The organism is Microbacterium sp. B19(2022), assembly GCF_012030385.1.
In the GTDB taxonomy this organism is placed as follows: domain Bacteria; phylum Actinomycetota; class Actinomycetes; order Actinomycetales; family Microbacteriaceae; genus Microbacterium; species Microbacterium oxydans_B.
Window position 1 is genome coordinate 57,672 of record NZ_JAAUVO010000015.1, and the last position, 47,427, is coordinate 105,098.

At 70.1% G+C, this 47,427-nt stretch carries 53 protein-coding genes (1 of these 53 cut by a window edge); 30 read left to right on the forward strand and 23 right to left on the reverse strand.

The window, feature by feature from the left end:
• The 10 genes in view from HCX50_RS14130 to flgN are tightly spaced (at most 60 nt apart) and all read right to left on the reverse strand, a layout consistent with a single transcriptional unit that may run on beyond the window.
• Window positions 1-966: the 5' portion of a hypothetical protein gene (locus tag HCX50_RS14130; protein WP_167634803.1), read on the reverse strand. The gene continues 231 nt to the left of window position 1, outside the view; only the first 966 of its 1,197 coding nucleotides appear in the window; it begins with the start codon at window positions 964-966; the stop codon falls past the left edge of the window.
• The gene (locus tag HCX50_RS14135; RefSeq protein WP_167634804.1) at window positions 950-2,059 is read right to left on the reverse strand and encodes a hypothetical protein; all 1,110 of its coding nucleotides are present in this window, start codon (window positions 2,057-2,059) and stop codon (window positions 950-952) included. The genes HCX50_RS14130 and HCX50_RS14135 overlap by 17 nt, the downstream gene beginning before the upstream one ends.
• A 4-nt stretch (window positions 2,060-2,063) precedes the next feature.
• Window positions 2,064-2,552 (reverse strand): hypothetical protein, encoded by a 489-nt coding sequence (locus tag HCX50_RS14140; RefSeq protein WP_167634805.1) that lies wholly within the window; start codon window positions 2,550-2,552, stop codon window positions 2,064-2,066.
• Window positions 2,549-3,616 (reverse strand): tRNA (adenosine(37)-N6)-threonylcarbamoyltransferase complex transferase subunit TsaD, encoded by a 1,068-nt coding sequence (tsaD, locus tag HCX50_RS14145; RefSeq protein ID WP_167634806.1) that lies wholly within the window; start codon window positions 3,614-3,616, stop codon window positions 2,549-2,551. The genes HCX50_RS14140 and tsaD overlap by 4 nt, the downstream gene beginning before the upstream one ends.
• Window positions 3,613-4,101, reverse strand: coding sequence for a ribosomal protein S18-alanine N-acetyltransferase (gene rimI, locus HCX50_RS14150; RefSeq protein ID WP_091034994.1), 489 nt, complete (start codon window positions 4,099-4,101; stop codon window positions 3,613-3,615). Before rimI ends, tsaD begins: the two co-directional genes overlap by 4 nt.
• Complete coding sequence (gene tsaB, locus HCX50_RS14155) at window positions 4,098-4,715, reverse strand: tRNA (adenosine(37)-N6)-threonylcarbamoyltransferase complex dimerization subunit type 1 TsaB (protein ID WP_167634807.1); 618 nt, start codon at window positions 4,713-4,715, stop codon at window positions 4,098-4,100. The genes rimI and tsaB overlap by 4 nt, the downstream gene beginning before the upstream one ends.
• A 60-nt stretch (window positions 4,716-4,775) precedes the next feature.
• Window positions 4,776-5,147, reverse strand: coding sequence for a flagellar assembly protein FliW (locus HCX50_RS14160; RefSeq protein WP_167634808.1), 372 nt, complete (start codon window positions 5,145-5,147; stop codon window positions 4,776-4,778).
• Entirely contained in the window at window positions 5,144-6,025 is an 882-nt protein-coding gene (gene flgL, locus HCX50_RS14165; RefSeq protein ID WP_029262232.1) for a flagellar hook-associated protein FlgL, read from the reverse strand. Before flgL ends, HCX50_RS14160 begins: the two co-directional genes overlap by 4 nt.
• A 12-nt stretch (window positions 6,026-6,037) precedes the next feature.
• Window positions 6,038-7,447 carry a flagellar hook-associated protein FlgK gene (gene flgK / locus HCX50_RS14170; protein WP_167634809.1) on the reverse strand — a complete coding sequence of 470 codons (1,410 nt, stop codon included), beginning with the start codon at window positions 7,445-7,447 and terminating at the stop codon, window positions 6,038-6,040.
• 13 nt (window positions 7,448-7,460) lie between these two features.
• The gene (gene flgN / locus HCX50_RS14175) at window positions 7,461-7,943 is read right to left on the reverse strand and encodes a flagellar export chaperone FlgN (RefSeq protein WP_029262230.1); all 483 of its coding nucleotides are present in this window, start codon (window positions 7,941-7,943) and stop codon (window positions 7,461-7,463) included.
• Between the two features lie 196 nt (window positions 7,944-8,139).
• On the opposite strand from flgN, the gene HCX50_RS14180 reads away from it, so the two are divergent.
• The 16 genes from HCX50_RS14180 (at window position 8,140) to HCX50_RS14255 (ending at window position 21,225) form a co-directional block, all read left to right on the forward strand.
• Window positions 8,140-8,940: a sigma-70 family RNA polymerase sigma factor gene (locus tag HCX50_RS14180; protein ID WP_167634810.1), complete on the forward strand. Its 801-nt coding sequence runs from the start codon at window positions 8,140-8,142 to the stop codon at window positions 8,938-8,940.
• Between the two features lie 111 nt (window positions 8,941-9,051).
• Entirely contained in the window at window positions 9,052-9,882 is an 831-nt protein-coding gene (locus tag HCX50_RS14185; RefSeq protein ID WP_091035013.1) for a flagellin N-terminal helical domain-containing protein, read from the forward strand.
• A gap of 75 nt (window positions 9,883-9,957) precedes the next feature.
• Window positions 9,958-11,340 carry a flagellar filament capping protein FliD gene (gene fliD, locus HCX50_RS14190; RefSeq protein WP_167634811.1) on the forward strand — a complete coding sequence of 461 codons (1,383 nt, stop codon included), beginning with the start codon at window positions 9,958-9,960 and terminating at the stop codon, window positions 11,338-11,340.
• Between the two features lie 2 nt (window positions 11,341-11,342).
• Entirely contained in the window at window positions 11,343-11,729 is a 387-nt protein-coding gene (fliS, locus tag HCX50_RS14195; protein WP_029262226.1) for a flagellar export chaperone FliS, read from the forward strand.
• Window positions 11,726-12,049, forward strand: a complete 324-nt coding sequence (locus tag HCX50_RS14200) for a hypothetical protein (RefSeq protein ID WP_167634812.1) — start codon at window positions 11,726-11,728, stop codon at window positions 12,047-12,049. The genes fliS and HCX50_RS14200 overlap by 4 nt, the downstream gene beginning before the upstream one ends.
• 109 nt (window positions 12,050-12,158) lie before the next feature.
• Window positions 12,159-12,500, forward strand: coding sequence for a flagellar basal body rod protein FlgB (locus HCX50_RS14205; RefSeq protein WP_029262224.1), 342 nt, complete (start codon window positions 12,159-12,161; stop codon window positions 12,498-12,500).
• Window positions 12,497-12,889 carry a flagellar basal body rod protein FlgC gene (locus HCX50_RS14210; protein ID WP_029262223.1) on the forward strand — a complete coding sequence of 131 codons (393 nt, stop codon included), beginning with the start codon at window positions 12,497-12,499 and terminating at the stop codon, window positions 12,887-12,889. Before HCX50_RS14205 ends, HCX50_RS14210 begins: the two co-directional genes overlap by 4 nt.
• On the forward strand, window positions 12,889-13,191 hold the full coding sequence (gene fliE, locus HCX50_RS14215) for a flagellar hook-basal body complex protein FliE (RefSeq protein ID WP_029262222.1): 303 nt from the start codon (window positions 12,889-12,891) through the stop codon (window positions 13,189-13,191). The genes HCX50_RS14210 and fliE overlap by 1 nt, the downstream gene beginning before the upstream one ends.
• Entirely contained in the window at window positions 13,191-14,819 is a 1,629-nt protein-coding gene (fliF, locus tag HCX50_RS14220) for a flagellar basal-body MS-ring/collar protein FliF (protein ID WP_167634813.1), read from the forward strand. The genes fliE and fliF overlap by 1 nt, the downstream gene beginning before the upstream one ends.
• The gene (gene fliG / locus HCX50_RS14225) at window positions 14,816-15,820 is read left to right on the forward strand and encodes a flagellar motor switch protein FliG (RefSeq protein WP_091035019.1); all 1,005 of its coding nucleotides are present in this window, start codon (window positions 14,816-14,818) and stop codon (window positions 15,818-15,820) included. Before fliF ends, fliG begins: the two co-directional genes overlap by 4 nt.
• Window positions 15,810-16,415 carry a FliH/SctL family protein gene (locus tag HCX50_RS14230; protein ID WP_167634814.1) on the forward strand — a complete coding sequence of 202 codons (606 nt, stop codon included), beginning with the start codon at window positions 15,810-15,812 and terminating at the stop codon, window positions 16,413-16,415. The genes fliG and HCX50_RS14230 overlap by 11 nt, the downstream gene beginning before the upstream one ends.
• Window positions 16,415-17,707 (forward strand): FliI/YscN family ATPase, encoded by a 1,293-nt coding sequence (locus tag HCX50_RS14235; RefSeq protein ID WP_205829197.1) that lies wholly within the window; start codon window positions 16,415-16,417, stop codon window positions 17,705-17,707. Before HCX50_RS14230 ends, HCX50_RS14235 begins: the two co-directional genes overlap by 1 nt.
• A complete protein-coding gene (locus HCX50_RS14240) occupies window positions 17,704-18,126 on the forward strand; it encodes a hypothetical protein (RefSeq protein ID WP_029261087.1) in 423 nt (140 codons plus the stop codon). Before HCX50_RS14235 ends, HCX50_RS14240 begins: the two co-directional genes overlap by 4 nt.
• Window positions 18,123-19,583: a flagellar hook-length control protein FliK gene (locus HCX50_RS14245; protein ID WP_167634816.1), complete on the forward strand. Its 1,461-nt coding sequence runs from the start codon at window positions 18,123-18,125 to the stop codon at window positions 19,581-19,583. The genes HCX50_RS14240 and HCX50_RS14245 overlap by 4 nt, the downstream gene beginning before the upstream one ends.
• A gap of 15 nt (window positions 19,584-19,598) precedes the next feature.
• Window positions 19,599-20,036, forward strand: coding sequence for a flagellar hook assembly protein FlgD (locus HCX50_RS14250; protein ID WP_167634817.1), 438 nt, complete (start codon window positions 19,599-19,601; stop codon window positions 20,034-20,036).
• Window positions 20,037-20,064: 28 nt separating this feature from the next.
• Entirely contained in the window at window positions 20,065-21,225 is a 1,161-nt protein-coding gene (locus HCX50_RS14255; protein ID WP_029261090.1) for a flagellar hook protein FlgE, read from the forward strand.
• A gap of 76 nt (window positions 21,226-21,301) precedes the next feature.
• On the opposite strand, the gene HCX50_RS14260 is transcribed toward HCX50_RS14255, so the two are convergent.
• Complete coding sequence (locus HCX50_RS14260; protein ID WP_205829199.1) at window positions 21,302-22,738, reverse strand: type II toxin-antitoxin system HipA family toxin; 1,437 nt, start codon at window positions 22,736-22,738, stop codon at window positions 21,302-21,304.
• Window positions 22,738-22,986: a helix-turn-helix transcriptional regulator gene (locus HCX50_RS14265; protein ID WP_091035036.1), complete on the reverse strand. Its 249-nt coding sequence runs from the start codon at window positions 22,984-22,986 to the stop codon at window positions 22,738-22,740. Before HCX50_RS14265 ends, HCX50_RS14260 begins: the two co-directional genes overlap by 1 nt.
• Before the next feature lie 206 nt (window positions 22,987-23,192).
• Between HCX50_RS14265 and HCX50_RS14270 the strand changes: the two genes are divergently transcribed.
• The 12 genes from HCX50_RS14270 to csrA are packed head-to-tail and all read left to right on the forward strand — an operon-like array spanning window position 23,193 to window position 32,445.
• Window positions 23,193-23,444: a flagellar FlbD family protein gene (locus HCX50_RS14270; RefSeq protein WP_105711637.1), complete on the forward strand. Its 252-nt coding sequence runs from the start codon at window positions 23,193-23,195 to the stop codon at window positions 23,442-23,444.
• Window positions 23,444-24,259: a motility protein A gene (locus tag HCX50_RS14275; RefSeq protein WP_029261095.1), complete on the forward strand. Its 816-nt coding sequence runs from the start codon at window positions 23,444-23,446 to the stop codon at window positions 24,257-24,259. Before HCX50_RS14270 ends, HCX50_RS14275 begins: the two co-directional genes overlap by 1 nt.
• A complete protein-coding gene (locus tag HCX50_RS14280) occupies window positions 24,256-25,065 on the forward strand; it encodes an OmpA/MotB family protein (protein WP_029261096.1) in 810 nt (269 codons plus the stop codon). The genes HCX50_RS14275 and HCX50_RS14280 overlap by 4 nt, the downstream gene beginning before the upstream one ends.
• A gap of 46 nt (window positions 25,066-25,111) precedes the next feature.
• Window positions 25,112-26,044 carry a FliM/FliN family flagellar motor switch protein gene (locus HCX50_RS14285; RefSeq protein ID WP_167634818.1) on the forward strand — a complete coding sequence of 311 codons (933 nt, stop codon included), beginning with the start codon at window positions 25,112-25,114 and terminating at the stop codon, window positions 26,042-26,044.
• Complete coding sequence (fliN, locus tag HCX50_RS14290) at window positions 26,041-26,700, forward strand: flagellar motor switch protein FliN (RefSeq protein ID WP_167634819.1); 660 nt, start codon at window positions 26,041-26,043, stop codon at window positions 26,698-26,700. The genes HCX50_RS14285 and fliN overlap by 4 nt, the downstream gene beginning before the upstream one ends.
• A 32-nt stretch (window positions 26,701-26,732) precedes the next feature.
• Window positions 26,733-27,197: a FliO/MopB family protein gene (locus HCX50_RS14295; protein WP_244176016.1), complete on the forward strand. Its 465-nt coding sequence runs from the start codon at window positions 26,733-26,735 to the stop codon at window positions 27,195-27,197.
• Entirely contained in the window at window positions 27,194-28,009 is an 816-nt protein-coding gene (gene fliP, locus HCX50_RS14300; RefSeq protein WP_091035046.1) for a flagellar type III secretion system pore protein FliP, read from the forward strand. The genes HCX50_RS14295 and fliP overlap by 4 nt, the downstream gene beginning before the upstream one ends.
• A complete protein-coding gene (gene fliQ, locus HCX50_RS14305) occupies window positions 28,006-28,278 on the forward strand; it encodes a flagellar biosynthesis protein FliQ (RefSeq protein WP_091035049.1) in 273 nt (90 codons plus the stop codon). The genes fliP and fliQ overlap by 4 nt, the downstream gene beginning before the upstream one ends.
• A 4-nt stretch (window positions 28,279-28,282) precedes the next feature.
• The gene (locus HCX50_RS14310; RefSeq protein WP_167634820.1) at window positions 28,283-29,044 is read left to right on the forward strand and encodes a flagellar biosynthetic protein FliR; all 762 of its coding nucleotides are present in this window, start codon (window positions 28,283-28,285) and stop codon (window positions 29,042-29,044) included.
• On the forward strand, window positions 29,041-30,132 hold the full coding sequence (locus tag HCX50_RS14315) for an EscU/YscU/HrcU family type III secretion system export apparatus switch protein (protein ID WP_091035056.1): 1,092 nt from the start codon (window positions 29,041-29,043) through the stop codon (window positions 30,130-30,132). Before HCX50_RS14310 ends, HCX50_RS14315 begins: the two co-directional genes overlap by 4 nt.
• Window positions 30,129-32,189: a flagellar biosynthesis protein FlhA gene (locus tag HCX50_RS14320; protein ID WP_167634821.1), complete on the forward strand. Its 2,061-nt coding sequence runs from the start codon at window positions 30,129-30,131 to the stop codon at window positions 32,187-32,189. Before HCX50_RS14315 ends, HCX50_RS14320 begins: the two co-directional genes overlap by 4 nt.
• A gap of 4 nt (window positions 32,190-32,193) precedes the next feature.
• Window positions 32,194-32,445 carry a carbon storage regulator CsrA gene (csrA, locus tag HCX50_RS14325; RefSeq protein ID WP_167634822.1) on the forward strand — a complete coding sequence of 84 codons (252 nt, stop codon included), beginning with the start codon at window positions 32,194-32,196 and terminating at the stop codon, window positions 32,443-32,445.
• A gap of 49 nt (window positions 32,446-32,494) precedes the next feature.
• Here csrA and HCX50_RS14330 read toward each other — a convergent pair whose 3' ends face one another.
• The 11 genes from HCX50_RS14330 to HCX50_RS14380 all read right to left on the reverse strand — a co-directional run bounded on the left by HCX50_RS14330 (window position 32,495) and on the right by HCX50_RS14380 (window position 45,729).
• Window positions 32,495-33,634: a hypothetical protein gene (locus HCX50_RS14330; RefSeq protein WP_167634823.1), complete on the reverse strand. Its 1,140-nt coding sequence runs from the start codon at window positions 33,632-33,634 to the stop codon at window positions 32,495-32,497.
• The gene (locus HCX50_RS14335) at window positions 33,631-35,226 is read right to left on the reverse strand and encodes a sensor histidine kinase (RefSeq protein ID WP_167634824.1); all 1,596 of its coding nucleotides are present in this window, start codon (window positions 35,224-35,226) and stop codon (window positions 33,631-33,633) included. Before HCX50_RS14335 ends, HCX50_RS14330 begins: the two co-directional genes overlap by 4 nt.
• Before the next feature lie 206 nt (window positions 35,227-35,432).
• On the reverse strand, window positions 35,433-36,236 hold the full coding sequence (locus HCX50_RS14340) for a response regulator (protein ID WP_167634825.1): 804 nt from the start codon (window positions 36,234-36,236) through the stop codon (window positions 35,433-35,435).
• The gene (gene tsaE / locus HCX50_RS14345; RefSeq protein WP_337749779.1) at window positions 36,233-36,730 is read right to left on the reverse strand and encodes a tRNA (adenosine(37)-N6)-threonylcarbamoyltransferase complex ATPase subunit type 1 TsaE; all 498 of its coding nucleotides are present in this window, start codon (window positions 36,728-36,730) and stop codon (window positions 36,233-36,235) included. Before tsaE ends, HCX50_RS14340 begins: the two co-directional genes overlap by 4 nt.
• On the reverse strand, window positions 36,727-37,833 hold the full coding sequence (alr, locus tag HCX50_RS14350; protein WP_167634826.1) for an alanine racemase: 1,107 nt from the start codon (window positions 37,831-37,833) through the stop codon (window positions 36,727-36,729). The genes tsaE and alr overlap by 4 nt, the downstream gene beginning before the upstream one ends.
• The gene (locus tag HCX50_RS14355) at window positions 37,830-38,189 is read right to left on the reverse strand and encodes a holo-ACP synthase (protein WP_091035074.1); all 360 of its coding nucleotides are present in this window, start codon (window positions 38,187-38,189) and stop codon (window positions 37,830-37,832) included. The genes alr and HCX50_RS14355 overlap by 4 nt, the downstream gene beginning before the upstream one ends.
• A 93-nt stretch (window positions 38,190-38,282) precedes the next feature.
• Window positions 38,283-40,130: a glutamine--fructose-6-phosphate transaminase (isomerizing) gene (gene glmS / locus HCX50_RS14360; protein ID WP_091035077.1), complete on the reverse strand. Its 1,848-nt coding sequence runs from the start codon at window positions 40,128-40,130 to the stop codon at window positions 38,283-38,285.
• Between the two features lie 63 nt (window positions 40,131-40,193).
• Window positions 40,194-41,147, reverse strand: a complete 954-nt coding sequence (coaA, locus tag HCX50_RS14365; RefSeq protein WP_091035079.1) for a type I pantothenate kinase — start codon at window positions 41,145-41,147, stop codon at window positions 40,194-40,196.
• Window positions 41,148-41,232: 85 nt separating this feature from the next.
• Complete coding sequence (locus tag HCX50_RS14370; protein ID WP_167634827.1) at window positions 41,233-43,332, reverse strand: fibronectin type III domain-containing protein; 2,100 nt, start codon at window positions 43,330-43,332, stop codon at window positions 41,233-41,235.
• A gap of 40 nt (window positions 43,333-43,372) precedes the next feature.
• The gene (locus HCX50_RS19735; protein ID WP_205820533.1) at window positions 43,373-44,245 is read right to left on the reverse strand and encodes a fibronectin type III domain-containing protein; all 873 of its coding nucleotides are present in this window, start codon (window positions 44,243-44,245) and stop codon (window positions 43,373-43,375) included.
• Entirely contained in the window at window positions 44,242-45,729 is a 1,488-nt protein-coding gene (locus tag HCX50_RS14380) for a dicarboxylate/amino acid:cation symporter (RefSeq protein WP_091035090.1), read from the reverse strand. Before HCX50_RS14380 ends, HCX50_RS19735 begins: the two co-directional genes overlap by 4 nt.
• A gap of 147 nt (window positions 45,730-45,876) precedes the next feature.
• Between HCX50_RS14380 and HCX50_RS14385 the strand changes: the two genes are divergently transcribed.
• Together HCX50_RS14385 and HCX50_RS14390 are read left to right on the forward strand one after the other, a co-directional pair.
• Entirely contained in the window at window positions 45,877-46,821 is a 945-nt protein-coding gene (locus tag HCX50_RS14385; RefSeq protein ID WP_167634828.1) for a Ppx/GppA phosphatase family protein, read from the forward strand.
• Window positions 46,822-46,856: 35 nt separating this feature from the next.
• Entirely contained in the window at window positions 46,857-47,327 is a 471-nt protein-coding gene (locus HCX50_RS14390) for a VanZ family protein (protein ID WP_167634829.1), read from the forward strand.
• Window positions 47,328-47,427 lie beyond the last annotated feature (100 nt).

Genomic DNA, 47,427 nt, shown 5'->3' on the forward strand with positions numbered 1-47,427 from the left:
CTTGCACACCACGGGACCGGCAGCATCCACGATCAGGCATCGCTCCGTGGCTCCGGCATCCGAGAGCCGATCCCCCAGCCACACCGGCGCGTTTCGGAAGGTTCCGACCATCGAGAGGCCGAGCTCGAACCCCTCCGTGGTGAGCGATTCCGCCCGGTCGCGCACGTCTTCGGGGAACTGGGCCAGGAGCGAATCGATCCCGCCCCACCGTTGAATCGCGACCAGCGGCTCCCCCGCCGTCGAGAGGAGCATCGTGGCGTGGATCGTGTCGGAACCCGTGTCTCCCGGGAGCGTCAGCGACGTGGACAAGCCGCGCTCCGTCTCTTCCACGGCGAGACAGTTGGTCTGCGACTGCACGCCGACGTCGAGGATCAGGCAGGCGTCCGATCCTTCGTCTTTCGTCGCATACCAGACCAGTGCATCCTCGTCCTGCGCCACCGCGCGGATGGACCCGGGATCGAACGCCTCCGTGGCCAGCTCTCCCCGGCGCTGCTGCTGCTCCTGCGTCAACGGGATGCTCGCGGCCCGCGGTGCGAACAGTCCCCAGCCGACGCCGACCCCGATCGCGAGCAGGACGGCGGACGTGGCGATCGACGTCACCATCGCCCGACGGCGCGTCGCGCCTCGAGCCGTCGTCGGCATCGGCGTCGACGTCGGCAATGCCTGCGAGTCCGGAGCGTCCTGTGGGTCTCTCCCGGCGGCAACGTCGGCGGCATCGGACACCGGGAGCGCTTCATCGACGAGCCCGATCACCCGTTCCGCCTGATCCTGTCTCGTCGGCCCGCCAGCGCTGCCGGATTCTCCGCCGGGCTCGATCCGCTCGGGTGGAACGACGGCAGAGCTCGAACGATGCGAATCCTCGAGCGCGCGCAGACGCTGGGATTCCGCCTCGGTCAGGAGTCCACTCCGGCCGTAGGCCTTCCGCTGCAGGACCCGAAGCTCTTCGGCCTCAGTCGCCGACGGCACCCGAGGCATCTCCCTCCCGGGTGATGGTCAGATACCCGGGCCCCCGATTCGACATCAACTCCAGGTGCGTCACGCCACCCGTCTCGGTGTCGACGACGTTGAGCACGAGGCCAGAGGCCTGCTCCTGCATGGTCTGCGGGTCGGCGCAGGCCACTGGAGCTTCATCCGTCGACCCGTCGTAGATGAGGCACTGGTTCTGCGACTCGGTCTGCACGGCGGTCCAGATCGGCACGTCGCCGTCGTAGCCGACCACCCAGAGCGAGCCGGCCTCGAAGCCGTTCTCCGACAACCGGGCCGCGGCCTCCGATTCCGCCTCGTTCGCGTAGGTGATGCCGCTCTCGCTCGTGTCGTAGTCGTACGCGCTCACCGCGACAGCGGGTTCGCCCGACGCGGTGAAGAGCATCTGCGCGCTGACCTCGCGCTGCAGGTCCCCTTTGCCCTTGACCGAGATCGAGCCGTACATGCCGGTCGCGGCGATCATCTCGGTGCGTTCGCAGGTCGGAACCGTCGCCTCACCCGTGCCCAGGATCAGGCAGGTGCGCTCCTGGCCGCCCTTCGTCGCCGTCCAGATGACCACGTCTTCCTCGACGCCGAGTGCGTGGATCGAACCGGGATCATACACACCGGTCGCGACGAGATCGTTCTGCCATCCCTGCTGATCGGCGGTCAACTCCACCGCTGCGGCGCCGGATCGACCGAACGCGAGCCAGCCGATCCCCACTCCGATCGCGAGCACCACGACCGCCGCCAGGGCGACCGGGCGCCAGCGAGGACGCAGTGCGGAGAGCGCGGAGCGCCAGGACGACGATGCGGACGATGCTCCGTCCTCGACGTCTGCTGAGGGTTCGCCCGCCGGCACTCCGGCAGCATCGATTTCATCGGCGGCATCGTCGGCTCCCGCTGACTTCGCCGCAGACTCCGGATCCTCGACGGGTGGTCCGGCGACGACGCGCTCTGCGGATCCGCTCTCGGCGACCGGTGCGACGCGGCGCTCCTCCAGCTCGCGAAGACGTTCGGCTTCGGCCTCCGTGAGCGCGGAATCACGACCGTACGCGCGCGCCTGCAGGGAACGCAGCTCCTCCGGCTCGAGCATCCGATCAGCCGAGCTTCTCGAACTGCATGCCCGCCCAGACCAACCAGCCCAGGCTGTACACCGTGGCGCAGAGGCCGAGCACGAGCGCCCAGAGCGCGATCGCACGGCTCTCGAGCGGACGCCGCAGTGACATGATCGCGGCGATGACCGCGACCACCGCGACCGGGATCCCCCAGCCGACGAAGAACGACGCTCCGAGGGCCACGATCGCGGCGAGCAGGGCCCACGGCGCGAGCCGGGTGTCATCGACGGGGATGGCTCCCGTCGTCGGCTCCCATTCCGCCTCGCCCGGGGCGTCGATGTCGGGTCCGCTCACCACCACCGGTTCGATGCCGACGGGCCCGGTGGGGAGTTTCGTGTACCCCTCGCGACGGGCACCGGGAAGCCGAGGCGCTGCCCCGGGATGCTGCTCGACCTCGTCGCTGGCGCGTTCGACGCGCGCCGGCGGCGTGGCGGGAGTCTTCGCGTCGCGCGAGCCCGAGACGTCGCTCATGCGGGCACCGCCTCGGCGATCTGGATCTCGGTGACCGGAAGCGTGGAGTCCGCCCCGAACGCCAGGGTCGAGGGGCGCCGGCCCGAGGAGATCAGCTCGGCCGCCAGCGCGGCGATCATCGCACCGTTGTCGGTGCACAGCGAGAGCGGCGGGATCCGCACCGTGACGCCGGCCTCATCGGCACGCCGGAGGGCGACCTCGCGCAGCCGACGGTTCGCGATCACGCCGCCGCCCAGCAGCAGGCGCGGCACCCCGAGGTCGGCGCAGGCCGCGAGCGCCTTGGTCACCAGCACGTCGACGACCGCCTCGCGGAAGCTCGCGGCGACGTCGGCCACGGGCACCTCGGCCCCGTCGGCCTCGCAGCGCTCGACCCACCGGGCCACCGCGGTCTTCAGCCCCGAGAACGAGAAGTCGTACCGATGCTTCGCCAGATCCGAGGCGCGGGAGAGACCGCGCGGGAACCGGATGGCGTTCGGGTCGCCGTCGGCCGCCGCCCGGTCGATCTCGGGACCACCGGGGTACGGCAGGGACAGGAGGCGGGCGACCTTGTCGAAGGCTTCGCCGGCGGCGTCGTCCATCGTCTCGCCGAGCAGCTCGACATCGGTGGTGAGGTCGCGGACGTGCAGCAGCGAAGTGTGGCCACCGGAGACTAGCAGCGCGATGGTCGGGTACTCGAGCGGCGCGGAATCGGCGGTCAGGATGTCGGCGGCGATGTGTCCGACGAGGTGGTTGACGGCATACAGCGGCTTGTCGATCGCGACGGCGAGGCCTTTGGCGGCGCCCACTCCGACCATGAGCGCGCCCGCGAGGCCGGGGCCGCTCGTGACGGCGACCGCATCGAGGTCGTCGAGACGCACCCCTGCTTCGGCGAGTGCCGCATCGATCGCGGGCTGCATCGCCTCGAGGTGCGCCCGCGCGGCGACTTCGGGCACGACGCCGCCGAATCGAGCGTGCTCGTCCATGCTCGACGCGATGGTGTTCGAGAGCAGGGTGCGCCCGCGGACGATGCCGATGCCCGTCTCGTCGCAGCTCGTCTCGATGCCGAGGACCAGAGGTTCGCTCATGCCTTCGCCTCCTCGGTCGTGTCGTGCGATGCCGGGTGGCGGCGCAGTTCCAGACGCATCACGATCGCGTCCACGTCGTCCGGCTGATAGTAGCGGGGGCGACGGCCGATCTCCTCGAAGCCCTCCGCGAGGTACAGGCCCTCTGCCGCGGGGTTGTCGGCTCTGACCTCGAGGAACACCTCACGGGCACCGCGCTCGGCCGCCGCGGCCAGCAGCCCGTGCAGGAGCGCGCGGCCCCGGCCCTGTCCGCGGTGCTCGGCGAGGAGCGCGATGGTCTGGATGTCGGCGTCGGCACTGCCGGTCAGGGCACGCACGCCGCCGTAGCCGATGACCTGGTCGTCGTGCTCGTCGACCAGGTAGCGGCCGTGGATGCTCGCGAGCTCGGCGGCCATGGTCTCGCGGCTCCACGCGTCGGTCGGGAAAGAGCGCTCCTCGATCGCCATGATCGCGTCGAGGTCGTCCACGGTGGCGTCGCGCAGGGTCATGAGCCGACCTTCTTCGGCGCACCGGGCACCGTCACGTCGGGGTGGCGCATGTACAGCGGCTCGTCGCCCGTGAGCGTGCGACCGGCGGCCAGGGCGCGTGCTCCGACGCGCGCCAGGTCCGGTGCCGACAGCGTGGCGACGTCGATGCGGCGGATGCCGTCGAGGTGCGCGTCGGCGTCGGCCGCCCGCACGAGGACGGTGTCGGCGATGACGCGCGGGATCCCATCGGCATCCACCCCGTCGAAGACAGTGATCGCGACCTCACGGCGGCGGGCGTCGGTGACGATCGCGAACGGCTGCGACTCGGTCTCGAGTGCGGTGAGCGCGGCGGCGAGATGGCTGGGGACCGGGACGACCGGGATGCCGCGTCCGAGGGCGAAGGCCCGTGCCGCGGCGATGCCGATGCGGAGCCCGGTGAAGGGTCCCGGGCCCATGCCGGCGACGACATGCGTCACCTCGCCGTCACCCGCATCGCTGAGCGCCTCGAGGAGCAGGTCGCCGATCACCTCGGCGTGGCCCAGCGGGTCGGTGGCGGCGGCTTCGGCGCGTCGCGCCCCGTCGGCATCGATGAGGGCGACAGCGGTGCCCAGGGAGGTGTCGACGGCAAGGATCACGTCTCAAGGGTAGCCGTGGTCGCGCTGTGAGAGCGGCCCGGAGTGCCCGCGGCTCGCGCCTCAGCCCAGCGGCGCGCGGAGCGGGTAGTCCTGATCCTCGAGGATCACCTGCGACGCGGCTCCCGTGGTGCGATTGACGATCACGGGCGCCATCAGGTTCACACTCACGCCTTCGGCGGAAGGATGGGCTACCACGAGGACCAGTGCGTCGTCGGCCGAGCCGAGCGCGAGGCTCTCGGCCTGCTCGTCGCTGAGGATCGGCGCATACTCGCCGAGCACGGTCCGGGGGTCGACGAGGTACAGGCGCAGATCCGCGTCGTCCACGGCCCGCATCGAGAACAGACCGTCGGCGCCGTCGACCGGCGCGAGCGCGAACTCGACGTGCGGCGCGAGTCCCGGAGGGGGCGTCAGGAAGCTGAGGGCGGCGGTCATCGCAGGAAGTCCATCAGCGAGGGCTGGAGAACGCGCGCGTTCACCGCGAGCGCGGAGCGGTACACGAGTTCCTGCGCCTGCAGACGCACGAGCACCTCGATCGAATCGACGTCCTCGACCGCTGTGCGGCGGGACTCGAGGGACACGGAATTCTGCACTGCCGCCTCCTTGGCGCGTTCGATCTGAGACTGGCGGGTTCCGACGGAACCCTGCACTCCGAGCATGGCGGTGCGTCGGTCGTCGATCTCCGCGAGGCGCGGACCGACGTTCGTTCCGGAACGGAGGTCGGCGACGATCTTGTCGACCAGGGCGAACACCGAGTCATCGCCGGTACCGAAGACCGCGGCGCCGTCGGTGTCGACGCGGACCGATGCCGCATCCGAGACGCGACGGCTGACTTCGGAGCCCGCCACGCCGCTGTACGAGTAGTCCGCGGCGAACGCCGCCGTGTCCGAGGTGCCGGCGAACACCGAGCGACCGAGGAGCCGGGTGTTCGCCTGGGACAGGAGCTCCTTGCGGATGCCCTCGAGCTCGACGGCGAGCGCCTCTTTGGCGGTGGCATCCAGCGCACCGTCGTTCGCCCCCTGGGCGGTGAGGTCGCGGACCCGGCCCAGCAGCGACGTGCTCGCGGTGATCGCGACATCCGCCGCCGTGACCCAGGCGAGCCCGTCGTCGATGTTGCGTGCGTACTGGTCGTTGCGGCGCTGTTCCGCATGCAGGGCGAGGGCGGCGGCCGCGGCCGCCGGGTCTTCGGACGGAGTGGCGAAAGCCCGCTGCGACGTCGCCTGCTCCTGCAGACGCGCCAGCTCGGTGAGGTTGGACTGCAGCTGGCGCATCGCCGTCTGCGTCATGGATGACGATGTCACTCGAGAGATCACGGTGCTCCTTTATCAGCGTCCGACGAGGCCGGTGCGGTTGATGAGGACGTCGAGCGCCTCGTCCACCGCCGTCATCACGCGGGCTGCGGCCTGGTAGGCGGTCTGGTAGGTGAGCAGGCTGATCGTCTCCTCGTCGCCGTCGACGGCGGCGACGGACTGCTGCGCCCCGACCGCGGCGACCGCCGCCGAATCGGAGACCTTCGCCCGCTGCACGTCGGCTCCCGTCGCGACGCCGAAGCGCGTGACGTGATCGGACCAGAGCGCGTCGGGCGAGGTGGCGCCGCGCCCGATCTGCGAGATCAGGTCGGCGTTGGTCGCATCCAGCGCACCGGCACCCGGTGCGGCGAGCGCCAGCTCGGACGGGGTCGTCACGGCGACCCGCAGTCCGAGCGCGGCCGACCCGGTCGTCGGAAGGGTGAAGAAGTCTCCACCCGGCTGCCCGGACGAGGTGACGCCCGCACGGTGCTGCGCGTTCAGTGCCCCGGCGAGGGCCGTCGCCACCGCGTCGTAGGTCGAGGCGAGCTGAGCGAGCATCCCGCCGTCGGCTGCCGGCGCGAGCACGGCGAGCGAGCCACCGAGCTCACCGCCGTCGATCGAGGCCGGGAGATCGGGGGCGGATGCCCACGAGACGGTGAAGCGCTGCCCCGCGTCGATCGTGGCCGGGCCGTTGAGGACGACGTTGCGCGCATCGGAACCCGAGACCAGCGCGTTGCCGCCGACGCGGAGGGTCATCGACCCGTCGCTCTCGATCGTGGCCGCCGCCCCGGACATGCGGGCGACGTTCTGTGCGAGCACGCTCCGCTGGTCCATGAGCTCGTTCGCCGAGCGCCCGGAGGCGAGGGCGTCGCGGATCTCGCCGTTGAGCACCGCGATCTGGTCCGCAGCCGCGTTCACCTGCGTCACCGTGCGCTCGGCCGTCGCGCGCGCGTCGCTCCACTGGGTGGCCACGGTGCGGTAACCGCCGGCGATGTGGGAGGCGAGCTCCTTGGCGGATTCGAGGATGGTGGATGCCGCGGCACCGGAGTCCGGTGTGTTGGCGAGATCTTGCCACCCGGACCAGAACTTCGACAGTCGCGCCGCCAGTCCGTTCTCGGTGGGCTCGGCGAGCGAGGCCTCGATCGTGGTCGCAGCGACGGCGCGCGTGGACCAGAAGCCCGATGCGGCGAGCGAGTCGCGGACCCGAGCGTCGAGCAGGGCATCACCGAGACGGGCGACGCCGTCGATCGAGACGCCGTGTCCCGGCAGGGCGCCGACGCTGAACCGGCCGGTCTGGGCGATTGCCGCGATGGCCGAGGTCTGGACCCGCTGGCGCGTGTACCCCTCGGTCTTCTGGTTGGCGATGTTCTGCCCGACTACGTCCATGCCGCGTCGGGCGGCCGCGAGTCCGCTGGCCGCGGTGTTCAATCCGCTGAAGGTCGACATGATCCCCTTCCGGTCACATCTCGGTGTCGATGATGCGCGCTGCGTCGTCGCGTGCGCGGTCACCGTTCGTCGTGTACTCGCCCGTCTCGTGCCCCAGCGCGGCGAGCGTCTCCTGAGTGGCACGGAGCACGCCGCTGAGCTGCTCCGTGTTCGCGTCGCGCAGCTGCTCGACCTCGGCGGCGAGTTTCGTCAGCGCGCGCATGTGGTCGGCGAAAACCTCTTGCCACGCGCCCTCCGGCGCGTGTGCGACGAGTTCGCGGATCGTCGCACCCTCCGGAGCCCCCCACTCCTCGGCGACCGCGGCGACCTCGACGGTGCGCGCGAGTCCCGCGCCGCGCAGGCGATCGAGGACCTGATCGATCTCACGCGCGGCGAACTGGATCCACTGGGATCGTCCGGCCGCGAGCAGCAGCTGCTGTTCGTCTAGTTTGAAGAGCAGCATCTCGAGCAGTTCACGCTCGCGCCACAGCTGTATCGATAGTTCGTTGGCTCCCATGATCCCCTTTTCCCCAGTGATCGCCACGCCTGTTAACGCGGCCAAAGGTCACTATCGGCTGCCGCGCCCCTAAGGTTACTATGTGGAACGGCGATGGGTAGTTCTCCCCATGTACAGATCACAAGAAGTGTGATAAGTGCATCTACTCGTCTCCTTGGAGCTTCCGGAGTGAATCCAGAGAGGTGGATCATCCCCCATGTCGTCGCGCGCTGAGCGCAATCTCCTTATCGAGAGCAACCTCCCCCTGGTCGGCTACCTCGCCTCCGAAACGCACAACCGAGCAACCCATATCCCCCGTGACGAGCTCGCGGCCGTCGGAGCGCTCGCGCTCGTGACCGCCGCCGATGCCTTCGACCCGGCCCTGGGCGTCCCCTTCGGCGCCTACGCGCGCCGCCGCATCCTCGGCGCGTTCGCCGATGAGATGCGTTCCATGGACTGGGCCTCCCGCGGCATCCGCAAACGCATCAAAGAGACGGTCGCCGTGCGCGAGACCCTCACCGCAGGACTCGGCCGGACGGCGACGGCGGCCGAGGTCGCCACCGCCATGGGCGTCGCGAAGGATGTCGTCCTCGAAGCCCTCGGCGATGCCGCCCGCACCGTCACCACACTGGAAGACCCCGCCGCCCGCGATGTGACCGCCGACATTCTGCTGCCCGAGGAATCGGCGCTCGTCGGTGAGCGCCGCGAGGTGCTCGAGCAGGCCGTCGCCGCGCTGCCGGAGCGCATGCGCCGGATCGTGCAGAGCGTCTACTTCGAGGAGCGTCCCGTCAAGGAGATCGCCGAAGAGCTCGGCGTGACCCATTCCGCCGTGTCGCAGCAGAGGTCGGAGGCCATCCGCCTGCTGCGCGACGCCCTGGACCGGTACTTCGCCGAAGGCGCCGCCCCCGCCACGACGACCCGGGTGTCGGCCGGAGCACGGGACGCCTACTTCACGCGGATCGCCGACGCGGCCAGCGCGCGGATCGCCGGCGTCTTCCGCGAGTCGGCCCCCGCCTAGCCTGCTTTCCCCGACGCGCCCGGCTAACGCGCGCGCCGCCTCCGCCGATAGGTGTGTGCGGGAGACCACGGATGGTCTCTCGCACAATGAAATTCACGGAGGAGAACCCTTATGGGTATGCAGATCAACACCAACGTGTCGGCGCTCAACGCCTACCGCAACCTGTCCAGCACGCAGAACGACCTGTCGAAGTCGCTCGAGAAGCTTTCGAGCGGTCTGCGGATCAACCGTGCAGCGGACGACGCCGCCGGCCTCGCGATCTCCGAGGGCCTGCGCTCGCAGGTCAACGGCCTGAACGTCGCGGCCCGCAACGCCCAGGACGGCATCTCGGTCATCCAGACCGCGGAAGGCGCCCTGACCGAGGTCCACTCGATCCTGCAGCGCGTTCGCGACCTGACCGCTCAGGGTGCGAACGACTCGAACAACGCGAAGTCGCGCGAAGCGATCCAGAAGGAGATCAACACCCTCGGTGATGAGCTCACCCGGATCGCCGAGAGCACGAACTTCAACGGCATCAAGCTGCTCTCGGGCGGCACGACGCTGACGTTCCAGGTCGGTGCGGGCGCAGTCGCCGCCGAGGACCAGATCTCGGTCGACCTGACCAACTTCGCCACCCTCGGAGCGGACATCAAGGGCTACGCGGCGACGATGACGGATGCGGCCACCTACGGTGCCGCGCTCGCTGACATCGACACGGAGATCCAGGCGGTCTCGACCGCACGTGCCGGTTACGGTGCGCTGCAGAACCGCTTCGAGTCGACCATCAACAGCCTCAACGTGTCGGCGGAGAACCTCGCCGCCGCCGAGAGCCGGATCCGCGACACCGATATGGCGTCCGAGATGGTCAAGTTCACCTCGGCGAACATCCTGTCGCAGGCGGGCACGGCCATGCTGGCCCAGGCGAACCAGTCCAACCAGGGCGTTCTCCAGCTCCTGCGCTGAACCACGCCATAGGGTCCGGGCGGCGGCTGCGATCGTCGCCCGGACTCTATCCGCTCCCGACCTGCAAAGGCGATCATGTCTCTCTCGCTCGACGGCCTCGTCTCCGGCCTGAAGACCACAGAGGTCATCAAGGCCCTGATGGACGTGCACGCCATCCCGCGCTCGCTGCTCAAGGCGAAGATGGATGACAAGAACGGCATCGTCACCCAACTGCAGACGCTGAACACCGCGATCCAGAACCTCGCCACCGCCGCCGGGAAGGCCGCGTCGCCCGACGGGCTGGCACGGTTCACGACATCGTCGTCGTCGAACACGGTCACGGTCGCGACGCGCACCGGTGCCGCCCCGGTCTCGGCGGAGATCGTCGTCGACAAGGTCGCGAAGACCCACACCATCGTCTCGGCCGCGTCGAACGGATGGCCCGTCGACCCGCCGGTGATCACCCTCGAGAACGCCAAGGGCGAGCGTCTGCAGATCGAAGCCGACGGCGCCTCGATGCAGGAGGTCGCCCAGGCCATCAACGAAGCGGGCTTCGGAGTCGTCGCGTCAGCAGTGCCCGCGGGCCGCGACGCCGACGGCAACCCCCTGCACCGCCTGCAGCTGCGCGCCGCAGACTCGGGCGAGGGCGGCCAGTTCCGCGCCTATCGCGGAGACCTCGCCGCGGTCGAGGCCGGCACCGCATCCGACATCGCCACCGAAGCAGGGGCCGCCGTGATCGCGGTGGGCGCCGACGCACAGTTGCGGCTGTGGGCGGGCACCAGCGCCGAACAGGTGCTGACCTCGTCGAGCAACACCTTCACCGATCTGTTCGACGGTGTCGACGTGACGGTGTCCGCGGCATCCGCCGACGCCGTCATGATCGGCGTGACCGTCGACACCGAGGCCCGGACGAAGGCCTCCGCCGAATTCATCGCCGCGGTCAAAGACATCCTGACGCGCATCGACAACGGGTCGAAGGCCACCGTCGCCGCGAACCCGGGCGACAAGACCACCCTGGGCGTCTTCACGGGCGACAGCACCGTCCGCTCGCTGCGGACGGCGATCGCCGACGCCATCCAGCATCCGGTCGACGGCGTCTCCCCCTCATCGATCGGCATCGAGACCGACATGTACGGCGTGCTCAGCTTCGACGAGGAGAAGTTCGCCGAAGCCCTCGCGAAAGACCCGGATGCGGTCGCCGGCCTGTTCTCCGACGTCGCCTCGCGCGTGCAGGACACGGCGAAGGTCTACTCCGACAAGTACGACGGCCTGCTCACCTCCCGCATCACCGGCCAGGAGAGCGAGGTCAAGAGCCTCGGCGAGCAGATGGAGCGCTGGGACGTGCGCCTCGCCCAGCGGAAAGCGACGCTCGAGCGCACCTACGCCCGCCTCGAGGTCATGCTGTCGCAGCTGCAGTCGCAGTCCACCTACCTGTCGTCGCAGATCGCCGCCCTGCCGACCTCGAGCTCGGGGAAGTGAGCATGAACGCCGCCCTGCGTGCGCAGCAGCGCTACCGTGACGATGCCGTCCTCTCGGCACCACCCGAGCGTCTCGTGACGCTGCTGTACGACCGGCTGCTGCTCGACATCGAGCGCGGCGAGGCCGCCCAGCGGGCCGAGGACTGGACCGAGGCGAACGCCCAGCTGCAGCACGCGCAGGCCATCGTGTCGGAGCTGACCTCGTCGTTGACCGACGACTGGAACGGCAGCGCGGGCCTTCGCTCGGTGTACGTCTTCCTGTCGCAGACCCTGATCGGCGCCAACATCGGCCGCGATCCCGAGCGCACCCGCGCGTGCCACGGGATCGTCGCCCCGCTGCGGGACGCGTGGCACGAAGCCGCCAGGACCGTCGCGGAGACGCGCTCTTGAGCCCCGGCGACGAGTCCGACCGGGGGAACCCCGACGAGTGGACCGCGCTCCTGGATCGACTCGAGCTCGACGCCGACCGGATCCTCGCGGCCGCCCCCGGAACCGCCGACACGGCCGTCATCGAACCGTGGACGCCGCCCTCCACTCCCCTGCCCGTGCATCTCGCCGATCGCGCCCGCCGGGTGGTCGAGCGTCAGCGCCTCGCGATGGAGCGCGCCCGCACCGATCTCGACGACCTCCGACAGCACCTCGGCGCCGTGGACCGGATCCCCGGAACGCGGCGTCCCGATGCGCCCGCATTCCTCGACGTCGACGGCTGAGACCGCTCCCTAACGTCGTGCGCGACCCTGCCGATAGAACAGGGAGAGCACGGATGGCTCGCAAGTCTCGGCCATGGATCGGCCACACCACCACACACGGGGAGCGGTCGTGTTCGATTCTGTGACCATCAACGCGCTGACGAGCGCGCTCGACGGCCTCGCGCTGCGCCAGCGGGCGATCGCCGACAACATCGCCAACATCAACACCCCCGACTATCACGCCAAGCGGGTGCGCTTCGAAGAGGCGCTCGCGGACTCGGTGCAGGCGGGTGACGGACGGGTCGGCTCGACGGTCGGCACCTCGCTCGAGCCGACGCGCCTGAACGGCAACAACGTCAACCTCGACACCGAGACCCTGTCCAGCGTCGACACGATGCTGCGCTACCAGTTCGCCACGCAGGCCGTGAACGGCTCGTTCGCGTCGATGCGCGCGGCGATGAGGACCTCATGACCTTCGACGCGATCGGCATCGCGAGCACCGGCCTGACCGTGCACCGCAAGTGGCTCGACGCCATCAGCGACAACATCGCGAACATCAACACCGTGACGGCGACCGACGGCGCCGCCTTCCGTGCGCGGTACATCACGGCCCAGACCAGCGACCAGTCGCCCGGTGTGTATGTCGCCGGCGCCGTGCAGGGCAGCGCCGAGGGGCGGCTCGTGCACCAGCCCGACCACCCGCTCGCCGACGCCGACGGCTACGTCCGCTACCCCGACATCGACCTCGGCGACCAGATGAGCCAGCTCATCCTCGCGCAGCGCGGCTACCAGGCCAGTGCCGCGATCGTCGACCGTGCCCGCAACGCCTACGAATCCGCCCTCCAGATCGGACGCAGCTGATGGATCCCCTCTCCGGCGTCGAGGGCATCTCCTCGGCGTTCACCCTCGCCCCGCCCACCGCTCCGGCGAAGGCGGCGGACGACACCGCCTTCGCGAACAGCGTCACCGGTGCGATCGACGAGCTGCGCTCCCTGCAATCAGAGTCCGACGCGCTCAAGGTCGCCGCCGTCACGGGTGACCTCGACGACATCCACTCGGCCATGATCGCCTCCTCGCGCGCATCGGTCACCCTGGAACTCGTCGCCGCCGTGCGCAACAAGGGCGTCGACGCGTTCAACGAGATCATGCGGATGCAAGCCTGATGCCGCAGGCTGTCACCAACGTCTTCCAGCGGATCGGACGCGTGATCGCGGGCTTCACGCTCGCGCAGCGCACCATCGCGATCATCGGCGTCGCCGTGCTCGCGCTCGGGATCGTCGCGCTCTCCAGCTGGCTGACCCGCCCGACCTACACCCCGCTGTTCTCGGGGATGAGCGCCTCCGATGCGAATGCCGTCGTCGAGCAGCTGCGTTCGTCGTCCGTCCCCTACGAACTCGCCGACGGCGGAGCCACCGTGCTCGTGCCGGAGAAGGACGTCTACGACCAGCGGCTCGCCGCCGCCTCCGCAGGTCTCCCCGGTGCGAGTTCCGGCGGGTACTCGCTGCTCGACGACATGGGCGTGACCACTTCGGAGTTCCAGCAGTCCGTGACCTACAAGCGCGCCATCGAGGGCGAGCTCGCCGCGACCATCTCGTCGATCGAGGGCGTGACCGCGGCCTCGGTGCAGCTCGCGATCCCGGAGGAGAGCGTCTTCGTCTCGGAGACCGTCGACGCCACCGCATCGGTGTTCGTGGAGACGTCGGGCAGCTCGTCGCTCACCTCGAAGCAGGTCGAGGCGATCGTGCACCTGACCTCCGCCGCCGTCAGCGGCATGAAGCCCGAGAACGTCGCCGTCGTGGACCAGAGCGGCCAGACCCTCTCGGCCGCCGGCGTCGGGGCGATCGGCGGCGTCGACCAGCAGGCCGGCGACTACGAGGCACGGGTGACCGCGAGCGTGCAGCAGATGCTCGACACCGTCGTCGGCCCCGGCAATGCGACCGTGACGGTGGTCGCCGAGATCGACCGCTCGGTCAACGAGCGCGTCGAAGAGACCTACACCCCGGCGGAGGGCGCGCCTCCGCTGACCGAGCAGTCTCGAACGGACACGCAGAACGGCTCGAGCTCGAACGCCGGCGTGCTCGGACCCGACAACATCGCGGTGCCGTCTGCGGGCGCGGACGGCACCTCCGAATCCACGGAGACGTCGAAGACCAACGCCGTCAACAAGAGCACCCAGAGCACCTCGACCCCCGCCGGCAACGTGCTGCGCCAGTCGGTCTCGGTCGCGGTCGACGCGGGTGCCGGTGGCGACCTGAGCACCGCGCAGCTGACCGAACTGGTCGAGACCGCCGCGGGGATCGACACCGCACGCGGCGACTCGATCGCGGTCGAGCTCGTGTCGTTCAGCCAGACGGATGCCGAAGCCGCGCAGGCCGCCCTCCAGGCCGCCAAGGACGCCGAGGCCGCGGAACGTCAGTCGGTCCTGCTGAACACCGCGATCATCGCCGCAGCGATCGCACTGCCCCTGCTGCTCGCGGTCATCGCCGCCCTCGTGCGGATGCGGCGTCGCGCCAACTCGGCGACCGAGTTCGACCAGTTGTTCGGCGACCGGCCGGCTCCGCTGTCGGCGGCCCTCGGCCCCGGTGCGGCCACCGTCGCCATCGACCAGGCGGCCACGACCCCGCTGGCCTTCCTCGAGACGACACCCGATCCCGAGCCGGAGCCCGACCCCGAGCCTGCGCAGGTGAGCCTCGAGCGCCGCCGGGCCGAGATCGACTCCCTGACGCGACAGGACCCGAAGCGCACAGCCGAGCTGCTGCGGACCCTCATCGACGACAGGCAGAACGTATGAGCGGGTTGACCGACCGGCAGACGGCGGCCGTCGTGCTGATGAACCTCGACCGCGCGCAGGCGATCGAGGTGATGAAGCACCTCTCGGAGTCGGAGGCCGAGGCCGTCGCCGCCGAGATCATCGAGCTGCAGGACCTGGACGCCGCCACCACCGCCCAGGCGCTCGGACAGTTCCACCGGATCGCGACCGGACACCTGCCGCCCGCCCGCGGTGGTCGTGACCTCGCGGCCGGTCTGCTGGAGGCATCGTTCGGCGCGGAACGTGCCGCGGCCGTGCTCGGCCGGGTGGGTTCGACGTCGATGAATTCGTCGTTCGAGTTCCTCGGCTCCGCCGACCCGGCGCAGCTGGCGACCCTGCTCGACGGCGAGCTTCCGCAGACCGTCGCCCTCGTGCTCGCGCACCTGCCCACCGACCGCGCGGCGGCCGTGCTGGCAGCGCTCCCCGACCCGACCCGCACCGATGTCGCCCACGCGATCGCGACCATGGGCACCGCGTCGCAGGAGGCGATCGCGATCGTGGCCGACGCGTTGAAGACCCGCACCGGGAGCTTCGCGAGCCGCGACGCCCCGGAGACCCTCGGCGGCGTCGAACCGCTCGTCGAGATCATCGCCCGCTCCGGAGCGACCGTCGAGAAGGCGCTGCTCGCGAGCATCGAGGACCGCGACAGTGCCCTCGCGGAAGACATCCGGTCGCGCATGTTCACCTTCGCCGACGTCGTCAAGCTCGACGACCGCGACACCCAGCGGGTGCTGCGCGGCATGGACATCCGCTCGCTCGCCCTCGCGCTGAAGGGTGCCAATCAGGGGATCGCCGACCTCATCCGCCGCAACGTCTCCGAACGCAACCGGGAGAACCTCGACGAGGAGGCACGGACCCTCGGCCCGGTGCGCGTCTCGCAGGTCGAGGAGGCCCGCGCCGAGATCGTCCGCACCATCCGTGCCCTCGAGGCGGCGGGCGACATCACGGTGCAGCGCACCGACGAGGACGAGTATGTCTACTGACGCGTTCTCTCCGGTGCTGTTCCCGCGTCTCGACGGACGCGCGGACGGCGCGGAGCATGCGCGCGCCCGGATGCGCGGCTACGCCGAAGGACACGCCGAGGGCTTCCGTGCCGGGCTCGCCGGGGCCGAGTCGGCACAACGGGTCGCGGCCGCGGAGCAGGCAGCCCGCGACGCGACAGCAGCGCGCGAGATGGAGACCGCGGTCTCGGCGCTGCAGGCCGCAGCCCGGTCACTGAGTGAGCGGGAGCGCGAACTCACCGGCGCCGCGGGCGATGAGGTGCTGCGCTGCGCGATCGAGCTGGCGGAGCTGATTCTGGCGGCCGAACTCTCGGACGCCGGTTCTTCGGCGGCGGCGGCCGCCCGGCGAGCACTCGCGGTCACCGATCCCGCCGATATCCGCGAGGTACGCCTGCACCCCGACGACCTGCAGACGCTGCAGACCGCGGAGTCGGACCTGGCCGCGTTCGCCCTCGTCGCCGACGACACGCTCGAGCGCGGCGATGCCGTCGCGACCCTGGCGCACGGACACATCGACGCCCGGATCGGCAGCGCCCTCGAGCGCGCCCGCCGCGCACTGGTCGAGGCCGGGTCGTGATGGCCTGGACCGCCGTCCGCGAGGCGGTTCGCCCCGAGCGCATCGGCGTCGTCTCCCAGGTGCGCGGTCTGAGCGTGCAGGTGCGAGGGCTCGAAGGCGCCGTCGGCGATGTCGTGACGCTCGACGGGGTCGATGCCGAAGTCGTCGCGATCGGCGAGGGCGGTCTGCGGTGCATGCCCCTCGGCGCCGTCGCCGGGCTCACCGTCGGGGCGCCCGTGCGGGGTCGCGGTGGCCCGCTCCGTGTGCCGACCGGAAACGCGCTGCTCGGACGGGTCCTGGACGGACTCGGTCGGCCGATCGACGGCAAAGGCCCGTTGACCGGCGCGATCTCGGTGAGCCTCGACCACGCTCCGCCCTCGATCATGGGGCGCGACCGGATCGACTCCCCTCTTCCGCTCGGGGTGCGAGCGCTCGACACGCTCGTCAGCGTGGGTCGCGGGCAGCGCGTGGGGCTCTTCGCCGGCTCGGGAGTGGGCAAGTCGTCGCTGCTGTCGATGATCGCGCGCGGCACCGAGGCCGAGGTGACGGTGATCGCCCTCGTCGGCGAGCGCGGCCGCGAGGTGCGCGAGTTCATCGAAGACGACCTCGGGCCGGAGGGACTCGCCCGTTCGGTGGTCGTCGTCTCGACCTCCGACCAGCCGGCCATGGCGCGCATCCGGGCCGCGTACACCGCCACCCGGATCGCCGAGGCCTTCCGCGACGAGGGCGCGCACGCCATCCTCATGATGGACTCGCTGACCCGCGTGGCGATGGCGCAGCGCGAGATCGGCCTCTCCGCGGGAGAGCCCCCGGCGACCCGCGGTTACCCGCCGTCGACGTTCTCGCTCCTCGCCGGCCTGCTCGAACGGGCCGGCACCGATCGGCGCGGCTCGATCACCGGCATCTACACGGTGCTCGTCGACGGCGACGACCACAACGAGCCGATCGCCGACACCGTGCGCTCGATCCTCGACGGCCACGTCGTGCTCGATCGCGCGCTCGCGCTCTCAGGCCACCACCCGGCGATCGACGTGCTCGGCTCCGTCTCCCGCGTGGTGGGGAAGATCACCGCCCCCGGGCAGCGGGCGCACGCGGCGACGCTACGTGCGGTGCTCGCCGCGCGTCGCCGGGCCAACGACCTGATCGACATCGGCGCGTACCAGCCGGGTGCCGACGCCCGCATCGACGCCGCGATCGCCCACGAACGGGCGATCTCCGCCTTCCTCACCCAGTCGCTCGACGAGACGAGCGCGATCGACGAATCGTGGCGTCGACTCGACGAGCTCGTCTCCGGTTTCGGAGGAGTCTCATGACACGGTCGTTCTCCCTGGCGGGCCTGCTGCGTGTGCGCGAGATCCAGGAGCGCGCGGCGGCGCAGCGGCTCTCCCGCGCGGTGCTCGACGCCCGGCACACCGAGGCCCGCGATCGGTCCCTGCGCGCTCATCTCTCCGGTGCCGGGAGTGAAGCCGTGGACGTCCGCTCGCTGGCCGCGCTCGCGGCCGCCCGTGTGGCCGGGCGGACGCTGCTCTCCGACCTGACGATGCTGGCGGAACTGCAGGAGCAGACCGTCGACCAGGCCCGCGCGGAGCACTCGGAGGCACGACGAGCGATGCGCGGACTCGACCGTCTCGCCCAGGCGCACGCCGTGCGGGTGCGGGCGGCCGAGCTGCACGCCGAACAGGCGGAGCTCGACGAGATCGGATCGCGCACCGACACGGAGGGGCAGTCGTGACCGCGCTCGGCATCGTCGACATGCTCGACCCTCGCGCGTCGCGGCCGAGCGGTGCGTCGCCTTCGCGCGGCGTCACTCCGGGTGCCTCGGCCTTCGCCGACGTGATCCAGGATGCGGTGCGGGCTCAGCTCGCCGAAGACGCGCCTGCCGACGGCGTCCCCACCGAGGGAGTGTCGTCGGGTTCCTCGACGGGAACCGAGACGACGGATGCGACCGCCGAATCCGCTGACCCGGTTGTTCCGGTGGCCGCATCGCCTCTCCCACCCCTCACGATCCCGAGTGGGTCGGGGACGGCGGCTCCCGGCGACGGAAGCACCACGGGAGCGGCCCCCGACCTCGACGGGAACCCGCCACCGGTGGATGCCGCGAAGGACACCGGAGCGGCGGATGCCCCTGCGGAAGCCGCCGATCCCACCCCGATCGCGACGTCCGGCGCTGTCGCCGCATCGGTCGATCCGGCACGCACCACCGCATCGGCGGCAGCCCTGGCCGCCTCCTCCGTGCCGCCCGCCGCGACCGGCGCATCGTCGCCGCGCGCCTCGACCGGGCCCGCCGCCGGCGGTGCGGCATCGGCTCCTGTCGGCAGCGACGGTATCGCCGGCGCATCCGGTGCGAACAGCACGGCGGCGGATGCTCCGGCCGATGTGACTCTCCGCCTTGTGCCCGTCGCCGCTGGGCCGCACGGTGCCGTCGCCGCGGCTGCGGCTGCCTCGACGCAACCGGCACCGGGGTCGGACGCCGACGCGGCGCTCCTGGCGGGGACAGCATCCGCCGTCGATAGGGCATCCGACGCCGCGCCGTCCTCTGCAGGCTCGACTCCGGTCGCCACTGCCCCCGCCGCATCGGCACCCGCGACCGCGGATGCCACCGGCTCGACGGCCGCCGTCACGACACCGGCATCCGCCTCACCGCCCCCGATCGCCCCGGCCAGGCCTGCCGCGGCAGCCGCGATCGCCCGGCCGGTACTGCTCCCCCAGATCGCAGCGCCCGTCGTCTCCCTCGCCCAGGCCGCAGACGGCGATCACAGCCTCACGCTGACCGTGTCGCCGGAGAACCTCGGCCCGGTGACCGTGCGCGCGCACATCTCCGGCGGGGCCATTCACATCGAGCTGCACGCCCCGAACGACCTCGGGCGCGAGGCGCTGCGGGCCGTGCTCGCCGACCTGCGGCGGGATCTCGCCGCAGCGGCTCCGCACGCCTCGCTGATGCTGTCGACCTCGGACGACGGCCCGGGCACGTCGAATCCACAGAACTCGCCGAACGGCGGCGGCTCCGCGAACGGCAACGCGACGAACGGCAATGCGGCGAGCGCGGGCGGCGGCCAGGCCCGCGGCGACGCCCCCGCCGACCGGTATGCCGGCGCGCGGCCGAACCCGGTCGTCGTCCCCACCGCACCGGACGGCGCACCATCCGGCCCCCTCGACTCGCCGCTCGGCGGCATCGATGTCTTCGCCTGATGCGAGAGGAACCCCATGACCACGGTCGACCCCATCACCGGCACCATCCCGCCCACCGGCGTGCAGACAGGAAGCACCACGCCTCCGGTCGAACGCAAGAAGACGCTCGACTCGGAGGTGTTCCTGAAGCTGCTCGTGACGCAGCTGACCAACCAGGACCCCAGCTCTCCCATGAACACGAACGAGATGATCTCGCAGACCACGCAGCTCGCGTCCATGGAGCAGCTGACCGCGCTGTCGGCCACCTCGACCGAGAGCTTCGCGCTCAGCATGCGTCAGACCGCCGCCGCGCTCATCGGCCACGAAGCCCAGTACGTCGATGCCGACGGTGTCACGCAGAAGGGCATCGTCACCTCGGTCTCGTATGCGGGCGCCGTGCCGCTCGTGACCATCGGCGAAGCATCCATCCCCCTCGACGCCGTCTCCGGCGTCTCCCTCGTCCCCAAACCCTGATCAGCCCCGCACCCAGAAAGGCACCACCATGCTCCGCTCCCTCTTCGCCGGAATCTCGGGCCTGCGCTCGCACCAGACCATGCTCGACGTCACGGGCAACAACATCGCCAACGTCAACACGACCGGCTTCAAGGCCTCGGCCGTGCAGTTCCAGGATTCGCTGTCGCAGCTGCTGCGCAACTCGATGATGCCGCAGACGAACCTCGGCGGTCAGAACCCCGCCCAGGTCGGTCTCGGTGTGCAGGTCGCCGGCATCAGCACCAACTTCGCGTCGGGGGCACCGCAGCCCACCGGCGTCCCCACCGACCTCATGATCGCCGGCGACGGCTTCTTCGTGGTGCGCTCCGGCGGCGAGACGCTGTACACCCGCAACGGCGGCTTCTCGTTCGATGCGAGCGGCAAGCTGGTCTCGGCCGACGGTGCGCTCGTGCAGGGCTGGACCGCGCGCGGTGGAGCCATCGTCCCCGGTCAGGGCATCGGCGACATCACGCTCCCCGTTGGCGCTCTGAGCCCGGCCGCCGCGACGACCACCGCCCGGGTGACCGGCAACCTGCCTTCGGGCGCGGCCGTCGGCGACACGCTCGTGCGCGACATCAAGACCTACGACGCGCAGGGCACGGAGACCTCGATGCGTCTCACCTTCACCCGCACGACCGCCGGCTGGGACGTCACCGACGCTGCCGGCGCGCGCACCCCGCTGGCCTTCACCGACGGCAAGCAGGCCGGCGCCTCGTCGATCGTGTCCGGCGGCATCACGGTCGACCTCTCGGCGGTCACCGGCTTCGCCGACGTCAGCGACATCGCCATCAAGGAGCAGAACGGCAAGCCGGCCGGCACCCTGAGCTCCTACGCCCTGACCAACGACGGCAGCCTCGTGGGCACGTTCAGCAACGGCGACACCGAAGTTCTCGCGCGCATCGCACTGGCCGGCTTCGTGAACCCGGGCGGCCTCGAGAAGACCGGATCCTCGCAGTTCCGTCCCAGCGGCAACTCCGGCCAGCCGACGCTCGGCGAAGCCGGAACCGACGGCCTGGGCGGCATCATCAGCGGCGCCCTCGAGATGTCGAACGTCGACCTCTCGCAGGAGTTCACCAACCTGATCGTCGCGCAGCGCGGCTTCCAGGCGAACGCCCGCATCATCACCACGAGCGACGAAGTGCTGCAGGAGCTCACGAACCTCAAGCGCTGAGCGAAGGCGCCCTGGCCGAAGTCGGGGCGCCTTCGACGTGTCACAGCGGTCGTCTCCTGGAGGCGCTGCTGACCCGTCAGCGGGAGATCCGAGTGCGGTACCGTCCGGTGATCCACCGACCGGAGCGCCACTCGCCCGGTTCCCACACCGCGGTCCGGGCCTGCTCTTCCGCGTTCGTCGGCCCGGTGAAGGTGGGGATGTTGCGCACGCTCAGGTCCTCGGCCGCGATCCTCTCGACGAACTCTGCTGCGAAGCGCTCGATGCGCGCGGGCATCGCACGCACACGCGCCGTCGCGAGTCCGCCGGGCAGCGCTTGGACAGCCTCCTCGAATGCCCCGCCGAGTTTCTGCGACATGCGGTTCAGCAGCGCGGCGAACTCCCGCCGCGGCACGCCGAGCACGTCAGCGGTGCGCGCGAGATTGCGGCCGGTGATCTTGCTGTACGGGCGCTCCTTCCCGTACTTGACCGCGGCACTCGAGCGGTATGTGATGCGGTCGTCGTCCCAGATGCCGTGAGCGGAGATCAGGTCGTACGCCGGTGCCAGCCTGGCGACCCCGCCGACATGCAGCAAACTGTGGTTCTTCGCGTGTGCGTCCACTCCCGCGGTCAGCAGGTTGAAAGCGAAGAGCTCGGTGAGACTCCGCAGGTCTCCACCGCGGTACGACGGCGAAGACGCGCTGCCGACCAGCTCCACCATGTCCGACATGGTGGGGCCGCCGTCCTCTTCGTACTTCCGCGCCGGCAGGACGCTGAGCGCCTGGCAGAAGTCCTCCTGGTGGACTCTCGTGACCTCGCCGTTCCCCGCCACGCTGCGGTCGTAGCGGGTCGTGACGAAGGTGGGGAGACCGTCGAAGTCCATGATGTCGACGGTGGCCGCACGAACACCCATCGCCCGTGCGGCGCGCATCGTGACGAACTCCACCGCCTGGACGTCGTTGTCGGTCTGCCCCGAGGCGAGCACCATGCCGGGCTTAACGATGTGCGTGCTGGCGGCACGACCATTGGGCTCGAACCACTCCCCGTCGATGCGGGCGAGAGCGAACTTGCCCTGGTTGCCGCCCAACGAGAACCTGCTCTCGTCGTCGTCGCTGTCGTCGACCCAGTGGTCCGGATCGGCGAGGATGGCCCGGACGCGGCGCGCGATATCCCACTCCGTCAACCGGGAGATGGCTCCCGTGGAGCTCGGGATGACCCCCTCGGGCACGACCTGCACCGAGCCCGGGGCATCCTCCCCCGTGTGGCGGAGCAGGGAGAAGGGGTCGTTGCGCCGTTCGTCGAACTTCGCCGCCCAGCGCGCCCTCACCTCGTCGGAGTCGGGCAGCAGGTTCGAGAGCCAGGGCATGACCCGGTCGGGACCGTGCCCCGCTTCGCTCTTCGGCATACTCACGGACAGGGGCGTCGAACGGGACTCCTCGCGGTAGTCGTCGTCGTAGAGGAACTCCACCTGATCGCGTTCTCCGCGCATCAGCTTCCCGGCGAACCGTCCGTCGAGCCAGAGATCGAGCACGCTCATCACAGATCCTCGAAGAGACGGTCGAGCATGTCGGAGCGCGCGCTCTGTTCGAGCGTGACGCTGAATCCGAGAACGGCGGCGACCTCGATCGCGGCGCTCAGGGAGGGGACGACCTTGCCCGATTCCAGGTCGTGCACCCAGCGTCTGCTCTTGCGCGCCGCCTGGGCGAGTTCCTGTTGGGTCATGTGCGCGCTCAATCTGTTCGCACGGACGAACCCGGCGAACGCCTTGGCTGATTGCAACTGCATCTCGCACCTCCGTGAGCAGAATACTTCCCTTTAGGTCTTATGGGAAGTTTACTGCACTTTAGAGCTAATGGGAAGTATCCTGCGCAGATCATGGCCACCCGCTAACGCCGGACGCTCACCGGCCGACAGTCACCTCCGACAGCCCAGGACGGGCCGTCGGGTCCGCGCTCCCCGGAACGCGGACAGATCTTTCCAGGATGGAGCCCATGATCGTCCTCACGCGCCTGAACCGTTCCCGGTTCGCGGTGAATCCCGACCTGATCGAACGTGTCCAGGCAACGCCCGACACGACGCTCATCATGGTCGACGGTGCGACGTTCGTCGTCACCGAGACGATGGACGACGTGATCGCGCAGATCACCCGCTTCCGCGCCGGAGTGCTCGCCGCGGCCGCCGCGATGATCACGGCGGCCGACGACGCCCCCGCAGCTCCCACCGACCCCGAGACGGACCGCTGATGGATCCGTCCCTCATCCTCGGGCTGGTCCTCGCGTTCGGCGCCCTGATCGCCATGATCAACCTCGAAGGCGCGACCATCGGCTCGCTGCTGATCCCCGCCCCGATGGTGCTGGTCTTCGGAGCCACGATCGCCGTCGGCATCGCGAGCGGCACCGTGCGCGATGCGCTGCATGCGGTCAAGTCGCTTCCCCGCGCCTTCCGCGGCGAGCGCCGCACCGCGTCGAGCATGATCGACACGGTGGTCGGCTACGCCGAGAAGGCGCGCGCCGAAGGGCTCCTCGCCCTCGAGCAGGGGCTGGAGGACGAGAAGGACCCGTTCCTGCGCCAGGCACTGCAGAGCATCGCCGACGGCACGGACGCCGAAGACCTGCGAACCCTGCTGGAGGATGAGCTCACCTCGACCGCTGCCCGTAACCGCACCGCCTCACGCTTCTACATGACCCTCGGCGGCTTCGCCCCGACCGTCGGCATCATCGGCACGGTCGTCTCCCTCACGCATGTGCTGGAGAAGCTCGACAAGCCGGACACCCTCGGTCCCATGATCGCGACGGCCTTCGTGGCGACGCTGTGGGGTCTCCTGTCGGCCAACTTCATCTGGCTGCCCATCGGCGGACGCCTCCAGCGTCTCGGCGAGCTCGAGCTCGAACGCATGACCGTGCTCATGGAGGGCATGCTCGCGATCCAGGCCGGCGCCCCGCCGCAGTTCGTCGGAGAGCGCCTGCGCGCCCTCGTGTCCGAGCGCCCCTCCGCCCGCTCGGGCCGTCGCACCCGCACTCGCGCCGCGGAGGAGACGGAGACGGAGCCCGCGTCGTGAGCGTCCGGGCCCGTCGCCGCGTGCCCCAGGAGGAGCACAGCGGTCCGGACGAGCGGTGGATGGCGTCCTACATGGACATGGTGACCGTGCTGATGTGCATGTTCATCGTGCTGTTCGCGATGTCGACCGTCGACCAGGAGAAGTTCGAGGCTCTCAGCGCGTCACTCGCGACCGGCTTCGGCCAGGAGCCCTCGGAAGACGTGGATGCCGTCACGGGCGTCGTGGTGCCGCCGGAGCTGGTCGACGAGAAGGGCGAGGACTTCGCCGACATCGAGCTGGCCGCGGCGCAGACCGAGTTCGACGAGCTCTCCGCGCTCCGCGAGCGGCTGCGCACGGTGCTCGCCGACAACGGCCTCGAGGCCGACGTCACCTTCACGATCGACGAGCGCGGCCTCACGATCGGACTCGTCAGTGCCGAGACGTTCTTCACCACGAACAGCACCACCCTCAGCTCGAAAGCCGTGCTGGTCCTCGATGCGCTCGGCTCCGTCCTCGTGACCGCCCCGAACGAGATCTCGGTCGAAGGCCACGCCGACGTCCGCGGATCGGTCGCCCCGTTCCCCACGAACTGGGAGCTCTCGGCCGGTCGATCCACCCAGGTGCTGCGGCACCTCGTCGAGGCGTCCGGGCTCCCGCCGGCGCATCTGAAGTCGGTCGGGTTCGGCGACACCCGACCTGTCGCGGCCGGTTCTTCCCCCGCGGCGCTGGCACAGAACCGGCGCGTCGACATCGTCGTCCTCTCCGATGCGAAGGAGGAGGTGCGAGCACTCATCCCCGAAGCACAGGCTGCGCAGCCGGCCTCCTGACTGTTCCCGCCTAACGCACGTCGATCACCACCCGATAGTCGGGTTCGTGGTGATCGAGGACAGCGTGCGCTCCGACGTGCGCACAGCGACGGCGACGAAGACCGCCGAAGTCGAGGTGTACGACTTCGGCCGTTCGGCGACCCTCTCGCGCGAGCACACCCGCGCCCTCGAGCTGGCCTTCGAGACGTTCTCCCGGCAGTGGTCGGCGCAGCTCTCGGCCAAGATCCACGTGCGTGCCACCATCGCCGTCGAGCATGTCGGGATGCTGACCTACGGCGAGTACGCCGCCTCACTGCCGACCACGACGACCCTGATCGTGTGCGCGCTGCCCGACTCCGACGAGCGACTCATCGTGCAGCTGCCGACCTCCGCCGCCACCACGTGGATCGTGCAGATGGTGGGAGGACGAGCGTCCGCGACCTCGGAGGACCGCACGTTCACCCCGATCGAGCAGGCGCTGATCCGCTCGCTCATCGTCGACGCGCTCGACCACCTGACCGGCTCGCTGGACGGGCTGCTCCCCGCCGGTGTCACCGTGAGCGGCATCCAGTACAGCTCGCAGTTCGCCCAGGTCGCGGCATCGGGAGAACCGGTCATCGTCGCCCGCTTCTCGATGCGCCTCTCGGGTCGGGCGGTGCCGGTGAGCGTCATGCTGCCGGCGTCGGTGCTCGCCGGCTTCACCGTGCGCACCTCGGATGCCGACCGCGCCGCAGCGCCCGGCCTGATCCGACGCCAGGTCGAGGTCTCCCCCATCGAGCTCTCCCTGCGGCTGGCACCGCGCGCCGTGCTCCCCCGCGAGGTGCTCGACCTCGCCGTCGGCGACATCGTCTCCTTCCCGCATTCCGCCGACCGCCCGATGCTGCTCGCCGTGGGCGATCAGACGGTCGCCACCGCCGCCGTGGGCAGCGCCGGCGCCCGTCTCGCGTGCGTCGTCGCCACCACCGTCCCCGATCCCGCCTTCGCCGAGGAGCCCGCGTGACCAGCACCACCACCTACGAGTCGGCCGTCGCCGCCGCCTTCGCCGCGTCGTTGCCGACCGCCGCTCCCGTCACGGCCCGCGCCTCGCAGGTCTCCGGAGACACCGGCGATGCCGTGATCGTGCAGTTCGTCGGCGAGGCCAGCGCGCAGCTCGCCGTGCAGCTCTTCGACGCCGAGACCCTGGTCGACGGCCTCGCGGGAGCGTCCCTCGCCGACCGGCTGCGCGACGCGCTGGAAGCCTCGACGACTGCGCTCGGAGCCGGCGCGCTCGGCGATGCCGTGATCGGCGATGCCTCTCCGCTCTTCTCGAACCCCACCGCGCAGCTCTTCGACCTGCAGGACGACGCGGATCGCACGATCGGCCGCCTCGCCGTCGTCGTCACGCGCACCCCGGCAGCGGCATCGAGCTCGACCCGGCGTCTGCACCGCATCGCCGGCGTCGAGATGGAGCTCACGGTCGAGATCGGCCGCACCCGCATGTCGGTGCGCGATGTGCTCGACCTCGAACCCGGCCGCATCGTCGAGCTCGACCGCTCCGCCGGCGCCCCGGCCGACATCAAGCTCAACGGCCGCATCATCGCGCACGGCGAGGTGGTCGTGGTCGATCAGGACTACGCGGTGCGGATCACCCGCATCCTCGAGAACGTCGAGGCCTGACCCTGGACGACCTCCTGCTCGGCCTGCGGGTCGTGCTCTCGCTCGCCGCCGTGCTCGGGGTGCTGTGGTTCCTGCAGCGCCGCGTCGCGCGCACGCAGGCCCGTCGGCGCGACGGCGAGGTCATCACGGTGCTCGGGCGGCAGGGTGTGGGTCCGAAGGCGCAGGTGGTCGTGGTCCAGACCGAAGACGCCCGTTACGTCCTCGGCGTCACCGAGCACGGAGTGAGCGTCGTCGACAAGCTGCCGGTCAAGGCCGCGGCGCAGCCTGATGCAGACACCCACCCGGTGTGGTCGGCGGCGACGTCAGAGGCGGCATCCGATGCCGAGGAGTTCGACCGCATCCTCGCCGCGACCGCACTGACCGAGACCACCGCGGCATCGCCGGCCGACCGGGCCCCGCAGCGCCGGGTCCGTCACCGCAACGATCCGCTGCGCGGCTCCATCCTCTCCCCCGAAACCTGGCGGCAGACCGCCGAGGCCATCCGGCGCACACGATGAGCGCGTCCCGTGGGGTCGTCGACGGCCGCGCGCTGCGACGGGTCGCACTGATCTTCGTCGCGGTCTTCGCACTGGTCGCCGTTCTCACGCTGCTCACCGGCACCGCGGCCCATGCCGAGGTCACGCCCGACGATCCGGGCGAGGGCGTCACGATCGACATCAACGGCGTCGACGGCGGCCCCTCGGGTTCGATCCTGACCCTGCTGGGCATCACGCTGCTCTCGGTCGCCCCGGCGCTCCTGCTGATGATGTCGTCGTTCACGAAGATCTTCGTCGTGCTGGCGATGACGAGGAACGCGCTGTCGCTGCCCACGATCCCCCCGAACCAGGTGCTGGCCGGACTCTCCCTCTTCCTGTCGCTGTTCATCATGTGGCCGGTGCTGACCGAGATCAACACGGTCGCCGTGCAGCCGTACATCGACGGCACGCTCACGTTCACGCAGGCGATCGACGTCGGCCAGCTGCCGCTGCAGGAGTGGATGCTGCGCTTCACGCGCGAAGAGGATCTGGCCCTGATGACGCGGATGGCGGGTCAGCCGAACCCCGAGGATCCCTCGAGCGTGCCGATGTACACGCTCATCCCGGCGTTCATGATCTCGGAGCTGCGCGCCGCCTTCATCATCGGCTTCGTCATCTTCGTCCCATTCCTGGTCATCGACCTGGTCGTCGCCGCCGCACTGATGTCGATGGGCATGATGATGCTGCCGCCGGTCATGATCTCGCTGCCCTTCAAGATCCTGCTGTTCATCCTCGTCGACGGCTGGGGCCTCATCATCCGCGCCCTGCTGGAGAGTTACGGGGGTGTCGGATGAGCCCGGAAGCGGTCATCGACATCGGCACCCAGGGCCTGATCATCGCGGCGAAGCTGGCGGCCCCCATCCTCGTCACGGCCCTCGTGGTGGGCTTCGCGATCTCGCTGCTGCAGTCGATCACCCAGGTGCAGGAGGTGACGCTGTCTTTCGTGCCGAAGATCGTCGCCGTCGGCATCGCGCTGCTCATCGCCGGCAACTGGATGATCGCCGAGATGATCGCCTTCACGAACGAGATGTTCGCCCGCATCCCCACCCTGCTGAGCGGGTGACCGCGTGTTCATCCCCATCGACTTCGCGTGGCTCGAGGCGACCATGCTCGCCGCCGTGCGCATCACCGCGTTCATCATGATCGCCCCGCCGTTCTCCTACGGAGCCATCCCCGTGCGGGTCAAGGCGATGCTCGCCATCGGCCTCTCCCTCGCCGTAGGCACGGCCGTCGCTCCCGGCTACGAGAATCTCGACACCGGGCCGTTCCTCGGAGCCCTCGTGCTGCAGGTGCTCACCGGAGCCCTCCTCGGCTTCCTCGTGCTCCTGTGCTTCTCGGCGCTCCAGGCCGCCGGCAGCCTGATCGACGTGTTCGGCGGGTTCCAGCTGGCCCAGGCGTTCGACCCGCACTCGCTCGTGAACGGCGCCCAGTTCACCCGGCTCTTCCACATCACCGCGCTGACACTGCTGTTCGCCTCGGGCGGGTATCAGCTGATCCTCGCCGGTCTCGCCCGGAGCTTTGAGGCGGTGCCGGTCGACGGCATCTTCGAGGTGGCCGGGCCCGCCGAACTCCTCATCGACGGGGTGTCGCAGATGGTCCTCGCCGCCGTGCAGATCGCAGGTCCCCTGGTGCTGGTGCTGTTCCTCGCCGACGTCGGGCTCGGACTGATCACCCGGGTCGCGCCGGCGCTCAACGCGTTCGCGATGGGCTTCCCGGTGAAGATCCTGCTCACCCTGCTGCTGGCCGGTGCCGTGTACGCCGTGCTCCCCGGCATCGTCGACGCCCTTTCCGGGCAGGCGCTGAAGATGATGCAGGGGGTGCACGAGTGAGCGGCACCGACACCGGCGAGCGCAGCGAGAAGGCCACCGACAAGCACCTCAACGAGGCCCGTAAGAAGGGGCGCCTCTCGCGCAGCCAGGACCTCACGGCGTGGCTCGGCATCGGGGCAGCGGCGATCGCCATGCCTGCGGCGATCGCCCTCGGCGCAGGCGCGGGGACCGAGCAGCTCCTCACCGTCACCTCCCTGGTGTTCAGCCCCACGCCGGAGGCAGCGCTCGGTGCGCTCGAGCGCGGCCTCGCCTCCGTGCTCCCGACCATCGCGGTGATGCTCGCCGCCGTCGCGATCGTCACGCTCATCGGCGCCGTGGTCCAGGGCGGCGTGCATCTGAAACCGCTCACCGGGCGCTTCGAGCAGTTCAACGTCGTCAGCGGCATCCGTCGCGTGTTCGGCCTGCAGGCACTGTGGGAGGGCGCCAAGGCCCTGCTGAAGACCGCCGCGATCGGCATCGCGCTCTGGGTGGTCATCGCGGGCCTGATGCCGGTGCTCACCGCCAGCGGCGCCCACTCCATCTCGCGCCTGCTCGGCACGGCTTCCGAGGGCACGGCCGCCCTGCTGCAGACCGCAATCGCCGTCGGACTGGTCCTCGCCGCGATCGACATGTTCGTCGTGATGCGCCGCAACCGCAAGCACACCCGCATGACCAAGCGCGAGATCCGCGACGAGAGCAAGAACTCCGAAGGCGATCCGCTGATCCGTCAGCAGCGGCGCTCCCGACAGCTCGCCGCCAGCCGCAACCGCATGATCGCGGCGGTCGCCGGGTCGGATGTCGTCGTCGTCAACCCCACGCACATCGCGATCGCACTGCGGTACGAGCCCGGTCGCGCCGCCCCCAAGGTCGTCGCGAAGGGCAGCGGTGTGATCGCCGAGCGCATCCGCGACGAGGCCGTGCGCGCCGGTGTGCCGCTCGTGCGCGAGATCACGCTCGCCCGCGCCTTGCACGCCGCGTGCGAGCTCGGCCAGGAGATCCCCGAAGACCTGTACAACGCCGTCGCGCGCGTGCTGGTGTTCGTCGACGCCCTGCGTCGGCGCGGCGCCGCCCGCGGCATCCACACCCTTCCCTACCGGAGGACCGCATGAGACAGCTGTTCGTCAAGCTCATGGTGCCCATCGGGGTCGTCGGCATCATCATGCTGCTCGTCGTCCCGGTTCCGCCGTTCCTGCTCGACATCCTCATCATCCTGAACATCATGTTCGCGCTCGTGATCCTGCTCACGTCGATGTTCGTCAAGAAGCCGCTGGACTTCTCGGTGTTCCCCTCGCTGCTGCTGGTGGCGACGCTGTTCCGGCTCGGACTGAACGTCGCCTCGACACGGCTGGTGCTCGGCGAGGCGTATGCGGGTCAGGTGATCGAGGCGTTCGGCGCGATCGCCGTCGGCGGCTCCCTCATCATCGGCGCCGTGGTGTTCCTCATCCTCGTCGTTATCCAGTTCGTGGTCGTCACCAAGGGTGCGGAGCGCGTGGCCGAGGTCGGCGCCCGGTTCACCCTCGACGCCATGCCCGGCAAGCAGATGGCGATCGACGCCGACCTCAACGCCGGTCTCATCACGGATGCCGAGGCCCGCGAGCGCCGTGCGGAGGTCGCGGCGGAAGCCGACTTCTACGGGGCGATGGACGGTGCATCGAAGTTCGTGAAGGGCGATGCGATCGCCGGACTCGTCATCATCATCATCAACATCGTCGGCGGCATCGCGATCGGCCTCGTGCAGCACGGCATGTCGGTCGACGAGGCCGTGAGCACCTACAGCCTCCTCACGATCGGCGATGGGCTCGTCACGCAGATCCCGGCCCTGCTGATGGCGGTCTCGACCGGCATGATCGTCACCCGCTCCACGGCGGAGGCCGAGATGGGGACGGCGGCGTCGGCGCAGCTCGGTCAGTCCCGCAACGCGCTCATCATCGCCGGATGCGCCGCGATCATCATGTCGCTGATCCCGCACATGCCGATGCTCCCGTTCGTCGCGATCGGCGCCCTCCTGCTGCTCGTCGCGCAGCGCATCAAGGCCAACCAGCAGCGGGAGGAGGCGATCGCCGCCCAGACGCCGACGACCGTGCCGACCGACCAGCCGGAGGAGCTGATCGAGAAGATGCGCGTGCATCCGCTCGAGATCCTGCTCTCCCCCGACATCGTCGATCTGGTCACGGGCGGTCCGGACGACCTCCTGGCCCGGGTGAAGGCGCTCCGCCGCCGGATCGCCCTCGACCTCGGCCTGATCACCCCGCCGGTGCGCACCCGCGACAGCATCGAACTCGCGCAGTCGACGTACGTGATCCGCATCGCCGGGGTCGAGACCGGGAGGGGTACGGCACCGATCGGCTCCGTGCTCGCGCTCGGGCAGGGCCTGGAGTCCCTTCCGGGCACGGCCACGCTCGACCCGGTGTTCGGACTGGAGGGCAAGTGGATCCCCCTGGAGATGCGGCACAGCGCCGAGTTCGCCGGGGCCACCGTGATCGACCGGGCCAGCGTCATCATTACGCACCTCTCCAGCGTGATCCACGCCCACGCTGCGCGTCTGCTGAGCCGGGAAGACGTCCGTCAGCTCACCGACGCCCTCAAGCAGGCCTCCCCGGCCGCGGTCGAGGAGCTCACCCCCGCCCTGCTGTCGCTCGCCGAGGTCCAGCGTGTGCTCCAGGGGCTCCTCGCCGAGCGGGTGCCGATCAACGACCTCAGCCGCATCTACGAGGCGCTCGCGCTGCGGGCCCGGACGTCGACCGACCCCGAGGGCCTGATCGAGGCGGCACGGGCCGCGCTCGGCCCCGCGATCGCCGCACGCTTCGCCGACGCGGGCATCCTGCGCGTGGTGATGATCAACTCGCTCCTCGAGCAGGCCATGCTCGAGAACCTGCGTCCCGGCGACGAGGGCACACAGATCGTCTTCGACCCGCAGCGCATGGAGTCGGTCGTGGAGTCGGTGAAGCAGGCCGTCTCCTCAGTACGCGAGGGCGGCGAGCCGGTGCTGGTGTGCGCCCCGTCGCTGCGTCCGGCCGTGCGACGACTCGTGTCGGCGCAGACCGACGGCCTCCCCGTGCTCTCGTACACCGAGGCGACGGCCGCCGCGCTCACCATCGAGACGGTCGGAGTGGTCCGTGACGCCCCGGCTCCGTCGGTCGGTGCCGTCTCCGCGGCAGTAGGCTGATCGAATGCTGGTTTTGACGAGGCGGATCGGTGAGAGCGTGCGCATCGACGGCGACATCGAGATCACGCTGCTCGAGATCAAGGGCGACAGTGTGCGCATCGGCGTGAAGGCGCCCCGCGAGACGCGCATCCAGCGCACCGAGATCATCGAAGCCGTGGTCGCCGAGAACGTGTCGGCCGTCGCGCAGACCGGAGCCGCTGCCGAGGACGCGATCGTCGCCGCCCTCGCCAGAGGCCGCGAGTCCCGCCCGCACTGACCCGCATGCGGATGGAGGATCGTCGGCCGCCGTCGACGACCTCAACCTCTCAGGCGACCGTCACGTCGGCCTCGGCCGCTCGCTTCCACTGATCGCCGCCGGCCTCGCGTGCCCGTGCCGCCGCCCGTCCTGCAGCGGCCACCAGCACGTCGTAGTCGTAGCCGCAGGTGTCGGCCGTGGCCCACCCGATACTGGCGGAGGCGCGGACGCCACCGACGGCCCGGTCGTGGTCGATGTCGGAGATCCGGCTCAGCACCGCCCGGACGTGGAACCTGACCGCTTCATCGCTCGCACGGATCACCACGACGGCACGGTCGTCGGCAATCCGCTCGGCATCGGCCAGCGGCGGGAGCGCCTCCTGGATGTCGTCGTGGAAGCGATCGACGATGCGTGCGAACTCCGAGCCCGACATCGCCTCGCGGAGGTCGGCGGGGTCGTCCAGACGCACCTCGAGAATCGACCAGCCGTGGTCGTTCTGCGCCTCCGCCTTCCGGAGCCGCCGACGGGCGCGCTGCGCGACCCCATCCGTCTCGGCGGGTCGGGACTCCCCCGCCCGCACGAGCAGCACGAGCGTGAAGGCCGCGCAGGTCGACACCACGATGGTGCCGACGGCGTTCATGCCGCGCAGGGCGTCCAGCTGCTCCGCGGAGCTCGCCGTGCCGATCGTGAGCGCACTGATCGCGCTGGCGACCGACACGATCACGAAGCCGCAGGATGCCAGCGCGAGCGGGAGAACGATGTCGCGCGAGACCGGCTGCCGGCGCAGCAGCTCGTAGGCGACGAGCCCGGCGAAGACGCCGCTTCCGACGAAGACGAGGTTGAAAGCGGACAGATACCAGGGCGAGTCCGATGTCGCGACGAGCAGCACGGGAGCGACGACCACGAACACCACCACGATCCACCAGGGAGCGCGTCGTCCGAGGTGCACCCGCAGACCGATCCAGATCAGCGGTTCGAAACAGAGCAGCAGCGCCGATGCCGCACTGCGAAGCGGCTGGAAGTCGTTCTGGTGCCCCGCGAGCCAGAGGTACGCACCGAGCATGCCGAGCCCGAACGCGGCTCCCCAGATCACCGTCGCCCGCGAAGGGCGGGCGAGTGTGGCGAGGCCGAGCACCAGCACCGTCAGGACGGTGACGACCGCGACCATGCTCGTGGTGATGTCGACGTTCACGGGCACGAGAGGCGTCATGCCTGCACCTCTTTCTTACGACGGCGGGGAAAACGAAGTGTGACGGTGGTGCCCTGCCCCACCTCGCTCGTGACCTCGATGCTGCCCTCATGGGCGACCACGATCTCGCGGGCGATCCCCATGCCGAGCCCGGTGCCCGCGATGCCGCCGCGGATGGCGGCATCGGATCGGAAGTACGGCTCGAACAGCCGGGGCAACTCATCCGGGGCGATGCCCATGCCGGTGTCGGAGAGGACGAGCTCGGCCTGCGCGCCCATCGCGCGCAGCCGGGCCGTGATGCGCCCACCCGATGGCGTGTACTTGACAGCGTTGCTGAGCAGATTGTCGAGCACCTGACGCAGCCGGAAGGCATCCCCGTGGATGACGAGGGTGTCCACGCCGAGGATTTCCAGCATCTGGCGATTCACTGCGATCAGCGGCGCCGCGGATGCGGCGGCGGCGTCGAAGATCTGACGAAGGTCCACGGGCTCGAACGGGTCCTCGGTCGGTGGCACGGTCTGGTCCAGCATGGTCGTCACGAGCTCCTGCATCCGTTCTCCCGCATTCGCGATGACCTCGAGCTGCGCGGGGACCCGGCCCGGCAGATCCTCGCGCTCGCGCAGCAGGTCGACGTGGCCGACGATCGCGGTGAGGGGATTGCGCAGCTCGTGGGAGACGATCGCGGTGAGTGCACGTCGCTCCTCTGCCGCCTCGAGGAGCATCGTGACGTCGTCGATGACGACGAGCGTGATCTGGTCGCGTGCGTTCGCACTGGCCACCGTCTGCGTCGTCACCTCCAGCGCGCGCCACTTGCCGGTGCCGTCGAAGAGCCAGACGCGCTCGTCCTGGAGATTCTCGCCCGCGGCCGCTCTGGCGAGGGTCGTGCGTTCCGGCGGCACGGTCGCACCGCGCCGTCCGTCGTACTCCACGGCCGCCGTGGGCAGTGCGGCTCCGAAGCGATCCCGCCCGTACAGCACCCGGTAGGCGTCGTTCATCTGCAGGATGCGTCCCTCCGCCGTCACCACGACGAGGGCCACCCCGAGCGCATCGATGATCTGCGTCACCCGATGCTGATTGGTCTCGGCACGCTCCGCGGCGCGGTTGATCTGCTCGGAGCGACGCTGGAGGAGCCGCCGGGAGGCGCGTGCCCGCTGCGCCCCGATGCGGACCGTCACCCCGAGGAAGCCCAGCGTGATGATCGCGGTGAGCACGCGCAGCAGAACGTCGGCCGGCGTGCCGGTGCGATCGGAGAACACCACCAGACAGAGGCCGATGAAGGCGATGCCTCCCACCACCCACGGCATCGTGAAGTACGACGCCAGCCACACCACGGGGAACACCCAGAGGAAGCCGAGCCGAAGGTCGGGAGCGTTGGTGGTCAACCCCACCGCGAGCGCGTCGAGGAACGGCACGACGGTCACCGCGTTCGGGGGGAGGCGGTGCCACGGGACGAGCAGCGTCGCGATGGTCGTGACGACGATCAGCGTGATCCCCGCGAGGAAGAAGGGTATGCCGAGAGTCTGCGGCTTGAAGGCTGCGACCATCACGACGATCGCCACCATGCTGCCGGTGAAGACCAATTGCCAGCGCCAGATCGACACAGTACGGATCATCGACGCTCGCCCTCCCCCAAGAACCTCAGCTTTACCGCAAGATTACTCAAAGATCGCGGGTGCCAGCTCTTCAGGCGTCCCCGCAGCCCTAGCATTCTGAGTGGGGGCCGACACTGCGACTGGGGAACAACGCAGACGCTGGGGCCACGCGAATGGGGATTCGCAGGCACCGGGGCCGCGGCTGGGGAGCCGCGGCCCCGCCCCAGTCAGGTCGCCGTGTCATCGGCGGGAGCGAGGCGATAGCCCACACCGCGCACTGTTTCGATGTAGCGCGGTCGCGCAGAGCTGTCGCCGAGTTTGCGACGCAGGTTCGCGATGTGCGTCTCTATCGCACGCTTGTCGGGCTCGCTCACGTAGTCGTTCGAGCCGTCGGGTGCACCGCGCAGCCCGCGTGCGAGATCCGCCTTGCTGCGCACCCGCTGCTTCGCACCGAGGATGTCGGCGAGCAGGTCGAACTCGGTGGGGGTGAGGTCGATCCGCCTCTGCCCGATCAGCACGAGCCGCGTGTCGAGGTCGACGCTGAGGTCGCGGTGCACCAGGCCGCGCCAGGTCAGCACGGTGGCGCCTTCCGCCGACGGCTCGTGAACGACGGTCGGGGTCGGCGTCGGCTCCGGGCGCGTGTCGGCGACCCGGGGGCGCCGGAGGAGCGCCTGGATGCGCGCGCGCAGTTCGCGCGGCCGGAACGGCTTCACGAGGTACTCGTCCGCGCCGGACGTGAGTCCGAGGACCACGTCCGACTCGTCGGAGAGCGCCGACAGCATGATGATGAACGTGTCGCTCACCCGACGGATGCGTCGAGCGACCTCGAACCCGTCGATGCCGGGGAGGTTGATGTCGAGGGTCGTGATCACCGGCTGGTGCTGCTCGATCGCGGCGATGCCTTCCGGCCCGGAACCGGCGAGGTGGGTCTCGAACCCGGCGGCGAGGAACACCTCGTCGAGGAGCGAGCGCACACCGAGGTCGTCTTCGATGATGACGGCGACGAGCACGGATCGTGCGGCCGCCGTCACGTGATGGCCTCGCGCACGATCGTGACGATGCGCGGAGCGTCGGCGTCGAGTTCCGAGGGGTCGAGCTCTGCAGGGTCGAGATCCGAGGCGCCGACCGGCCGCTCCAGCTCGATGTCCCACCACGAATCGGCGAGCTCTTCGGCCATGCCGCGTCCCCACTCGATCACGACCACCGAATGCTCCAGGTCCAGGTCGAGGTCGTCGAGCTCCGCAGCGGAGCCGAGGCGGTAGGCATCGACGTGCACGAGCGGAGCCCGGCCGGTGAGGGACGGATGGGTGCGTGCGATCACGAAGGTCGGACTCTGCACGGGCCCGCGCACGCCGAGCCCCTCCGCGAGGCCGCGCGTGAAGGTGGTCTTCCCGGCGCCGAGAGGACCGGTGAGGATGAGCAGGTCGCCCGCCTCCAGCTGCTCGCCGATGCGGAGACCCAGCTGTTCCATCGCCTCGGTCGTCGCGATCTCCCGTCGGCCGAGGAAGGCCGGGTCGACGCTCACGAGGCCCGCCGGGGGACGCGGGGACCGATGCGCGTGACGATCTCGTAGTTGATGGTGTCGGCGGCAGCGGCCCAGTCGGCGGCCGAGGGAACGCCGAGGGTGGGGTCGCCGAAGAGCACGACCTCGTCGCCGATCGAGACCGGGGTATCGCCGACGTCGACGACGAACTGATCCATCGCGATCCGTCCGACGTTCACGAAGCGGCGTCCGCCGATCGAGACGGGGAGCTTCCCCGACGCGTTGCGCGGCACTCCGTCGGCGTATCCGAGCGGGACGAGGACCAGCGTCGTGTCGCGGTCGGTGCGGTGGTCGTAGCCGTACGAGACGCCCGTACCCGCCGGCACTCTGCGCACGGCGGCGATCGCACCGCGGAGGGTCATCGCGGGTCGCAGTCCGAGTTCGGCGGAACTGCGGTCGTCGAAGGGAGACAGGCCGAACAGGCCGACCCCAATGCGCACGGCGTCGAGTCGCATCTCGGGCAGGTCGATGGCGGCGGCGGTGGCGGCGATGTGGCGGATCTCCGGATGGATGCCGAAGGATGCGGCCGCGGCGACTCCCTCCTCGAACTTCGCGAGCGCCGCCCTGTCGTCGTCCGCCGACGTGTTCGAGAGGTGGCTGAACAGCCCGACGATGCGCAGCCGTCCGATGCGTTCGAGGCGCGCGGCCTCGGCGAGCACGCGACCCCAGTCCGCCGGGGCGATGCCGTTGCGCGAGAGCCCGGTCTCGAACTTCAGGTGCACGCCCACCGGGCGGTCGACCGTGGCCGCGGCGGCAGCCGCCTCGAGCTGGTCGAACGAGGAGATGCCGATCTCGATGTCCTGCGCGGCCGCGTGCTCGAACCTCTCCCCCGGTGCGTGCAACCACGCCATGAGGGGCGCGTGCACGCCCTGCCTGCGCAGTTCGAGCGCCTCGGGGATCTCGGCGACGCCGAGGCGCGTGGCTCCGGCGGAGAGCGCGGCCACCGCGGTCGCCGCGGCGCCGTGCCCGTAGGCGTTGGCCTTGATGACGGCGATGACCTCGACGCCCGTGAGTCGGCGGAAGTGCCGCACGTTGTCGGCGATGGCGTCGAGATCGATGGTCGCCTCGCGGAAGGGGACGGTCACAGCGGGGCTCCTTCGGCGACGACGAACGCCGCGGCGAGACCGGCGTCGTGGGTGAGGGTCAGATGCAGTGTGCGGATTCCCCGCTCCTCGACGACCGCGGCGGTCGAGCCGGTGAGCACGAAGTGCGGACGCCCCGACGGTTCGGAGGCGATCTCGATCTCGGTCCAGTGCACGCCGTCGGAACCGCCCAGCGCTTTGATGAGCGCCTCTTTGGCGGCATATCTCGCCGCGAGCGAGGGAAGGCGCAGCGTGCGCTCGGAGGGGGCGAAGAGCCGCTCCCTGAGGCGCGGCGTGCGGGCCATCGTCCGCTCGAACCGCGGGATGTCCACGAGGTCGATGCCGGTGCCGATGATCACCTGTTCAGCCTAGCGATCCTGCATCCCGGCGGAATCGTGCGAATGGCCTCGCTTCCGTGGAAACAAGGCCATTCGCGCGATTCGAGGACGGGCTTACTCGACCGTGACCGACTTCGCGAGGTTGCGGGGCTGGTCGACGTCGAGTCCCTTGGCGGTGGCGAGCGCCATCGCGAAGATCTGCAGCGGGACGACGGCGAGCAGCGGCTCGAACATCGCACCGGCCAGCGGGATGTGGATGACCTCGTCGGCGAACGGCAGCACGGCCGCGTCACCCTCTTCGGCGATCACGATCACCCGGGCGCCGCGGGCGCGGATCTCCTGGATGTTCGAGACGACCTTCGAGTGCACGAGCGCGGAGTGACGCGGCGACGGCACCAGCACGAACACCGGCTGTCCCGGCTCGATGAGCGCGATCGGCCCGTGCTTGAGCTCGCCGGCGGCGAAGCCCTCGGCGTGGATGTACGAGATCTCCTTGAGCTTGAGCGCGCCCTCGAGCGCGATCGGGTAGCCCACGTGGCGGCCGAGGAACAGAACCGAGCGGGTGTCGGCCATCCAGCCGGCCAGCTGGGTGACGTGCTCCTGCTCGCTTTCGAGGACCTTCGCGATCTTCTCCGGGAGAGCTGCGAGCTCGGCGACGTCGGTCGACGCGTCGGCGATCGCTCCGCGCACGCGGCCCATGTGCAGGCCGAGCAGCAGCAGTGCGGTGATCTGTGCCGAGAACGCCTTGGTCGACGCGACGGCGACCTCGGGTCCGGCGTGGGTGTAGACGACGGCATCCGATTCGCGCGGGATCGTGGCGCCCTGCGTGTTGCAGACCGACAGCGTGCGTGCGCCGCGCTCGCGGGCGTACTTCACGGCCATCAGCGTGTCCATGGTCTCGCCGGACTGGCTGATCGAGACGACGAGGGTGTCGGCGCCGATCACCGGGTCGCGGTAGCGGAACTCGTGCGCGAGCTCGACGTCGACCGCGACGCGCGCCCACTGCTCGATCGCGTACTTGCCGACGAGGGCCGCATAGGACGCGGTGCCGCAGGCGGTGATGATGATGCGGTTGATGCCGATGAACAGCTCGTCGAGTCCGTCGAGCTCGGGGATGACGACCTGGCCGTCCTGGATGCGACCGCGGATCGTGTTCGCGACGGCCTCGGGCTGCTCGGAGACCTCTTTGGCCATGAAGCTCGACCATCCGCCCTTCTCGGCAGCGGCGGCGTCCCACGACACGTCGAACGGCTCGGCCTCGACGGGCGTGCCGGCGAAATCGGTGACCGTGACGGCCTCCGGCGTGATCGAGACGATCTGGTCCTGTCCGATCGACAGCGCCTTGCGGGTGTATTCGATGAAGGCGGCGACGTCGGAGCCGAGGAAGTTCTCGCCCTCGCCGAGTCCGATCACCAGGGGCGAGTTGCGGCGGGCGCCGACCACGAGACCGGGGTGGTCCTGGTGCATAGCCAGCAGGGTGAACGCACCCTCGAGGCGGTTCACGATGCTGCGGAAGGCCAGCTGCAGGTCGCCACCGTTGCCGGCGTACTCCCGCCCGAGCAGGGCGGCTGCGACCTCGGTGTCGGTCTCGCTGCGGAACACCACGCCATCGGCGAGCAGTTCCTCGCGCAGGGCCGAGAAGTTCTCGATGATGCCGTTGTGGATCACCGCGAGCTTGTCGTCGTCGGCCAGGTGCGGGTGCGCGTTGACGTCGGTCGGTCCGCCGTGCGTCGCCCAGCGGGTATGACCGATGCCGGTCGACCCGTCGGGCAGCGGCGCGTCGGCGAGCGAGTCGCGCAGCATGGCGAGCTTGCCCGCCTTCTTGCGCATGCCGAGCGAGCCTTCGCCGTCGATCACGGCGACGCCCGCGGAGTCATAGCCGCGGTACTCGAGGCGGGCAAGACCGGCGAGAAGGATGTCCTGGCTGGGGCGCGGGCCCACGTATCCGACGATTCCACACATGCGATCAAGAGTAAGGCGGGTTTTTTGCGAGTGGTCCGTACATTCTCTCGCCCCGAACGGCGCTCAGAGTTTGCGCAGCAGCACGGTCTCCACGTCGTGATCCGCGCCCTTGCGCAGGACCAGTCGCGCACGGTGCCGCGTCGGCATCACGTTCTCGACGAGGTTGGGCATGTTGATCTCATTCCAATATCCGAGCGCAGTGGTGATCGCCTCCTCGTCCGTGAGGTGCGCGAACACGTTGAAGTAGGACGACGGGTTGGCGAACGCGGCCTGGCGGAGGGCGAGGAAGCGGTCGACGTACCACTTCTCGATGTGCGAGGTGTCGGCGTCGACGAAGATCGAGAAGTCGAAGAGGTCGCTCACGGCGACGTCGTTCGGCGCGGGCGGCGGCTGCAGGACATTGAGGCCCTCGACGATGACCACGTCGGGACGACGCACGACGACGTTGGCGTCCGGCACGATGTCGTACCGCATGTGCGAATAGAAGGGAGCGCGCACCTCGGTCGCGCCGCTCTTCACGTTCGTGAGGAACTCGATCAGCGCGCGGCGGTCGTACGACTCCGGGAAGCCCTTGCGGTCCATGATCCCGCGGCGCTCGAGTTCGGCGTTCGGGTAGAGGAAGCCGTCGGTGGTCACCAGCTCGACGCGCGGAGTGCCGGGCCAACGGCTCATGAGCTCGCGCAGCAGACGCGCGATGGTCGACTTGCCGACCGCGACCGATCCGGCGACGCCGACGACGAACGGGGTGGTGGTGTCGTCCTCCTGGAGGAACGACGACGTGGCCGCCCCCAGACGCTTGGTGGCGGTCGCGTAGAGGCTGAGCAGGCGACTCAGCGGCAGGTAGACCTCGCGCACCTCGGTGAGGGAGAGCCGGTCGCCGATGCCGCGCAGCTCCACGACCTCGGTCTCGGTGAGGGGCTGCTCGAGTCCGGCGGCGAGCCGGGCCCATTCCGCGCGGCCGATCTCCCGATAGGGCGACAGCGGCAGCGTGGGGTCGACGGTGGTCACGGAGTACATCGTATCCGCGTGCTCGCACGCGGGATGCGCCGGACGCCCCTTCCCCCGCGGGAGGGAAGGGGCGTCCGGATGCGACGTGCGTGCGTCAGGATGCCGACGCCGCTCGACGGCGAGCCACCAGCAGACCGCCGGCGCCGAGCAGGACCAGGGCGGTCACGCCGCCGGCGATCAGCAGCCCGGCATCAGCTCCCGTGTTGGCCAGCCCCGATGCGCCCAGCGTCACGGAGGTGCGAGCCACCTCGACGCCGTCGACGAACACGACGACCGCGTGGCCACCGGCCGGGACGGATGCCGGGATCGTGGCGTTCAGCGCGAACGTGCCGTCGGCCGCGGCGGTCGTGCTGCCGAGCACCGTGGGCGTGGAGTGCAGCTCGATGCGCACGACGTCGGAGTCGGGGTCGACCCCTTCACCCTCGACCCTGATCTCGCCGCCGGGACGCAAATCGCCCGTCACGGTGACCGAGGCGTCACCCGTTGCGGGAAGCTCCCCCTCGCCGCCGCCCGGCTCACCGCCGCCGGGCTGGTCGCCGCCCACGGTGACGGAGGCGGTGGCGGAAGCGGGCGAGCTCCCGATCTCGTTCCGCGCCGTCACCGACGCCGAGTGGGTGCCCACCGGGACCCCGGTGAAGGTGTGGCTGGTGACGCCCACCGCGATGTCGACGGTGGTGGCACCGAGCGTGACGGAGTATCCGGTGAGCGGCGATCCGCCGTCGGATGCCGGGGCGGCCCAGCTGACCGTGACGGCATCGCCCACGGCGGTCACCGTCGGAGCCGACGGCGCCGCGGGAGCGGTCACCACGGGCTCGGCCCCGAGTCCGAAGAACTGATCGAGCTTCGCGAGCGCCTCGTCGGCGAACGCGAGGTTCGTGAGGCGACCGGCCTCGTACTGCTCATCGGTCTGGTTCGGCCGCTTCGCGGGACCCTGCAGGTCGGAGATCCACCACCACTCGGTCATGTACTCGCGGAAGCCCGCCTCACCGTTGTCCTGGATCCAGTTCTTCGTGATGGGGGCGGCCGTGGCGGAGCCGTCATAGTCGAAGAGGTACGGAACCTGCAGCTTGCGGGCTGCCACCTTGTCCGCCGCGGTGTCGCCGCCCGGGTGGTACTCGACCCGCTGGCCGGCGCTGCCGTTCAGGACGTACTGGGTCTGCAGGTTCGGGAGATGCTTCTGCACGAGGTCGCCGTAAAGGTGCGCGATCGACGAGTTGGTGTCGCGGATGTGAGCATTCGCCCCGCTCCAGCCGTCGAGGCGCAGGTCGAACACGTACACGGTCTGCACGCCGGACTCCGCGGCCTTGTGGTTCACGTCGCGGATCACGGCGCGGGTGTTGTGGCACCAGGTGCCGCCGAACAGGATCGTGTGCTCCCCGTCCGACTCGAGCAGGTCGACGAGCTCCGGGTACGTGATCGACTGCAGCACGAAGTCATCGGCGTCGGCGTCCGTGAAGATGGTCTCGCCGTACGCGGTGAGGTTGGTGCTGTACGCCGCACGGTGGCGGGAGTTGACCGCGGTCGAGAAGAACTCGTACTGCGACTGGGTGTCCAGCGTCGCCTGGCCGTTCACCGCGACGGCCTCGAACACCGATGCCACCTTCTGGCGGTACCCGTCCGTCGCCGCCGAGGTGGTGTCCTCACTGCCGCCGAGCGACGAGACGATGCGGTCCTCGACGCCCTCCACGCGGCGGTCGCCGTCGTAGACGAAGAGGTAGGGGTCGGTGCCTGCGCCGAACTCGGGGGTCGTGTCCTTGTTCAGGTACCCGTCGACGAGGCGCGTGTAGAGCGCGCCCGCAGCCTCGCCGGTGACCCCCGTGACGAACGTCCGGATGTCGACGGAGGCGCCGTCCAGCAGCGGATCGAACGTGTAGATCGCGTCGACGCCGTACTGCTGAGCGACCTGGTCGATCTGCGCCGCGGTGGCGACGGTGGTCGGATCGCTCGGACCGCCGAGGAGGAACGCGTAGGTGCCGTCGCTGTTGAGGAGGCTCTCGAACCGCTCGAACGTCACGGACTCGAAAACCGAGCCGGAGCGGAGGCCCGGGATGGTGTCGGCGAAGTAGTCGAACGTCGGGGTGGGGACCGGGGCGGCTGCTGCCGGGAGGGCCGTGAGACCCGCGGCTCCGCCCGCGACGAGCGCCGCGATGACGGACCCCGCGGCGAGACGTCTGCCTCGTGCTGTTCTGGACATGATGAAGGTTTCCTGTTCTCGGTGCGTGTGCGTGATCGGGTCAGAGGATGGGGGTGCCGTCGTCGGATGCCGCGGCCGGGACGGTCGCTGTCGCGCTGGAGCGACGACGCAGCCACCACCAGGTGAGCAGCCCGCCGGCGACGACGACGATGCCGCCGAGCGTCAGCGGCGCCGCCAGGGGGATCCCGGCTTCCACGGGCGCTTCGGCGGTGACGGTCGCAGCGGTCTTCGCCGTCTCCGTCTCCTCGCCGGCGATCTCCACGCCCGCGATCGACTCGGACGCCGGAGAGTCGCCCACGGCGTTCGTCGCGATCAGCGTGAGGTCGTACGTGCCCTCACCGAGTTCGATCTCGTACTCGGTGGCATCTGCCGGAAGGGCGATCGGCGTGCCCTCGTTCAGGACCAGCTTGTAGCCGGTGAGCGCGGAGCCGCCGTCGGCCGGAGCCGTCCAGGCGAGCGAGAGCGTCGTGCCGTCGATCTCGTGGGAAAGGCCGGTCGGAGCCGTCGGAACCGTGGCCGCGACCGCCGCCTTCTCCGGGGTCGTGCTCGTGCTCGTGTTCGTGGTCGTGGAGTTCGACGTACCGGCCGCCGGCTTGTCGTTGCCCGTCGCGGGTGGCTGCGCGGGCTTGGGCGCCGGAGCGGGGGCCGGGGCCGGCTTGGGCGCCGGAGCGGGAGCCGGCGCGGGCTTGGGCGCGCCGCCGCCGCCGGAGACCGCCGCCGGGGGTGCCTCCACCGTGGAGTCGTAGGGGTAGCCGCCGAGGCCCTCGCAGGCTCCCAGGTCGAAGTTGATCGAGCACAGATCGCAGACGTCGCCCGCGGCGTGCGCAGCGGTCGGGATCGCGATCGGGGCGAGCAGGAAGGCGGCGGAGACCGCGAGGGCGGACAGTACGCGGGAACGGCGGACGGATTTCATCGGGAGACTCTCTCGTGGATCGGACGGGCGGCGGGCAGCTCGCACTGCCCGAGGGGGAGGTCGGCGGGGATGCCGAGGTCGGAGACGACGGGTGTCGGGCCGGTCTGCGCACGTCGACGCTCCCGCCGCGATGCGGGCTCTGCCGGAGCCTCGACGGGCGGCCGTTCGCCGCGGAAGACGGCGTCGTCGAGCACGCCCAGGCGGCGTGCCACGATGGTCGCCGCCGTGGCCGCCGCGGTGACGTTGGCCATCGTCGATGCGGTCCCGGCGACCGCGCTGATCGGGATGAGGACCACCAGCACCTCGATGGGAAGGCCGGAGGCGCTGAGCACCGCAGTGGCGGTGATGATGGCGGTGCCCGGCACCCCGGCGGTGCCGATCGAGACCAGCAGGCAGAGGAGTGCGAGGGCGACGTAGTCCCACACCGAGTACTCGATGCCGAGGACGTTGATCGAGAAGACCGCGACGATGATCGGCCAGATGCCCGCGCACCCGGGCATCCCGATGGTCGTGCCGATCGGAGCGGTGAACGCGGCCACGTCCTCGGGCACGCCGACCTTGCGGGTGAGGGTGGGGATGGTCAGCGGGAGCGTCCCCACACTCGACTGGGTCGTGAACGCCGTGTACTGGGCGGGGGTGAGGAGGCGGAACCACCGGATCGGGTTCACGTCGGCGAAGACTCGCAGCAGCACGCCGTTCACGACGTAGGCGTCGATGAACGCGATCCCGAGTGCCAGCACCAGAACGAGCGCCAGCGCCAGCACGGTCTCGATGCGCGTGACGGCGGTGGCCGTCGTCGTGGCGACGAGGGCGAGGACCGCATACGGAGTGAGCTCGATGATGAAGCCCACCGCGGTCATGATGACCTTCTTGGTGCCGTCGATCACGCTCTTGAACGAGCGCAGGTTCGGGTCGTCACTCCGGTTGGCGACCAGGTAGGCGACGGCGAAGAGCAGGGCGAACAGGATGATGCCGGTGATGTTGTTGCCGACGAAGTCGCCGGCGATGTTCGAGGGGAAGAGTCCGAGCAGCACCTCGTCGAGCGGCTTGATCAGCCCGGTGAGCGTGTCGCCGCTGCCCTCCTGCAGATCGAGCTGCACTCCCTGCCCGAGGCCGACGCTCAGCGCGATGGCGAGGGTGAGGACGATGGCGATCGCGTTGGTGAGGAGCAGCCAGAAGGCGCTCGACAACCCGATCGTGCGCAGCTTCACGGCCGATCCCAGCGAAGTGACGCTGGACAGGATCGAGATGAAGATCAGCGGAGCCACGATCGCCGTGATCACCTGCACGTAGAGGTCCCCCAGAACGGCGACGTACTCGAGGCCGTCACGGAACCCGATGCCGATCCCGATGCCGACGCCCAGGGCGATCAGGACGAGCGAGGTGAATCCCGCGCCGCGGCGACGGAGCAACGCGATGCCGACGAACGCGACGAGGGTGACGGTGAGCGCTGCGATGGGCAGGAGGACGGCGCTATCGGGCATGGCGCGAGATTATCGATCTGCTGTGAGTCGCCTTTCGGGCGGGTCGATCTGTTGCCATGTGTGACGAACCGTGTCGGCGCCCTGTTTCCGAGGTCGGCCGTAGGATACGAGCGCGATGGCGGCTCCGGGCGCGAGTAGTCTCTTCCCGTGCGCCTGGGAGTCCTCGACATCGGATCCAACACCGTCCACATGCTGGCGGCCGACGTCCGCCCCGGTGGACGTCCGCTCGCGACGACGAGCGACAGGACGGTGCTGCGCCTCATGCGCTATCTCACGCCCGACGGGGCGATCTCGGAAGAGGGCGTGGTCGCGCTCGAGGCCGCGGTCGCCCAGGCCCGTCGCGTCGCCGAGACGGAACGGGTCGATGCGCTGCTCGCGACGGCCACGAGTGCGGTACGCGATGCGCGCAACGGAGCCGACGTGATCGCGCGCATCGAGGCGGCTCTCGGGCAGCCGCTGCAGGTGCTCGACGGCGAGACCGAGGCCGAGCTGACGTTCCTCGCCGTGCGGCGCTGGTTCGGGTGGTCGGCGGGGCAGCTGCTGCTCCTCGACATCGGCGGAGGCTCGCTGGAGATCGCCGCGGGTGCGGAGGAGCTGCCCGATGCCGCGGCATCCGCCCCCCTCGGCGCCGGACGCATGACCGTGCAGTTCCTGCCGAACGACCCGCCCGGCGAGGCCGATGTCGAGAAGCTGCGCACGCACGCCGCCGAAACGCTCGCCACGGTCCTGCCGCAGTTCGCCGCGCTCCCCCGACCCGACCACGTCGTCGGCTCGTCGAAGGCCATCCGCTCGCTGGCACGTCTGGTCGGCTATCCGGCGCCCGGATGGTCGGGGACCGAACGGATGCTGCTCCCCCGGGCCTCGCTCGGCTCGTGGATCCCGCGGCTGGCGCGGCTGCCCGCGTCGGCCCGGCAGGAGCTCCCCGGCATCACCCCGGATCGCACGTTCCAGATCGTGGCTGCGGCGGTGTCGCTGCACGCCGCGATGACGGCTCTGAAGGTGGATGAGCTCGAGGTGTCGCCGTGGGCGCTGCGCGAGGGCGTGCTCCTGCGCTACATCGAGCAGCTGAGCTGGAGCGACGCCCGAAGCTGAGAGTCGCACCGGGGTGCCGCGGATACCATGACGGGATGTCCTCCGCCACCGCTGCCCCCGTCCGCGCCGGGGCTGCGACGGCGCGGGTCGCACTCGTCGGCTACCTGCTCTTCATCGGCTTCACGGTGTGGTTGCCGGCGAACGTCTCGGCGAAGGTCACCGGCCTGGTCGGCGTGATGGCTCGATGGGTGTCCGACGCCGGCATCGCTCCCTACTACCAGAGCGCCGTGGTGTTCGAGTTCCTGGCGAACGTCGCCCTCTTCGTCCCGGTGGGTTTCCTGCTGCCGTTCGCCTGGTCGCGCCTGCGGCTGTGGCACGTGGTGCTGATCGGCGCCCTGATGAGCGGGCTGATCGAATCGGTCCAGGGGCTCATGCCCTCGCGTTTTCCCACGATCTCCGATGTGATCGCCAACAGTCTCGGAACGCTCGTAGGCGGGGTGATCGCGGTGCTGCTCATCCTGATGCTGCCGTCGCGTCCCGCACGGAGCCCTAGGCTGGTGGCGTGAACCCGCAGCACGACGATGGACCGCCGGCCGGCATGAGCCGCCGGGAATGGCGCGAGAAGCAGAACTCCGCCACCGCCCCCGAAGCGCCGCCCGCTCCCGT

Bases quoted from the DNA above. Each gene is read 5' to 3' on its own strand.
- HCX50_RS14135 (WP_167634804.1), bottom strand. From the start codon at position 2,059: ATGCTCGAGCCGGAGGAGCTGCGTTCCCTGCAGGCGCGCGCGTACGGT.
- HCX50_RS14140 (WP_167634805.1), bottom strand. From the start codon at position 2,552: ATGAGCGACGTCTCGGGCTCGCGCGACGCGAAGACTCCCGCCACGCCG.
- tsaD (WP_167634806.1), bottom strand. From the start codon at position 3,616: ATGAGCGAACCTCTGGTCCTCGGCATCGAGACGAGCTGCGACGAGACG.
- rimI (WP_091034994.1), bottom strand. From the start codon at position 4,101: ATGACCCTGCGCGACGCCACCGTGGACGACCTCGACGCGATCATGGCG.
- HCX50_RS14160 (WP_167634808.1), bottom strand. From the start codon at position 5,147: ATGACCGCCGCCCTCAGCTTCCTGACGCCCCCTCCGGGACTCGCGCCG.
- flgK (WP_167634809.1), bottom strand. From the start codon at position 7,447: ATGTCGACCTTCAGCGGATTGAACACCGCGGCCAGCGGACTCGCGGCC.
- flgN (WP_029262230.1), bottom strand. From the start codon at position 7,943: ATGGGAGCCAACGAACTATCGATACAGCTGTGGCGCGAGCGTGAACTG.
- HCX50_RS14180 (WP_167634810.1), top strand. From the start codon at position 8,140: ATGTCGTCGCGCGCTGAGCGCAATCTCCTTATCGAGAGCAACCTCCCC.
- HCX50_RS14185 (WP_091035013.1), top strand. From the start codon at position 9,052: ATGGGTATGCAGATCAACACCAACGTGTCGGCGCTCAACGCCTACCGC.
- fliD (WP_167634811.1), top strand. From the start codon at position 9,958: ATGTCTCTCTCGCTCGACGGCCTCGTCTCCGGCCTGAAGACCACAGAG.
- fliS (WP_029262226.1), top strand. From the start codon at position 11,343: ATGAACGCCGCCCTGCGTGCGCAGCAGCGCTACCGTGACGATGCCGTC.
- HCX50_RS14210 (WP_029262223.1), top strand. From the start codon at position 12,497: ATGACCTTCGACGCGATCGGCATCGCGAGCACCGGCCTGACCGTGCAC.
- fliE (WP_029262222.1), top strand. From the start codon at position 12,889: ATGGATCCCCTCTCCGGCGTCGAGGGCATCTCCTCGGCGTTCACCCTC.
- fliF (WP_167634813.1), top strand. From the start codon at position 13,191: ATGCCGCAGGCTGTCACCAACGTCTTCCAGCGGATCGGACGCGTGATC.
- fliG (WP_091035019.1), top strand. From the start codon at position 14,816: ATGAGCGGGTTGACCGACCGGCAGACGGCGGCCGTCGTGCTGATGAAC.
- HCX50_RS14230 (WP_167634814.1), top strand. From the start codon at position 15,810: ATGTCTACTGACGCGTTCTCTCCGGTGCTGTTCCCGCGTCTCGACGGA.
- HCX50_RS14235 (WP_205829197.1), top strand. From the start codon at position 16,415: ATGGCCTGGACCGCCGTCCGCGAGGCGGTTCGCCCCGAGCGCATCGGC.
- HCX50_RS14240 (WP_029261087.1), top strand. From the start codon at position 17,704: ATGACACGGTCGTTCTCCCTGGCGGGCCTGCTGCGTGTGCGCGAGATC.
- HCX50_RS14250 (WP_167634817.1), top strand. From the start codon at position 19,599: ATGACCACGGTCGACCCCATCACCGGCACCATCCCGCCCACCGGCGTG.
- HCX50_RS14255 (WP_029261090.1), top strand. From the start codon at position 20,065: ATGCTCCGCTCCCTCTTCGCCGGAATCTCGGGCCTGCGCTCGCACCAG.
- HCX50_RS14260 (WP_205829199.1), bottom strand. From the start codon at position 22,738: ATGAGCGTGCTCGATCTCTGGCTCGACGGACGGTTCGCCGGGAAGCTG.
- HCX50_RS14265 (WP_091035036.1), bottom strand. From the start codon at position 22,986: ATGCAGTTGCAATCAGCCAAGGCGTTCGCCGGGTTCGTCCGTGCGAAC.
- HCX50_RS14270 (WP_105711637.1), top strand. From the start codon at position 23,193: ATGATCGTCCTCACGCGCCTGAACCGTTCCCGGTTCGCGGTGAATCCC.
- HCX50_RS14275 (WP_029261095.1), top strand. From the start codon at position 23,444: ATGGATCCGTCCCTCATCCTCGGGCTGGTCCTCGCGTTCGGCGCCCTG.
- fliP (WP_091035046.1), top strand. From the start codon at position 27,194: ATGAGCGCGTCCCGTGGGGTCGTCGACGGCCGCGCGCTGCGACGGGTC.
- fliQ (WP_091035049.1), top strand. From the start codon at position 28,006: ATGAGCCCGGAAGCGGTCATCGACATCGGCACCCAGGGCCTGATCATC.
- HCX50_RS14320 (WP_167634821.1), top strand. From the start codon at position 30,129: ATGAGACAGCTGTTCGTCAAGCTCATGGTGCCCATCGGGGTCGTCGGC.
- csrA (WP_167634822.1), top strand. From the start codon at position 32,194: ATGCTGGTTTTGACGAGGCGGATCGGTGAGAGCGTGCGCATCGACGGC.
- HCX50_RS14330 (WP_167634823.1), bottom strand. From the start codon at position 33,634: ATGACGCCTCTCGTGCCCGTGAACGTCGACATCACCACGAGCATGGTC.
- HCX50_RS14335 (WP_167634824.1), bottom strand. From the start codon at position 35,226: ATGATCCGTACTGTGTCGATCTGGCGCTGGCAATTGGTCTTCACCGGC.
- glmS (WP_091035077.1), bottom strand. From the start codon at position 40,130: ATGTGTGGAATCGTCGGATACGTGGGCCCGCGCCCCAGCCAGGACATC.
- coaA (WP_091035079.1), bottom strand. From the start codon at position 41,147: ATGTACTCCGTGACCACCGTCGACCCCACGCTGCCGCTGTCGCCCTAT.
- HCX50_RS14370 (WP_167634827.1), bottom strand. From the start codon at position 43,332: ATGTCCAGAACAGCACGAGGCAGACGTCTCGCCGCGGGGTCCGTCATC.
- HCX50_RS19735 (WP_205820533.1), bottom strand. From the start codon at position 44,245: ATGAAATCCGTCCGCCGTTCCCGCGTACTGTCCGCCCTCGCGGTCTCC.
- HCX50_RS14380 (WP_091035090.1), bottom strand. From the start codon at position 45,729: ATGCCCGATAGCGCCGTCCTCCTGCCCATCGCAGCGCTCACCGTCACC.
- HCX50_RS14390 (WP_167634829.1), top strand. From the start codon at position 46,857: ATGTCCTCCGCCACCGCTGCCCCCGTCCGCGCCGGGGCTGCGACGGCG.